60 protein-coding genes, 1 tRNA gene, 1 pseudogene and 1 riboswitch (2 of these 63 only partly in view) are annotated in these 53,513 nt (G+C 65.8%); of the genes and pseudogenes, 38 read left to right on the forward strand and 24 right to left on the reverse strand.

The annotated features are described in order from the left end of the window. Both U4960_RS04425 and U4960_RS04430 read left to right on the forward strand, forming a co-directional pair. Positions 1-919: the 3' portion of a mannose-1-phosphate guanylyltransferase gene (locus U4960_RS04425; RefSeq protein ID WP_324262370.1), read on the forward strand. It extends 110 nt beyond the left edge of the window; only the last 919 of its 1,029 coding nucleotides appear in the window; its start codon lies off the left edge, out of view; the stop codon is at positions 917-919. Then, on the forward strand, positions 916-1,716 hold the full coding sequence (locus tag U4960_RS04430) for a class I mannose-6-phosphate isomerase (protein ID WP_324262371.1): 801 nt from the start codon (positions 916-918) through the stop codon (positions 1,714-1,716). Before U4960_RS04425 ends, U4960_RS04430 begins: the two co-directional genes overlap by 4 nt. On the opposite strand, the gene U4960_RS04435 is transcribed toward U4960_RS04430, so the two are convergent. Genes U4960_RS04435 through U4960_RS04445 form a run of 3 tightly spaced genes read right to left on the reverse strand, consistent with a single transcriptional unit; the run spans position 1,713 to position 3,974 of the window. After that, complete coding sequence (locus U4960_RS04435) at positions 1,713-2,015, reverse strand: polyhydroxyalkanoic acid system family protein (protein ID WP_324262372.1); 303 nt, start codon at positions 2,013-2,015, stop codon at positions 1,713-1,715. The two genes, U4960_RS04430 and U4960_RS04435, sit on opposite strands and share 4 nt — an antisense overlap. Positions 2,016-2,017: 2 nt before the next feature. Next, on the reverse strand, positions 2,018-2,764 hold the full coding sequence (locus U4960_RS04440) for a hypothetical protein (RefSeq protein ID WP_324262373.1): 747 nt from the start codon (positions 2,762-2,764) through the stop codon (positions 2,018-2,020). A 1-nt stretch (position 2,765) separates the two neighbouring features. Next, positions 2,766-3,974 carry a toxic anion resistance protein gene (locus U4960_RS04445; protein WP_324262374.1) on the reverse strand — a complete coding sequence of 403 codons (1,209 nt, stop codon included), beginning with the start codon at positions 3,972-3,974 and terminating at the stop codon, positions 2,766-2,768. A 164-nt stretch (positions 3,975-4,138) separates the two neighbouring features. On the opposite strand from U4960_RS04445, the gene U4960_RS04450 reads away from it, so the two are divergent. Next, positions 4,139-5,641 (forward strand): TIGR00341 family protein, encoded by a 1,503-nt coding sequence (locus U4960_RS04450; protein ID WP_324262375.1) that lies wholly within the window; start codon positions 4,139-4,141, stop codon positions 5,639-5,641. A gap of 3 nt (positions 5,642-5,644) precedes the next feature. Here U4960_RS04450 and U4960_RS04455 read toward each other — a convergent pair whose 3' ends face one another. Further along, positions 5,645-7,402, reverse strand: coding sequence for a fatty acyl-AMP ligase (locus tag U4960_RS04455; protein ID WP_324262376.1), 1,758 nt, complete (start codon positions 7,400-7,402; stop codon positions 5,645-5,647). A gap of 145 nt (positions 7,403-7,547) precedes the next feature. Between U4960_RS04455 and U4960_RS04460 the strand changes: the two genes are divergently transcribed. The 4 genes and pseudogenes from U4960_RS04460 to U4960_RS04475 all read left to right on the forward strand — a co-directional run. Continuing rightward, positions 7,548-8,147 (forward strand): regulatory protein RecX, encoded by a 600-nt coding sequence (locus tag U4960_RS04460; RefSeq protein ID WP_324262377.1) that lies wholly within the window; start codon positions 7,548-7,550, stop codon positions 8,145-8,147. Next, positions 8,147-8,629: a DUF192 domain-containing protein gene (locus U4960_RS04465; protein ID WP_324262378.1), complete on the forward strand. Its 483-nt coding sequence runs from the start codon at positions 8,147-8,149 to the stop codon at positions 8,627-8,629. The genes U4960_RS04460 and U4960_RS04465 overlap by 1 nt, the downstream gene beginning before the upstream one ends. Positions 8,630-8,689: 60 nt before the next feature. After that, complete coding sequence (locus U4960_RS04470) at positions 8,690-9,088, forward strand: NADH:ubiquinone oxidoreductase subunit NDUFA12 (RefSeq protein ID WP_324262379.1); 399 nt, start codon at positions 8,690-8,692, stop codon at positions 9,086-9,088. A 161-nt stretch (positions 9,089-9,249) separates the two neighbouring features. After that, a pseudogene (locus U4960_RS04475) lies at positions 9,250-9,489 on the forward strand (DUF2155 domain-containing protein); the annotation flags it as partial. A 35-nt stretch (positions 9,490-9,524) separates the two neighbouring features. Here U4960_RS04475 and aat read toward each other — a convergent pair. Next, positions 9,525-10,316 carry a leucyl/phenylalanyl-tRNA--protein transferase gene (aat, locus tag U4960_RS04480; RefSeq protein WP_324262380.1) on the reverse strand — a complete coding sequence of 264 codons (792 nt, stop codon included), beginning with the start codon at positions 10,314-10,316 and terminating at the stop codon, positions 9,525-9,527. A 112-nt stretch (positions 10,317-10,428) separates the two neighbouring features. On the opposite strand from aat, the gene U4960_RS04485 reads away from it, so the two are divergent. Further along, positions 10,429-10,504, forward strand: a tRNA-Trp gene (locus U4960_RS04485). A gap of 35 nt (positions 10,505-10,539) precedes the next feature. Here U4960_RS04485 and U4960_RS04490 read toward each other — a convergent pair. Then, entirely contained in the window at positions 10,540-12,057 is a 1,518-nt protein-coding gene (locus tag U4960_RS04490) for an alanine/glycine:cation symporter family protein (RefSeq protein WP_324262381.1), read from the reverse strand. A gap of 204 nt (positions 12,058-12,261) precedes the next feature. Then, positions 12,262-12,370, forward strand: a riboswitch (TPP riboswitch). 49 nt (positions 12,371-12,419) lie between these two features. Between U4960_RS04490 and thiC the strand changes: the two genes are divergently transcribed. From thiC to U4960_RS04505, 3 genes are all read left to right on the forward strand, one after another. Then, complete coding sequence (gene thiC, locus U4960_RS04495) at positions 12,420-14,288, forward strand: phosphomethylpyrimidine synthase ThiC (RefSeq protein ID WP_324262382.1); 1,869 nt, start codon at positions 12,420-12,422, stop codon at positions 14,286-14,288. Beyond that, complete coding sequence (locus U4960_RS04500; protein ID WP_324262383.1) at positions 14,288-14,443, forward strand: hypothetical protein; 156 nt, start codon at positions 14,288-14,290, stop codon at positions 14,441-14,443. The genes thiC and U4960_RS04500 overlap by 1 nt, the downstream gene beginning before the upstream one ends. Positions 14,444-14,588: 145 nt before the next feature. Then, complete coding sequence (locus tag U4960_RS04505) at positions 14,589-15,173, forward strand: fasciclin domain-containing protein (protein ID WP_324262384.1); 585 nt, start codon at positions 14,589-14,591, stop codon at positions 15,171-15,173. Positions 15,174-15,241: 68 nt separating this feature from the next. Here the strand turns inward: U4960_RS04505 and U4960_RS04510 are convergent, their stop codons facing one another. After that, positions 15,242-15,751, reverse strand: a complete 510-nt coding sequence (locus tag U4960_RS04510; protein ID WP_324262385.1) for a DUF892 family protein — start codon at positions 15,749-15,751, stop codon at positions 15,242-15,244. Positions 15,752-16,180: 429 nt separating this feature from the next. Here U4960_RS04510 and U4960_RS04515 point away from each other — a divergent pair, with 429 nt between their 5' ends. Together U4960_RS04515 and U4960_RS04520 are read left to right on the forward strand one after the other, a co-directional pair. Beyond that, entirely contained in the window at positions 16,181-16,567 is a 387-nt protein-coding gene (locus U4960_RS04515) for a type II toxin-antitoxin system death-on-curing family toxin (protein WP_324262386.1), read from the forward strand. Positions 16,568-16,613: 46 nt separating this feature from the next. Beyond that, positions 16,614-17,345, forward strand: a complete 732-nt coding sequence (locus U4960_RS04520) for a hypothetical protein (protein WP_324262387.1) — start codon at positions 16,614-16,616, stop codon at positions 17,343-17,345. 67 nt (positions 17,346-17,412) lie between these two features. Here the strand turns inward: U4960_RS04520 and U4960_RS04525 are convergent, their stop codons facing one another. Then, complete coding sequence (locus tag U4960_RS04525; RefSeq protein ID WP_324262388.1) at positions 17,413-17,547, reverse strand: hypothetical protein; 135 nt, start codon at positions 17,545-17,547, stop codon at positions 17,413-17,415. A 376-nt stretch (positions 17,548-17,923) separates the two neighbouring features. Here U4960_RS04525 and U4960_RS04530 point away from each other — a divergent pair, with 376 nt between their 5' ends. The 6 genes from U4960_RS04530 (at position 17,924) to U4960_RS04555 (ending at position 20,821) form a co-directional block, all read left to right on the forward strand. After that, a complete protein-coding gene (locus tag U4960_RS04530; protein ID WP_324262389.1) occupies positions 17,924-18,133 on the forward strand; it encodes a cold-shock protein in 210 nt (69 codons plus the stop codon). Positions 18,134-18,233: 100 nt separating this feature from the next. Continuing rightward, a complete protein-coding gene (locus tag U4960_RS04535) occupies positions 18,234-18,455 on the forward strand; it encodes a hypothetical protein (protein WP_324262390.1) in 222 nt (73 codons plus the stop codon). Between the two features lie 82 nt (positions 18,456-18,537). Next, positions 18,538-19,443 carry an alpha/beta hydrolase gene (locus U4960_RS04540; protein WP_324262391.1) on the forward strand — a complete coding sequence of 302 codons (906 nt, stop codon included), beginning with the start codon at positions 18,538-18,540 and terminating at the stop codon, positions 19,441-19,443. Beyond that, positions 19,443-19,901 (forward strand): DUF3429 domain-containing protein, encoded by a 459-nt coding sequence (locus U4960_RS04545; RefSeq protein ID WP_324262392.1) that lies wholly within the window; start codon positions 19,443-19,445, stop codon positions 19,899-19,901. Before U4960_RS04540 ends, U4960_RS04545 begins: the two co-directional genes overlap by 1 nt. A 7-nt stretch (positions 19,902-19,908) precedes the next feature. Then, positions 19,909-20,337 (forward strand): COG3650 family protein, encoded by a 429-nt coding sequence (locus tag U4960_RS04550; RefSeq protein ID WP_324262393.1) that lies wholly within the window; start codon positions 19,909-19,911, stop codon positions 20,335-20,337. Between the two features lie 79 nt (positions 20,338-20,416). Further along, complete coding sequence (locus U4960_RS04555; protein WP_324262394.1) at positions 20,417-20,821, forward strand: GFA family protein; 405 nt, start codon at positions 20,417-20,419, stop codon at positions 20,819-20,821. On the opposite strand, the gene U4960_RS04560 is transcribed toward U4960_RS04555, so the two are convergent. After that, a complete protein-coding gene (locus tag U4960_RS04560) occupies positions 20,818-21,144 on the reverse strand; it encodes a DUF962 domain-containing protein (protein WP_324262395.1) in 327 nt (108 codons plus the stop codon). The genes U4960_RS04555 and U4960_RS04560 overlap by 4 nt on opposite strands. An 81-nt stretch (positions 21,145-21,225) precedes the next feature. Here U4960_RS04560 and U4960_RS04565 point away from each other — a divergent pair, with 81 nt between their 5' ends. Further along, the gene (locus U4960_RS04565) at positions 21,226-21,612 is read left to right on the forward strand and encodes a hypothetical protein (protein ID WP_324262396.1); all 387 of its coding nucleotides are present in this window, start codon (positions 21,226-21,228) and stop codon (positions 21,610-21,612) included. A gap of 6 nt (positions 21,613-21,618) precedes the next feature. Here U4960_RS04565 and U4960_RS04570 read toward each other — a convergent pair whose 3' ends face one another. Next, complete coding sequence (locus U4960_RS04570) at positions 21,619-23,079, reverse strand: S41 family peptidase (protein ID WP_324262397.1); 1,461 nt, start codon at positions 23,077-23,079, stop codon at positions 21,619-21,621. Between the two features lie 260 nt (positions 23,080-23,339). Between U4960_RS04570 and U4960_RS04575 the strand changes: the two genes are divergently transcribed. Next, positions 23,340-23,936 (forward strand): YbhB/YbcL family Raf kinase inhibitor-like protein, encoded by a 597-nt coding sequence (locus tag U4960_RS04575; RefSeq protein ID WP_324262398.1) that lies wholly within the window; start codon positions 23,340-23,342, stop codon positions 23,934-23,936. 24 nt (positions 23,937-23,960) lie between these two features. After that, positions 23,961-24,209 (forward strand): SWIB/MDM2 domain-containing protein, encoded by a 249-nt coding sequence (locus tag U4960_RS04580; RefSeq protein ID WP_324262399.1) that lies wholly within the window; start codon positions 23,961-23,963, stop codon positions 24,207-24,209. Positions 24,210-24,214: 5 nt separating this feature from the next. Here U4960_RS04580 and U4960_RS04585 read toward each other — a convergent pair whose 3' ends face one another. Further along, positions 24,215-24,637 (reverse strand): DoxX family protein, encoded by a 423-nt coding sequence (locus U4960_RS04585; RefSeq protein ID WP_324262400.1) that lies wholly within the window; start codon positions 24,635-24,637, stop codon positions 24,215-24,217. A 70-nt stretch (positions 24,638-24,707) separates the two neighbouring features. On the opposite strand from U4960_RS04585, the gene U4960_RS04590 reads away from it, so the two are divergent. After that, the gene (locus U4960_RS04590; protein WP_324262401.1) at positions 24,708-25,973 is read left to right on the forward strand and encodes a dipeptidase; all 1,266 of its coding nucleotides are present in this window, start codon (positions 24,708-24,710) and stop codon (positions 25,971-25,973) included. A 24-nt stretch (positions 25,974-25,997) separates the two neighbouring features. Here the strand turns inward: U4960_RS04590 and U4960_RS04595 are convergent, their stop codons facing one another. The 7 genes from U4960_RS04595 to U4960_RS04625 all read right to left on the reverse strand — a co-directional run bounded on the left by U4960_RS04595 (position 25,998) and on the right by U4960_RS04625 (position 33,139). Further along, on the reverse strand, positions 25,998-26,291 hold the full coding sequence (locus U4960_RS04595; protein ID WP_324262402.1) for a hypothetical protein: 294 nt from the start codon (positions 26,289-26,291) through the stop codon (positions 25,998-26,000). Between the two features lie 65 nt (positions 26,292-26,356). After that, the gene (gene dapD, locus U4960_RS04600; RefSeq protein ID WP_324262403.1) at positions 26,357-27,181 is read right to left on the reverse strand and encodes a 2,3,4,5-tetrahydropyridine-2,6-dicarboxylate N-succinyltransferase; all 825 of its coding nucleotides are present in this window, start codon (positions 27,179-27,181) and stop codon (positions 26,357-26,359) included. A gap of 49 nt (positions 27,182-27,230) precedes the next feature. After that, positions 27,231-28,310 (reverse strand): phosphotransferase family protein, encoded by a 1,080-nt coding sequence (locus U4960_RS04605; RefSeq protein WP_324262404.1) that lies wholly within the window; start codon positions 28,308-28,310, stop codon positions 27,231-27,233. Further along, positions 28,310-29,398, reverse strand: coding sequence for a Zn-dependent alcohol dehydrogenase (locus U4960_RS04610; RefSeq protein ID WP_324262405.1), 1,089 nt, complete (start codon positions 29,396-29,398; stop codon positions 28,310-28,312). Before U4960_RS04610 ends, U4960_RS04605 begins: the two co-directional genes overlap by 1 nt. A 26-nt stretch (positions 29,399-29,424) precedes the next feature. Further along, positions 29,425-30,759 (reverse strand): acyl-CoA dehydrogenase family protein, encoded by a 1,335-nt coding sequence (locus U4960_RS04615; protein WP_324262406.1) that lies wholly within the window; start codon positions 30,757-30,759, stop codon positions 29,425-29,427. A 107-nt stretch (positions 30,760-30,866) separates the two neighbouring features. Next, positions 30,867-32,285, reverse strand: coding sequence for an MFS transporter (locus tag U4960_RS04620; RefSeq protein ID WP_324262407.1), 1,419 nt, complete (start codon positions 32,283-32,285; stop codon positions 30,867-30,869). Further along, entirely contained in the window at positions 32,282-33,139 is an 858-nt protein-coding gene (locus tag U4960_RS04625; protein WP_324262408.1) for an SDR family NAD(P)-dependent oxidoreductase, read from the reverse strand. Before U4960_RS04625 ends, U4960_RS04620 begins: the two co-directional genes overlap by 4 nt. Before the next feature lie 189 nt (positions 33,140-33,328). Between U4960_RS04625 and U4960_RS04630 the strand changes: the two genes are divergently transcribed. The 7 genes from U4960_RS04630 (at position 33,329) to arsB (ending at position 39,003) form a co-directional block, all read left to right on the forward strand. Beyond that, the gene (locus tag U4960_RS04630; RefSeq protein WP_324262409.1) at positions 33,329-34,510 is read left to right on the forward strand and encodes an acyl-CoA dehydrogenase family protein; all 1,182 of its coding nucleotides are present in this window, start codon (positions 33,329-33,331) and stop codon (positions 34,508-34,510) included. Between the two features lie 3 nt (positions 34,511-34,513). After that, complete coding sequence (locus U4960_RS04635) at positions 34,514-35,653, forward strand: acyl-CoA dehydrogenase family protein (protein WP_324262410.1); 1,140 nt, start codon at positions 34,514-34,516, stop codon at positions 35,651-35,653. Between the two features lie 2 nt (positions 35,654-35,655). Further along, on the forward strand, positions 35,656-36,465 hold the full coding sequence (locus tag U4960_RS04640; protein ID WP_324262411.1) for an SDR family oxidoreductase: 810 nt from the start codon (positions 35,656-35,658) through the stop codon (positions 36,463-36,465). A 153-nt stretch (positions 36,466-36,618) separates the two neighbouring features. Further along, positions 36,619-36,957, forward strand: a complete 339-nt coding sequence (locus U4960_RS04645; RefSeq protein ID WP_324262412.1) for an ArsR/SmtB family transcription factor — start codon at positions 36,619-36,621, stop codon at positions 36,955-36,957. Then, positions 36,957-37,427: an ArsI/CadI family heavy metal resistance metalloenzyme gene (locus tag U4960_RS04650; RefSeq protein WP_324262413.1), complete on the forward strand. Its 471-nt coding sequence runs from the start codon at positions 36,957-36,959 to the stop codon at positions 37,425-37,427. Before U4960_RS04645 ends, U4960_RS04650 begins: the two co-directional genes overlap by 1 nt. Before the next feature lie 8 nt (positions 37,428-37,435). After that, positions 37,436-37,936: an arsenate reductase ArsC gene (locus U4960_RS04655; RefSeq protein ID WP_324262414.1), complete on the forward strand. Its 501-nt coding sequence runs from the start codon at positions 37,436-37,438 to the stop codon at positions 37,934-37,936. After that, on the forward strand, positions 37,933-39,003 hold the full coding sequence (gene arsB, locus U4960_RS04660) for an ACR3 family arsenite efflux transporter (RefSeq protein ID WP_324262415.1): 1,071 nt from the start codon (positions 37,933-37,935) through the stop codon (positions 39,001-39,003). The genes U4960_RS04655 and arsB overlap by 4 nt, the downstream gene beginning before the upstream one ends. Before the next feature lie 5 nt (positions 39,004-39,008). Here the strand turns inward: arsB and gmk are convergent, their stop codons facing one another. From gmk to U4960_RS04675, 3 genes are all read right to left on the reverse strand, one after another. Beyond that, entirely contained in the window at positions 39,009-39,647 is a 639-nt protein-coding gene (gene gmk, locus U4960_RS04665) for a guanylate kinase (protein ID WP_324262416.1), read from the reverse strand. 78 nt (positions 39,648-39,725) lie between these two features. Then, positions 39,726-41,147 carry an aldehyde dehydrogenase family protein gene (locus U4960_RS04670; RefSeq protein ID WP_416379099.1) on the reverse strand — a complete coding sequence of 474 codons (1,422 nt, stop codon included), beginning with the start codon at positions 41,145-41,147 and terminating at the stop codon, positions 39,726-39,728. 97 nt (positions 41,148-41,244) lie between these two features. Beyond that, positions 41,245-42,768, reverse strand: a complete 1,524-nt coding sequence (locus tag U4960_RS04675; RefSeq protein ID WP_324262417.1) for an acetyl-CoA acetyltransferase — start codon at positions 42,766-42,768, stop codon at positions 41,245-41,247. A 190-nt stretch (positions 42,769-42,958) separates the two neighbouring features. Between U4960_RS04675 and cysD the strand changes: the two genes are divergently transcribed. The 3 genes from cysD to U4960_RS04690 are packed head-to-tail and all read left to right on the forward strand — an operon-like array spanning position 42,959 to position 46,535. Next, positions 42,959-43,867 carry a sulfate adenylyltransferase subunit CysD gene (gene cysD / locus U4960_RS04680; RefSeq protein WP_324262418.1) on the forward strand — a complete coding sequence of 303 codons (909 nt, stop codon included), beginning with the start codon at positions 42,959-42,961 and terminating at the stop codon, positions 43,865-43,867. Beyond that, positions 43,867-45,792, forward strand: a complete 1,926-nt coding sequence (gene cysN / locus U4960_RS04685) for a sulfate adenylyltransferase subunit CysN (protein ID WP_324262419.1) — start codon at positions 43,867-43,869, stop codon at positions 45,790-45,792. Before cysD ends, cysN begins: the two co-directional genes overlap by 1 nt. 2 nt (positions 45,793-45,794) lie before the next feature. Further along, entirely contained in the window at positions 45,795-46,535 is a 741-nt protein-coding gene (locus tag U4960_RS04690) for a 3'(2'),5'-bisphosphate nucleotidase CysQ (RefSeq protein WP_324263058.1), read from the forward strand. 9 nt (positions 46,536-46,544) lie between these two features. On the opposite strand, the gene U4960_RS04695 is transcribed toward U4960_RS04690, so the two are convergent. Beyond that, a complete protein-coding gene (locus tag U4960_RS04695; protein WP_324262420.1) occupies positions 46,545-47,813 on the reverse strand; it encodes an acetyl-CoA C-acetyltransferase in 1,269 nt (422 codons plus the stop codon). A 102-nt stretch (positions 47,814-47,915) separates the two neighbouring features. On the opposite strand from U4960_RS04695, the gene U4960_RS04700 reads away from it, so the two are divergent. Genes U4960_RS04700 through U4960_RS04710 form a run of 3 tightly spaced genes read left to right on the forward strand, consistent with a single transcriptional unit; the run spans position 47,916 to position 50,999 of the window. After that, the gene (locus U4960_RS04700) at positions 47,916-48,689 is read left to right on the forward strand and encodes a crotonase/enoyl-CoA hydratase family protein (protein ID WP_324262421.1); all 774 of its coding nucleotides are present in this window, start codon (positions 47,916-47,918) and stop codon (positions 48,687-48,689) included. 3 nt (positions 48,690-48,692) lie between these two features. Beyond that, a complete protein-coding gene (locus U4960_RS04705) occupies positions 48,693-49,841 on the forward strand; it encodes a CaiB/BaiF CoA transferase family protein (RefSeq protein ID WP_324262422.1) in 1,149 nt (382 codons plus the stop codon). Positions 49,842-49,856: 15 nt separating this feature from the next. Further along, positions 49,857-50,999, forward strand: a complete 1,143-nt coding sequence (locus tag U4960_RS04710; RefSeq protein WP_324262423.1) for an acyl-CoA dehydrogenase family protein — start codon at positions 49,857-49,859, stop codon at positions 50,997-50,999. Between the two features lie 257 nt (positions 51,000-51,256). On the opposite strand, the gene U4960_RS04715 is transcribed toward U4960_RS04710, so the two are convergent. Continuing rightward, positions 51,257-51,838, reverse strand: a complete 582-nt coding sequence (locus U4960_RS04715; RefSeq protein WP_324262424.1) for a hypothetical protein — start codon at positions 51,836-51,838, stop codon at positions 51,257-51,259. Between the two features lie 200 nt (positions 51,839-52,038). On the opposite strand from U4960_RS04715, the gene U4960_RS04720 reads away from it, so the two are divergent. Further along, positions 52,039-52,341, forward strand: coding sequence for a GIY-YIG nuclease family protein (locus U4960_RS04720; RefSeq protein ID WP_324262425.1), 303 nt, complete (start codon positions 52,039-52,041; stop codon positions 52,339-52,341). Between the two features lie 142 nt (positions 52,342-52,483). Here U4960_RS04720 and U4960_RS04725 read toward each other — a convergent pair whose 3' ends face one another. Continuing rightward, positions 52,484-53,359 (reverse strand): alpha/beta hydrolase, encoded by an 876-nt coding sequence (locus U4960_RS04725; protein ID WP_324262426.1) that lies wholly within the window; start codon positions 53,357-53,359, stop codon positions 52,484-52,486. Positions 53,360-53,457: 98 nt separating this feature from the next. Here U4960_RS04725 and U4960_RS04730 point away from each other — a divergent pair, with 98 nt between their 5' ends. After that, on the forward strand, positions 53,458-53,513 hold the 5' end (the start) of the coding sequence (locus U4960_RS04730) for an acyl-CoA dehydrogenase family protein (RefSeq protein WP_324262427.1). 1,108 nt of this gene lie beyond the right edge of the window; only the first 56 of its 1,164 coding nucleotides appear in the window; the start codon lies at positions 53,458-53,460; its stop codon lies beyond the right edge, outside the window.

Consider the following 53,513-nt stretch of genomic DNA (forward strand, 5'->3'; position numbering starts at 1 on the left):
GCTGTTCCAGCAGGCGCTCGACCGGTGCGGCGATCCGGCACTGTTCGGCCCGCCACTCGTGGTGGCGGGCGAGGCCCACGTGCCTTTGATCCGCGAGCAGGGCGGGGCGGGCTTGCGGATTGCAGTCGAGCCGGCCGCCCGCAACACCGCGCCGGCGATTGCCCTGGCGGCTGCGCTGCTCGATCCCGACGACGTTCTGCTGGTCTGCCCGAGCGATCACCATATTGCCGATATCGCCGCCTTCCGTGCCGCGGCGCTGGCCGCAGCCGAGCTGGCCCGGCAGGATTGCATGGTCGCCTTCGGCATTGCGCCGGACCGGCCCGAGACCGGCTATGGCTATATCCTGCGCGGAGCACGGCTCGATGGCGGGTTCCGGGTGGAGCGGTTCGTGGAGAAGCCTGACCGCGCCACTGCCGAGGGCTTTCTCGCCCAGGGCGGCTATAGCTGGAACGGGGGAATCTTCGCCTTTCGCGCAAGCGCCTTCCTGGCCGAACTGGCTGCGCATCGCCCGGGCATGGCCCGGCTGGTGGGCGAGTCGGCGGAGCAAGGGGGCTGGGCTGACGCCAGGTTCGATCCCGCCGCTGCGCCCTGGCAAGCCATCAAGGGGGAGTCAGTCGATTACGCGGTCATGGAGAACACGGCCCGCGCCGCAATGGTCCCGGCCGATCTGGGCTGGTCCGACATCGGCAGCTGGCAGGCGCTCCACGCGGCCCGTGGCGGCGATGCGGCGGGCAATCACGTGACCGGGCGCGCAGACCTGCTCGACTGCCGCAATGTGATGGTGGACAGCGACGGGCCGCGCGTCTCGGTCGTGGGGCTGGAGGGTGTGATCGTGGTCGTCGACGGCGACGAAATCCTGGTCACCAGAGCCAGCGGTGCGCAGCTGGTGGGCAAGCTGCCGGGCCCGAACGCGCCATGACCGCGAAGCTGCTGCCAACCCGTACCGTAGCCAAGCCCTGGGGCTGCGACACCCTGCCCGCGCCGTTTGCCGCCCCTGCAGGCGAGCGGATCGGCGAGATCTGGTTCGAGCCGGATGCGGCTTTGCCCGACCTGTTGGTGAAATACCTTTTCACCTGCGAGAAGCTGTCAGTCCAGGTCCACCCCGGCGATGCGCAGGCTCCGTTTGGCTCGCGCGGCAAGGAAGAGTGCTGGCTGGTGCTCAATGCCGAGCCGGATGCCCGCCTTGCAATCGGCTTCCGTGAGCCGGTCAGCGCCGAAGCGATGCACGCCGCCGCTCTGGACGGGTCGATCGAACACCTGCTGGAATGGCATGGCGTGCAGGCTGGCGATTTCTTCTACCTGCCCGCCGGCACCGTCCACGCGATCGGGCCGGGCCTCGCACTGATCGAAATCCAGCAGAACAGCGATATTACCTACCGCCTCTACGACTACGGCCGGCCGCGTGAGCTGCATCTCGACGAGGCAGTGGCAGTGGCCGCGGGCGAACCCCATCCGCCCGCCATGAGGCGGCGGCTTGGCGAGCAGGAGAGCGCGGTGCTGGTCGACGGCCCGCACTTCCGGCTGGAGCGGCTCTGCGGCCTGCCTGACGCGGGGCTGGCGGCGCGCTTTCCCGCAGCGGCACTGGTGGTGCCGGTTCGCGGCAACGTGACGGCAGGCGGGTTGGCGGTGGCGGCAGGACAATGCGCGCAAGTTTCATCCCTGCGGGACATCGGGTTCGACCCCAAGGGAGAAGCGCTGGTCGCCGCGCCGATCTAGCCCTTGGCGATCAGCTTCTGGCCCTGCTGGCGAATGGCGCCGGAAATCATCGGCTCCATGAAGGCAAGCATGCCCGGTAGTTCGAGATCGATCACCAGTTCGGTGTCACCGATGTCAATGCCGCCGGTCAGTTTCTGACCCATGGCGCTGATCGTCATCGCCATGCGGTCCTCGCTCGGCCAGCTGGTCTCGACCTCGGCCATGCCGCCGGGCACATGGTCGGCGATTTCATGGCTGCGGCTCTTCAGCCGTTCGCGCACCACCGCGCGGTCGAGTTCGTGGGGGATCGCAACGCGCATGGTCAGGATTCCTTGGAGGTCTGTTCGTTCTCGCCGTAGCGATATTCGAGGTAACGGGTCTTGATCGCCAGATCGTCGAGCGAACCTTCGGCCAGTTGCCGGGTGACATGGTCGATCTCGCGGCTGATCCGGGTCAGGCTTTCGGTCAGCTGCTCGTCCGGCGTAGCCCCGGCGCGCTTTTCCTGGCGCAGGTTCTGCGGGATGCGGCGATAGGCGTCGATTGTCTCCGGCAGAACATCGCCGACCAGCTTGCGGACCTCCTGCGCGGCCGGATGCTGCTGGTCGATCGCTTCGAGCTGGAGGCCGAGCGCGTCGAGCTGCACCCCCATGTCCTCCACCACTTTGACCGCCGGGGCGGGCAGGGCGGGGCGCTGATGCTCCAGCCAGATCTCCGTTCGGCCGACCATGGTGCGTACATCGCCTTTGGTCAGATCAGCGCGTTTGGGCACTTTGACTTTGGGAAAGCTGGAGAACAGCGCGGTCGCGACAATCGCCGCCACCAGAACCGACATAACCCCAAAGAACCCGATCCCGTCAAACATTGCCCCGGCAATCCCTGCCGCAACCAGGATCGTGAACAGCGCGATGACGATGTTGCGAATGCGCAAGGTCCAGTTGGCGCGCTTGATCGCCTGCGAGCCTTGCCCGATCGAACTGCTGCGCCGGTGCCGACCGCCCGCGCGGTTGTCGTCGCGAAGGCGGCGCGCGTCTTCCAGTACCCGGTCGCTCTGGCGGGTGAGGTCGTTCACCTCAGCCCTCCACCGTCAGCAGGCTGGATTCGCTGACCTGCTTCTGGGCCTGGGCCTGCCCTTCGGCGCGGGCGATATAGCCCTTCGACTTTTCGACTTCGGCGGTCAGCGTGACAACGGTCTGCTTCATGCTGTCGAGAGCGCGCAATTTGAACGAGTCCACCTCGTCCATCGTGTCGTAGATATTCTGGAAGGCGCGCTGCAACGTCTCCAGCGGGATCGTGCTGCTGGCGGCTTGTTCGTGGATCTTGCCGGTCTGCTCGCGCAGCATGGTGCTGGTGCTGTCGATGATGTTGGCAGTGGTGGTGTTCAATGCGGTGATCTGGTTCAGCACCAGCCGCTGGTTGGTCATCGCCTCGGCCACGGTCACTGCGGTGCGCAGCGCACCCACGGTGGTGGTGCTGGCCCGGTCCACGCCCTTGACCAGTTCGACGTTGTTCTTCTTGACCAGGTCGAGTGCGAGGTAGCCCTGCACGCTGACCGCCATCTGGGTGAGCAGGTCCTGGGTGCGCTGGCGGACATAGAACAGGGCGGTTTCGCGCAGCGCCTTGGCCTTGGCCGGATCGGTGGCGTCAAGCTCGAAGGCCTTCTCCTCCAGCTTCTCGTCCAGCTTGCGGGAAATGTGGATCATCTGCTCCAGATTACCCATCGCTTCCCACAGCTTCTGGCGTTCGACATCGATCGCGGCGTTGTCCATCAGCAGCTCGTCCTTGCCGCTGGCAAGGCTGCCGAGCACGGACTGGATATGGGTCTGCGCGCTCTGGTAGCTGCGGAAGTAGTTGTTGATCTTGTTGCCGAAGGGAATGATGCCCAGGATCTTGCGCGGGCCTGACAAAGCGCCGCGCTTGCCGGGATCGAGGTCTTCCACCACCCGGCGCAGCTCGGCCAGGTTGGCACCAACGCCTTCGTCCTTGTCCATCGCACGGACCGGCCGGTCGAGGAAGCGGTTGGACATGCCGGCCGCTGCCATGATTTCCTTGCGGCCCATGTTGGTCAGCTGGTCCACCTTCTTGCCGAATTCGGGCGAGTTGGCATCCTGCGCAACCAGATCGGCGACGAAGCCATCGACCTTCTCGTCCAGCTTCGACCTGACCTCCGGCGCAACCGGCACCAGCCCGGCGGCTTTCTCGGCCGAGACGTGCGGCACGGGATCGGGCGGCGTCAGGTCGAATGCGACTTCGGTGGCGGTTTTCGTTTCGTTGGTGGCCATGGCTGCCCTGATGCTCCTTTGCCTGCTGTATTAGGGGTGTAAGACACAGATTTCAAGCAATGGTCGAAGGTGTGCCGCAAGCGCCCCTGTGCGTCCATCCTTTCGTTCGGCCTGACAAGCGGTTAGGAGGCAGGCGGACGAACTTTTGCGGGGACCAGCAGTTCATGGCCGAAACGAAGCGCACGACGAACGAGCTGGACTTTGCCCGGGTCATCCTGAGCCTGCGCAAATGGTGGCGCGACGACGTGGTCGCGACGGTTAACCAGGAAGGCATTGTCGAGCTGCGGCGCGAGGAAGCGGACCTGTCGTCCCGGTTCCTGTTCATGACCATCATGTCTGCCGGGATCGCCATCCTCGGCCTGATCCTGTCCTCTCCGGCGGTGGTGATCGGGGCGATGTTGATCGCCCCGCTGATGGGGCCGATCATCGGTCTGGGCTTCGCCATGGCCTCGGGCGATTACGTCTGGCTGCGCAAGTGTGCCAAGTCGGTGGCGATCGGGGCGACGCTGGCGGTGTTGTTCTGCGCCGTGATCGTGTTCATGTCGCCGCTCAAGACGGTCACGGCGGAGCTGGCGGCGCGCACCCGGCCCAACCTGTTCGACCTGCTGGTGGCAATATTCTCCGGGCTGGCGGGTGCCTATGCCCTGATCCGCGGCCGTGAAGGTGCGGTGGTGGGTGTGGCCATCGCCACGGCGCTGATGCCGCCGCTGGCGACGGTCGGCTTCGGCCTCGCCACGCTGAACTGGACGGTGTTTTCCGGCTCGCTGATGCTGTTCATCACCAACCTGGTGGCGATTTCGCTGACAGCCGCCGTGATGGCCCGCCTGTACGGGTTCACGACCGAGCTTTCGGCCAAGCATACCCGGTGGCAGAACTTCCTGATCCTGGGCACATTGATTGCGCTGGCGATCCCGCTCGGTCTGGCGCTGCGCACCATTGCCTGGGAAGCGCAGGCCTCGCGCCAGATCAACCGCATCGTGATCGATGCTTTCGATGACGAATCGCGCCTGTCGCAGATCGATATCGCCTACGACGCAACGCCGGTGCGCATTTCCGCCACCGTCCTCACGCCGCACCTGAAGCCGGATGCCGAGGCCGAAATCGAGCGGCAGCTCGAAGGCCGGCTCGATCACGAATTCGAACTGGTGCTGACTCAGTACCGGGTCGGAACCTCCGACAGCGCGGCTGAGCGGGCCCAGCTTGCGGCTGCGCGGGAGCAGGACCAGGCCGCCGAGCAGGCTCGCCAGGTTGCCGCCGCCCTGGCTTTGGTCGCCGGGGTGGAGGAAAGCGACGTGTTGGTGGATCGCCAGCGCCGCCGCGCGCTGGTGCGGGCGAGGCCGCTGGAGGGGGCAACCTTGCGCGCCTATCGCACCCTGGAGCAGCGCGCCGCTGCGCAGGTCAAGGGCTGGGCCATTGAACTGGTGCCTCCGGCGCGGCCGCTGCCTTCGGTTGCATTCGAGGAGGAAGCGCCTTCGGAGGACGGCGAGGACGCCATTGCGCTGGCGGCATGGGCATCGGCCCGGGTCGGTGCACCGCTGGTGCTGACCGGCCCGGATGAGCAGACCGCGCTGGTCAGCGAGCAACTGAAGGCTGCGGGCGGCCGCGTCACCCGTGCCACCTCCGGCCCGGCCCCGGTGCGGATCGAATGGGGCAGTGTCGAGGAGTAGCGGTCAGGCCGCTTCGGGCAGCTTGATCGGCTCGATCTCGCCGGCGAGGTAAAGCCGCTTGGCCTTGGCCCGGCTCAGTTTGCCCGAAGATGTGCGGGGCAGGGTGCGCGGGGGGACCAGTTCCACCACGCAGTTCATCCCTGTGACCGAGCGGACCTTGTCACGGATCTGCTCGTGCAGCCTGATCCGTTCTTCCGGGTCGGAGACGCGGCAATGCACCAGTACGGCGGGCGATTCCTCGCCATTGTCCATCTCGAACGAGAACGCCGCCACATCGCCGTGGTTGAAGCCGGGCAGCTGTTCCACCGCCCATTCGATATCCTGCGGCCAGTGGTTCTTGCCGTTGATGATGATCATGTCCTTGGCCCGGCCGACAATGAACAGATAGCCATTGGCCATATATCCCATGTCGCCGGTGTCGAGCCATGCGCCCTTGCCGTCGTTACCTGGCACCAGGCAATCGCGGGTCGCTTCCTCGTTGCGGAAATAGGAATGCATCACGCTCGGGCCGCGGCACCAGACCTTGCCGATCTGCCGTTCGCCCCGCACCGCGTCATTTGCATCCCGGATTTCCACCTCCATGTCGGGCAGGGCCTTGCCGCAGTTGACGATGGCCCGGTAGCGCGCTGGCCGGGAAAGGTCGCGCGGGGTGCCCGACAGGCTTTCCTCCTCGACCAGTTCCACCCGGATGCCTTCGCCCGGGGGCATGACTGTCACCGCCAGCGTCGCTTCGGCCAGGCCATAGCTGGGGGTGAAGGCGCTGGCGCGGAAACCCGCCGGGGCAAAGGCATTGACGAAATTCTGCATCACGTCGGGCCGGATCATGTCCGCCCCGTTGCCGGCCGTGCGCCAGCGGGAGAGGTCGAACCGCTCGGTCACGCTGCTCTGGCTGGAAATGCGGCGGGCGCAGATGTCGTAGCCGAAGGTGGGCGAATAACTGAGCGTGTTGCCCTGGTTGCGGCTGATCACGTCAAGCCATGCGAGCGGACGGCGGGCGAAATGCTCGGTCTTGAGATAGTCGCAACTCACCTGGTTGGCGATCGGCGACAGCAGGCAGCCGACCAGCCCCATGTCGTGATACCACGGCAGCCAGCTCACCACCCGGTCGTTGGTGCCCAGGTTCATCGAGGCGGCATGGCCGTAGAGGTTGTGCAGCAGCGCGCGGTGGGTCACGGCAACACCGGTGGGGAAGCGGGTCGAGCCCGACGAATACTGCAGATAGCAGATATCATTCGGGCTTGCTTCGGGCAGATCGCATTCGGGCGCTTCGCGGGCGTTGAAGCTGGCCCAGTCAATCCCTTCGCAGCCTTGCCGGTCTGCCGCAGCCTTCGCCATTTCGGCGATTTCGGGGGGATAGATCAACATGGCCGGATCGCTGCTGGCGAGCTGCACCGCCAGCTGGTCGATATAGCTTTCCTTGCCGCCGAAGCTGGTCGGCAGCGGCAGCGGCACCGGCCATGCCCCGGCGTAGCTGCAGGCACTGAACAACGCAGCGAATTCGGGGCCGGTTTCCGCGATCAGGGCAACCCGGTCGCCCTTGCCGATCCCCGCTGCAACAAGCCGCCGGGCCATCGCCAGCGCGTCTTCGCGCATTTCGCGGAAGGGATAGACCCGCTCCAGCTCGCCCCGCATGTCATGAAAGTTTAGCCCCTTTTCGCTACGCGCGGCATAGTCGACCGCATCGTTGAAAGTGGCAAAGTCCGCCCGGATGCGCGGCAGCGCGCAATCGTTCGGCGTGGGAACCGGCATGGTGATGGTCATGAGTGAAGGCGAAACCCGTTGTTGGTGCGCACAGGCATGGGCGTTCTCCCCGCGCTCTAGTTAAGTCCCCTCCTGACGCGCCCGTTCTCGCCGCGTCATGCGTAAGCGTTGCCCAATTCGCAAAGACTGTGGCACCATTATGACGATGACGCGCAAGGAGCAAGCAGGACAGCACTCAGCACGGGGCGGGCCGAAGGCCAAACCGCCGCTGGATGAGGCACGCCTGCGGGACCTGGCGTTGGCCTATGTTGCCCGATTCGCCACCACCGGCAAACGGGTGGAACGCTATCTGGTGCGCAAGCTGCGCGAGCGCGGCTGGGCTGGGGAGGGGGAACCTGACGTCGACGGGCTGATCGCGCGGATGGGCGAGCTGGGCTATATCGACGATGCCGCGTTTGCCCGTGCGCGCGGCGGCGACCTGCTGCGACGTGGCTATGGCGCGCGGCGGGTGGGGCAGGTCCTGGCGGAGGCCGGGGTGGACGAGCCCGTCCGCCGCGCGGCGGCGCCGGACGAGGCGGCCGCCCGGCGCGCGGCCTTCGCCCTGGCGCGGCGCAAACGGCTGGGGCCATTCGATTCGCATCCGCCGGATCCTGCCCGCCGTGCGAAGCAGCTTGCCGCAATCGTGCGCGCGGGCCATGGATTCGACGCGGCGCGGGCGATAATGGATGCAAGCGACGAATCCGCGCTGGCCGAATGGGTGGCTGAAGCCGGCGATGATGCGGGAAACCTGGAAGGAATGGATTGATGCGCGCAATGGCACTCCTGCTGGCGGGCCTGTGCCTCGCCTGCTCGCCGCAAGGCCAGGCGGAAACTGCCGCCGCTCCCACTGCAACGGCACAAGCGACGCATCCCGTTTCCGGCCTGCGGGTCGTGCCGTTGACGGTCACCAGCGGCAGCAAGCGGCACGTGTTCCGGGTCGAAGTCGCCGAGACCGTGCCGCAGCAGCAGCGCGGGCTGATGTTCCGCACCGAACTGGGCCCGGACGAGGGGATGATCTTCCCCTATCGGGCTCCCCAGCTGCTCGGCTTCTGGATGAAGAACACGCCGCTGCCGCTCGACATCATCTTCCTCGACGAGGACCGGCGGATCATCAACATCGCCGCGCGGACCACGCCCTATTCGCTCGATTCGGTCTATTCCGAACGGCCGGCCATTGCCGTGCTGGAACTGATCGGTGGCCGCGCGGAGGAGCTGGGCATCCGCGCCGGGGACAAGGTCGAATGGTAGGCCCGCGGCAGGCCGGTTTCCCGCTTGGCCGCAAGGCTGCAATCCGCTAGGCGCACGGCCATGTCTATCCTCGGCAAGATCTTCACCTGGTGGGACGGCGCCACCATCGGAACGCACCTGTGGAGCTGGCGCAAGGGCCAGCAGGTCGGCACCGATGTGCAGGGCAACCGCTATTTCCGCACCCGCAAGCCGGATGCGCAGGGGCGGGAGCGGCGCTGGGTAATCTACAATGGCCCCAACGATGCCAGCCGCGTGCCGGCCGAATGGCATGGCTGGCTGCACGGCTCGTTTGACGATGTGCCGGAAAGCAACTTGCCGCCGCCGCACATCTGGGAAGTGGACTACACCCCCAATGCGACCGGAACCCCGCTGGCCTATCGCCCGGCGGGTGCGCTGGAGCGTGGCGGCAAGCGGGCCGCGGCGACGGGGGATTACGAAGCGTGGTCACCGGACGCCTGAGGGTGCGCGCGCTCGCCCCTCTGGTCGCGCTCGTGCTGCTGGCCGCCTGCGATGACAAGCCCCCTGCACCGCGCCCGGTCGAGACCGAGGTGCCCGAGGAACTGGCCCGGGCGGCGCCGCCACCCGCGCAGCCTGCGGGGGAAGCGGGGCTGGGCACGCCGATGGCTGACCGCGTTGCCACGCTCGGCCTGCTCAACAAGCGCAACAACCTCTCGCAGGACATTACCCTCAAGCCAGGCGAGACGCGCCGGATCGGCGATGTCATCGTGCGCCTGTCCGCCTGCGAGCGGACCGCGCCATGGGAAATGCCGAGCGAGACCGGCGCTTTTGTCCAGGTGCTGGTGCGCGACAACCGGAACCAGGACAGTTGGGACCGGGTCTTTTCCGGTTGGCTGTTCAAGCGATCACCCTCGCTCAACGTGGTCGAGCACCCGGTTTACGATGTCTGGGTGAAGAACTGCGCGATGAGTTTCCCGGGCGAGGAAGGCTCCGTGGCATCCCCCTCGCCCCGCGCAACCGGGGCCCCTGCTGCGGCACCGGCGCCGGCTCCGTCCCCCACTGCCGCGCCACCTTCCGCGCCTGCGCCTGCTGCGGCCGACGACACCGAGGCATAGGCCTGCGGCAGGCTGGCGTCGGGCGGACCCGATGCCTGGGCCAGCATCTCCAGATAGCGCGCCTGCGGGATTTCCACCGCGCCGAGCGAGGCAAGGTGCCCGGTCATGAACTGGCAATCGAGCAGCCGGTACCCGGCCCGGCGCATCAGCGCGACCAGCCACGCCAGCGCCACCTTGGAGGCGTTGTCAGCCCGGCTGAACATGCTTTCGCCGCAGAACACCCGGTCGAACGCCACGCCATAGAGCCCGCCGACCAGTTCGCTGCCGTGCCAGCATTCGACCGAATGGGCGTGCCCGGCCCGGTGCAGCGCCAGATAGCTGGCCTCGATCCGGTCGCTGATCCAGCTTCCGCCATCTTCGTCGCGCGGCTCGGCGCAGGCAGCGATCACCCGGCCGAACGCCGCATCGACAGTGACCCGGAACCGGTCTTGCCGGATCACCTTCCGCAGCGAGGCCGAACAGCGGAAGCCATCCAGCGGCAGGATGGCCCGCTCGCGCGGCTCGACCCAGAACAGCTCCGGATCATCGCGCGCGTCGGCCATCGGGAAAATGCCGCTGCGATAGGCCAGCAGCAGCATTTCGACCGGGATTGGCGGGGCTGGGAACTGGTGCATCGCCCCTTTGCCTAGCATCCCCGCGCCGCCCGGTCAGCGCCAAACCCGGCCCGCCGCTGCATTTCGCCTTGCGCGGGCGCCACGCTTTGGCTTAAGGGCCGCATCCGCCTGCAGGGGTGTAGCTCAGTTGGTAGAGCATCGGTCTCCAAAACCGAGGGCCTGCGGTTCGAGTCCGCACACCCCTGCCATTACCCTTGGCATCCTGCAGGCGGTCCTTTCCCGATTAGTACTCGTTCGGCTCTTCCGGGGTTTTCGCCATATGGGTCGGGCCGGCGGTGCGGTCCCCCCGCGCCAGCGCGAACACCACGCCTGACAGCAGCAGCAGGGCGATCAGGTTAGGCAGAGCCATGGCAGCGTTGGAAATGTCGCCCAGACGCCAGATCAGGGTCAGGTCCTGGAAGCTGCCGATGAAGATCACCACGCACCACAGCACTCGCCATGCCATGTGCAGTATCTTCTCGCCGCGCAGGGTCGATCCGGGAACACGGTCGTAGAGGAAGGTGATCGCTCGCTCCCCGTAATAGCTCCAGGTGACGAGGGTGGTGAAAACGAACAGGATCAGCGCGACGCTGGCAATCAGGGTGCCGATCGGGATGCCCGCCAGCAGCGCCGGGAAGGCTGCGGCAAAGGCGCCTGAGGTCATCGCAAAGCCCTGCAGGTCGGATTGCCAGGCGTGTTCGACCGCCTGCCCGGCGTGGGTGAAGTTGCCTTCCACCGTCAGGATCACCAGCGCGGTGATGGTGCAGATCACCACCGTATCGATGAACGTGCCGAGCATGGCCATGCGGCCCTGCTGTTCCGGATCGTCGGTCTGCGCCACGGCATGGGCGATCGGGGTCGAGCCTTGCCCGGCCTCGTTCGAGAACAGGCCGCGCGCCACACCGGCGCGGATGGCAATGATGATTGCCGCGCCCAGAAACCCGCCGCTGGCCGCCTGCGGGTTGAACGCGCCGTGGAAGATGCGGCCGAAGGTTTCGGGAATGTCCTGATAGTCGAGCACGATCGCGATGATCGCCATGATCAGGTATCCGGCCGCCATGAACGGCACGATCTTTTCCGCCACGCTGCCGATCGACTTGATCCCGCCGATGATGACCAGGAACACGGCAATCGCCACGATCACCCCCGCGACCCATTCCTGCATTCCGAACAGTTCGCCGAAGCTGTCTGCCACGGCATTGGCCTGGATCGAGTTGCCGGTGACCAGTGCGGAGAACAGCGTGCCGAGGCAGAACAGCACGGCCAGCCAAGTGTATTTGGGGCCAAGGCCCATCATGATGTAGGTCATCGGCCCGCCGCGATAGGCACCCTCGCTGGTGCGCTCACGATAGCGGATGGCGAGCGCGCCTTCGGCAAAGGCCAGCGCCATGCCGATCAGCGCCGTGACCCACATCCAGAAAATCGCCCCGGGACCGCCCAGTGCGATCGCCGTCGCCACCCCGGCGAGGTTGCCTGTGCCGACCTGGCCCGACAGTGCCGTGGACAGCGCCGCGAACGGGCTGATCTCACCCGCGCCCGCACTCTTGCGGCCCTTGAACAGGCCGGTAAAGGCGCTCCCCAGATTGCGGATCGGGTAGAACCGCAGCCCGAACATCATCCACAGGCCGATGCCCAACAGCACGATCACCATCGGCGGGAAGGGGATCACGGTCTCGCCGTTCCAGCTGCCCCCCCAGATGAAGTCGGATACATTGACGACGTGATCGACGAGGCCGGGCGATCCGGCAGTGCTGGCAGCCATGTGGCGTTATTCCCCCTTGCGCGGCCACCTTAAATCGGGGCCGGACGGATAAAGCGCGCACGCTAACCGCGCCCCGCCGGGTTTGCCAGAGGGCTTTGCACTTTCCCCCGAGTGTCTGCCATGGCCGGTTCTGCAGCCAGCACCGCATCCCGCTGCGCCGGGGTTGAGAGCCCCCTTTCCCAACCGCCGTCACCGGTCTATGAAGGGCCATCCCCGGGGAGCTCGTGCGAGCTGAGAGGCAGGTGTCACGCCCTGCGACCCGCTGAACCTGAACCCGTTAGCACGGGCGGAGGGAGTGGACTGGCCGCCGCAAGGACTTCAGGCCAGCAAACCGCTCTCCCGCCACCTGAGGAGAGACACGCATGGCCGACATCAACAGCAAGCTCGAAATCGGCGTGACCACCGGGCCGATCCGCGGCTCCGCCAAGGTCCACGTCGAATCGCCTTCCGGCCTGCGCGTGGCCATGCGCGAGATCCGGCTGGAGCCGTCGAGCGGGGAGCCGCCGGTGCGGGTCTATGACACTTCCGGCCCCTATACCGATGCCGATGCCGTGATCGACATTGCCGCCGGCCTGCCCGAACTGCGGGCCGACTGGATCCGCGGACGCGGCGACGTGGAGGAAGTGACACAGCGCGAGGTCAGGCCGGAAGACAACGGCCAGTTGGGGCCGGACCGCAGCGGCGGCGTCCCGCCATTCCCGCGCGTGCGCCACAAGGTGCTGCGGGCCAAGCCGGGCATGAACGTCAGCCAGATGTACTATGCGCGGCGCGGGATCATCACGCCGGAGATGGAATATGTCGCCGTCCGCGAGAACATCGGGCGCGAGATGATCGCGAACCATATCCGGGACGGGCAGGACTTCGGTGCCAGCATTCCCGACTATGTCACCCCCGAATTCGTCCGCGACGAGGTCGCCCGCGGTCGCGCGATCATTCCCAGCAACATCAACCACCCCGAAAGCGAACCGATGGCGATCGGGCGCAATTTCCTCGTCAAGATCAACGCCAATATCGGCAACTCGGCGGTTGCCAGCGACGTCGCCACCGAAGTCGACAAGATGGTCTGGTCGACCCGCTGGGGCGCGGACACCGTGATGGACCTTTCCACCGGGCGCAACATCCACGACACCCGCGAATGGATCATCCGCAACAGCCCGGTGCCGATCGGCACGGTGCCGATCTACCAGGCGCTGGAGAAGGTCGGCGGGGTGGCCGAGGACCTGACCTGGGAGGTGTTCCGCGACACCCTGATCGAGCAGGCCGAGCAGGGGGTGGATTACTTCACCATCCACGCCGGGGTGCGGCTGCCCTACGTCCCGCTCGCCGCCAAGCGGGTAACCGGGATCGTCAGCCGGGGCGGCAGCATCATGGCCAAATGGTGCCTCGCCCATCACAAGGAGAGCTTCCTCTACGAACGGTTCGACGAAATCACCGAGATCATGAAGGCCTATGACGTGGCTTATTCGCTGGGCGATGGCCTGCGCCCCGGATCGATTGCCGACGCCAACGACGAGGCCCAGTTTGCCGAGCTCTACACCCTGGGCGAACTGACCAAGCGGGCCTGGGCGCAGGACGTGCAGGTGATGATCGAAGGGCCCGGCCATGTGCCGATGCACAAGATCAAGGAGAACATGGACAAGCAGCTCGAGGCCTGCGGTGAAGCGCCGTTCTACACCCTCGGCCCGCTCGTCACCGACATTGCGCCCGGTTACGACCACATCACCAGCGGCATCGGCGCGGCGATGATCGGGTGGTACGGCACGGCCATGCTCTGCTACGTCACGCCCAAGGAACACCTCGGCCTGCCTGACCGCGATGATGTGAAGGTCGGCGTGGTCACCTACAAGCTTGCCGCCCACGCGGCGGACCTGGCCAAGGGGCACCCGGCGGCCAAGGTGCGCGATGATGCGCTGTCCAAGGCGCGGTTCGAGTTCCGCTGGCGCGACCAGTTCAACCTCAGCCTCGATCCCGACACAGCCGAGCAGTACCATGACCAGACCCTGCCGGCCGAAGGCGCGAAAACAGCCCATTTCTGCTCCATGTGCGGGCCCAAGTTCTGCAGCATGAAGATCAGCCAGGAAGTGCGTGAATTCGCGCGGCTGCAGAACCAGGGCGCCGACGGGTTCGTGGCGGCGGAAGAAGCGGAAAAGGGCATGGCCGAGATGAGCCGGGTCTATGATGAAACCGGGCGCGAGCTCTACATGGGCGCGGGCGACCGCGAGCACGACTGATGGCCGACCTTTACCTCAAGAACCTCGAATCCGAACGCAAGGCGCTGTGGGCGAGCTGCCGTCTGAAGGGGCTCGCCCGCAACTCCCCCGAACGCCAGCGCATCGCCGCGCTGGACGAGGCCATTGCCGCGCACAAGGCGAAGAAGGTGAGCTGAACTGGCGGGCCCCGGGCGGTATCGCGCGGCGGCGGGAACGTTTGCGGGTCTCGCTCATTGGGGATGGAGTGCGCCGCACCAGCGTCCGGCAGTCCCGGGCGCGCGCCACTGTCGTTTCCCCCTGCAAGATCCAAAGGACCTGCCCATGACCAAGTTTTCCCTTGCGCTCGCGTCTGCCGCTTCGCTCGCCCTCGTCGCCTGCGCCGAGCCGGCCGAGGACACCACCACGACCGAAGACACCACGGCGGCTGACAGCATGACAAATTCCACCGTTACCGACGGGGGCACGATCGTCGAGGTGGCGCAGGACAATCCCGATTTCTCCACCCTGGTTTCGGCCGTGACTGCGGCTGATCTTGGCGCAACGCTGTCAGGCACTGGCCCGTTCACCGTGTTCGCGCCCACCAACGCTGCCTTCGAGAAGATCCCGCAGGCCAGCCGTGACGAGCTGATGAGCGAAGCCGGCAAGGCCGATCTTTCGGGCATCCTGACCTACCACGTGGTCCAGGGTGAAACCGACGCTGCCACCCTAACCCGGGCGATCGAGGCAGCCGGCACCGAAGGCCATACCCTGACGACCGTCAACGGCGCCACGCTGACGGCAACGCTGGAAGGCGGCAAGGTCATGCTGACCGATGCGGCCGGCAACAGGTCCACCGTGACCGCCACCGATGTCGACGCATCGAACGGCGTGATCCATGTGATCGACACCGTGCTGATGCCGAGCTGAGCCCAGGGCGCAGCGCAGCAATCGAGCCAACGAGGGGCGGCCCGGCAACGGGTCGCCCCTTTTTGCGGTTATCGTTCCACCCCGCCGCTCAGCCGCGTGAGCGCGCGGGCGAGCGCGGTGTCGGTCTCCTGCGCCGCGTCGATCATCGCGCCCAGCGCCTCCGCCGCCTCGGCCAGGTCGAGCCTGCAGGCAAGGGCGAGCGCGGTCTCATAGCTGACCCGCTGCGATTGCTTGCCCTTGCGCAGCGCGCCGGCCAGCGCGATGTCGCGCAAGGGGCCCTGCACGATCGAGGTGCAGTCGTTGTCCGCATCATCGAGGATGGCGCGCAGCCACACGTTCTCCGCCTTGTCGGGCGCGGCATCGAGGGCGCGGGCGATATCCGCCAGGGCCTCTCGCTGCGTGCCGCTGCGGGCGGTATCCTGCTCCACCAGCTCGCGCATGGCCTCGTCGGCGAGGCAGGAGCGGACGTTGTCCAGCCGCTCCACCATGGCGCATTCACCATCGTAGAGGTCCTGCACTGCCATGACGAGGAGCGCGCGGGGGGTATCGACATTGGCCATGAGGCTGGTTCCTTTCACGCCACCCAACGAACGCGCAAGCCGCCGGTTTCATCCACCCCGCGCGCCTGCCCCGTATCCGGAGCGGATGACCGCAGTGCCCCAGCCAGAACCGCAGGTCACGGCATCCAACGCGCGGCTGATCATGCCCGCCACCGGCACCGAGGCGGCGCCCTTCCTCGAACTGACCAACCGGGCCGATGCGGCGCTGTTCCTGGCCGAGGCCTCGCTCGATAACAGCGGCAAGGCCACGATCGCCTACCGGCGCACGCCCGCCGCCAACCGGGTCAGCTCGATCACCATTCCCGAAGGCGAGACGCTGCGGCTGACCCCGGAGACCGGCTATGCCATCGAGGCGCAGATGGCCGCAGCGCGAGAGGTCATGGCGCGGCGCAAGCGCGCGCTTAGCGAACTCGCCAGGTACGGCCGGGGGCCCTTATGTCCGGCTCCATGTCTGGCCGTTATGTGTGGATTGCCACCGAAGTGGCGCTGGCGGCCCATGCCGAGCAGCTTGCCGAGCACGGCGGCGCAGAAGGCGTGCGGGATGAGGGTATGCTGCACAGCGCGATGGCGCGCCCCCGCAATCCGGCTGACTGTGGCGAACCCGACATGGCCTCGCTGGCGGCGGCCTATGCCTACGGCATCGCGCGCAACCATCCCTTCGTCGATGGCAACAAGCGCACAGCGGCGGTGGTCAGCGAAACCTTCCTCATGCTCAACGGCCATGTGCTGGAGGCAAGCGATGCCGAACTGGTGGTGGCCGTGGTCGCGCTCGCAGCGGGCGAGCTGAGCGAGGAGGAACTGGCCGACTGGTTCCGCCAGCGGATCAGGGCCTGACCCAATCCACTTTCCTACACGCGCCAAATCTGCCTTATCCTCTCCGATGAGCCAGACACCCGATCCCGCCCGCCCCGAACGCTTCCACACCGCCGCTTCCGCGCGCGCCGCTCACCCTCAACCCCCTGAACCACCCGGCCCCGCCCGACACGACGGCTGGACCCGCACCCGGCAGGCCGCGTTCCTGCGTGCGCTGTCGGCCACCCATTCGGTGGCGGAGGCGGCGCGCAGTGTGGGGATGAGCCGCCAGTCGGCCTATCGCCTGCGCAGCAAGCTGAAGGGCCAGGCGTTCGATCTGGCGTGGGAGGTGGCCTTCCACCACAGTTTCGACGTGCTCGCCCACGCCGCGCTCGACCGGGCGCTCAACGGGGTGGAGGTGCCGGTCTATTACAAGGGCGAGCTGGTCGGCAGCTATCGCCGTTTCGACGAGCGGCTGACGGTGGCGCTGATGAACCGGGTGACGCTGGGCGGGGTGCCGCTGCTGGGCCGGCTGGGCCCCCATGCCGAGCGCCAGGCGCGCGATTTCGAGACGCTGCTGGGCCGGGTCGAAAGCGGGGAGCCCGTGGCGCTGGGCCTGCCGGGGCCGGGCGATCCGGGCGAACTGGAATCGATCCTGGCCGGAACCAGCGCCGTACCCGCGTTCAGCGCCGCCGGGCGCAGCTCTCAGGCAGGTGCATCGCCAAGCGCATTTTCGCCCCGGCCGCCGTGTCCGTCCGCGCTCTCCGATGCGGAGATTATCGAGGCTTTACAGGACTTTTATGACGAGCGGGAAGGGTGACACGGTGTCACCTTTGTCACCCGCCCTGTCATTTACCTTCTCGCACGGGCCGCCGCTCACCCGCAGCTCAGTTGCGGGTCATGTGCTCCAGCCCCTTGATCCCGCCGGGCTTGAGGCTGGGCTGCGAGGCGTTGGTCTTGGGGCCTTTTTCCGCCTTGGGCTTGCGCACTTCGCGGTTCGACTTCTTCTGGCTCTTGGCCATGGCGCGGCTCCTCGCGAGCAGGATGCCCGGAGCGCAGGCTTGCGCCTTCGCCGGGGGAATGTCGAACGAATACGGCCCCGGTACTCGTGGCGGCACTGGTGGTTTGGCATCAGGTTACGGGGCAGGCTGGCCCGGTGGCGGGGCAGAGCGAGCGCGGCCGCAAGAGCAATGATTAGGTGATCGGGTAATGCTGTGCTATAGCGATGCCGCTGACGTCGAAATGTGCGACGGACTTCGAGATTTGACTTGTCGCCGCTTGCTGCTTGCAGCCCCGGCGTTAACCAGACGACGACTTCCTTTCATCTGACGATTTGACGCACGACCCCTGCCGCACTTTCGCGGTGGGGCAAACAAACGTTTCTTGAAAGGAAACATCATGGCCAAGACTGGCACCGTAAAGTTCTTCAACGCCGACAAGGGCTATGGTTTCATCCAGCCCGACGATGGTTCGGCTGACAGCTTCGTGCATATCTCTGCCGTCCAGGCAGCCGGCATGCACTCGCTCGATAAGGACCAGCGCCTTAACTACGAAGTCGAGCAGGGCCGCAACGGCAAGGAAAGCGCCGTAAACCTCTCGGCCGCCTGATCGGCGCATTTCGCCCCGCGCGCCAGCCTCGCCTCAGGGCCGGGCGGGCGCGCGGGGCACTTTGCCTCCATCCCGGAGGCCTGCCAGGGAGCGCGACCGCATGAGCCAGACTTACGAATTCTATGCCGAGCGGGTCCGCGAAGCGACCGCTGCTGCTGACGCCGCCACCCTCGACAATGTGCGTGACCGCGCGCTGCGCTCTGCCGCCACCTGGAGCACGCTGGCCGACCAGGCCCGCGCCGTCACCGAACAGCGCGTCAAGACCGAACGTGAAAAGGCCGCCCTGCGCGCCGAAGAAGCCCGGCTCGCCGCCGAGGCCTGAGGCAGCCTTCACGCTGCGCAGCGCGCTGGCGACACGGGAAAATGCGGCTATAGGCAGGCATTATCGCCCGTGAGGACCATCGATGCCCAGCCTGTCAGCCCGCCTCGTCAACCTCGCCCTGCCGCTGCTCGGCATCAGGCGTTTCTTCGCCGAGCCAGAGCGGCTTGACCAACGGATCGCGCAGCTGCGGAAGCAGAAGCCCTTGCGCCCCAGGGCCAAATGGCACCGCGATTTCACTATCGTCGAGGACACTGCGCGCGGCTATCCGGTGGTAACGATCACGCCGAAAAGCAGCGCAGCCAGCGCGCCGCACCTGCTCTATCTCCACGGCGGCGGCTATGTGATGGATATCGCCGCCGTTCACTGGGACACCGTGCTGCGCCTGTGCGCCATGACCGGCGCCAGCGCGACCGTGCCGGTCTATCCGCTCGCCCCGGAGCACAAGGCGGATGAGGTGCTGGGCGCGATGCAATCGCTCTACCTCGAACTGGCGACTACCCATGGGGCAGACCGGATCACGGTCATGGGTGACAGCGCTGGTGGCGGGATGAGCCTGGCGCTGGCGCAGATGCTCAAGGCAGAAGGCGGCCCGCTGCCGGGCAAGCTGGTGCTGTGGTCGCCATGGGTCGATGCAACGGCGAGTGATCCGGCCCAGCGCATGGTCGAGCCGAAAGACCGGATGCTGGCTATCAGCGGCTTGCTCGCCTGCGGGGAGCGCTATGCGGGCGATCTGCCGCTGGACGACCCGAAGGTCAGCCCGCTGTTCGGCCCGCTCGAAGGCTTGCCGCCGATGGCGATCTTCTCCGGCACCAGCGATATCCTGGTCGTTGACGGGCGGCGGTTGGCGGAAAAGCTGCGCGCAACCGGCGCTCCGCACGAATTTCACGAATATCCCGGCATGTTCCACGTCTGGATGCTGCTGCCGGTTCCCGAAGGAAAGCGGGCGCTGAGCCAGACCGCAGACTTTATCCGGGCCGGAGCCAGGTGATGCGGCAGGTTCCGGTAACACCGCGCTGGCTGGGCCTTGCGGGCGTGCTCCCGGCGCTGGCGTGCCTCGCCCTGGCATGGATCGGCGAGGAGGCCTGGGTCGATAGCGCGCGGATCGCCGGCGGGCTCTATGCCGGCCTGATCCTGTCGTTTCTTGGCGGGACATGGTGGGGCATTGCCGCCGCTGCGCCCGCCGCCCAGGGCCGCGGCGTGCTCGGCTGGGTCTGGGTGGCGGCCGTGACCCCCAGCCTGATCGCCCTTGCCGCAGGTTTGTGGTGGCTGACAGATCCCGCCCGTCCGCAGCCCGCGCTGGCGATGCTGGCCTTCGCCATTCTGTCCAGTCCGCTGGTCGACCTGCGGCTCAAGGGCATGGCACTGGCGCCGCGCTGGTGGATGGCGCTGCGCTGGCCGCTCAGCTTCCTGCTGGGGCTTGCCACGCTGGGCCTTGCTGTCCGATAGAGGCCGCATGACCATTCGCCATTTCCCCCTCCTTGCCGCGCTCCTGTTGCCTCTCGCCGCCTGCCAGTCGCCCGACGAGAACGGGCGGTCGACGCAGGCGTTCGCCGAAATTGCTGACAGCGAGACAATCCGCTTCACCGGCACCGAGCCGTTCTGGGGCGGCAGTGCAGCAGGCGATACGCTCATCTATTCCACTCCGGAGAACCCTGACGGAACGACCATTGCCGTCACCCGGTTTGCGGGCAACAGCGGGCTGGGTCTGTCTGGCGCGCTGGACGGGAAGCCGTTCGACATGGTGGTGACGGCGGGCACCTGTTCCGATGGCATGTCCGACCGGGAGTACCCCTTCACCGTTACGCTGGAGATTGGCGAGGACAGCCGGTTCGGTTGCGCCTGGACCGACAGCCGCCCCTTCAGCGGGCCGGAAAACCCCTGAGCTCACTGCTGTTTGCGCTAGGTGGCGATTGTCTTGCCAGCGCCTATCCTTGTGCCGGAATATCGGGAGGAAAAACACCATGAGCCAGACCGGAGGCTGCCTGTGCGGCGCAGTGCGTTACGAACTCAAGGCTGAGCCGGTGATGCAGGCGATCTGCCACTGCAAGAACTGCCAGCGCCAGGCGGGCAGCGTGCTCTCGGTCCTGATTGGCGTGCCGCGCGACGGTATCACGATCAAGGGTGAGACCACGACATACGAGGACAGCGGCGAAAGCGGACTGAAGGTATGGCGCAAGTTCTGCCCGACCTGCGGTTCGCCCCTGTTCACCGATGCCGAAAGCGCGCCGCAGCTGTGGTTCGTCAAGGCCGGCACGCTGGACGATACCAGCTGGCTCAAGCCGCAGATCCAGTTCTGGACCAAGAGCCGCCAAGCCTGGATGCCTGAATGCGAGGATATCCCGGCGATGGCGGAAAACCCGGCCTAAGAGGTCACCCCGGCACGCTCCAGCTCGGGGCGGATCCGGCCAGTCAGCCACAGCCACCACATGCGGAAGTCGGCCGCCAGCGACCAGAGCGGATAAGTGAAAGTCGCCGGACGGTTCTTCTCGACCCCGAAATGCGCCGCCCAGGCAAAGAAGTAACCCGCCAGCGGCATGGCGGCGAGCCATACCCCGCTGGCTGTCACAAGCGCATAGGCCGCCAGTGTCACGACAAGCGTCGTGCCGAGATAATGCAGCGCGCGGGTGGCAGGCCGCGAATGCTCGCGCAGGTAAAACGGCCAGAACTCGGCAAAGGTAGTGTAGGTCATCGACCCGATGATGACCTATCGGCTGACTTCCCGTCAAGCTGCCGGTTGATGGGTTCGGGCAGGGCATGGTAGCCTGCGTCCATGAATGACCAGGATGATCCGCATCTGGCAGAGCCGCCGACCTTGGCCGACGCCATCGAGGAACACCGCGCTCGCGAGGCGTTCGGCATTACCACCAACAGCGCCGGAACCTGGCTGCCCGAGGCGAGCTATCGCCCGGTTCCGATTGTCTGGTTCGCGGCGGCCTGGTTCATGCAGATGTTCATGCTTGCCGTGCTCTATCTGCTGCTGGCCTCGGAGGCGGCAATCCTCACCGCCGGTGCCACCGCCCTGTCGAGCTGGCTGATCGGCCGCTGGACCTGGGCGCGCGGCATGGCGCAGGCCGGGCGCGGCTGGCGCGCGGTCACGATAGGCGCACTCGCCTTTGCTTGGGCATGGACCGCCCTGCTGGCCTTCGCCAGCCGCTGAACGCGCTCAGAAGAAGCCGGGAACCTCGCGCTGGGCCGGGGAGGGACGCTGCGGTGTCAGCGGCTCGCGACCACCGCTCACCCCGCGTTGCCGCTCGGCAGAGGCGACGGCGTTTTCTCCATTGGCCGAAATCGGGCTGCAGACCGAGGCGCCGCTGCGCAGGAATGCCAGCGCCTGCGCAATAGAGGCTTCGCGCGGGTCTCCGAGGGGCGTGAAAATGTCATCCGCTGCACGGCAGGTGTTGGGGAACACGCTGGCAAGGCCCGTGTAGTAATCCCCCTGGCCGCTCGCATTCTCGGTCCGGAAAGCGACGACCCGGAAACGGTCATCGCATTCGGCGCGGTCAAACGCGAACTGGCCGACCGGCTTGCCGAAGGTGTTGGTGCCGACCAGCGCGGTGTTGCTCCCGAGATAGGGAATGAAAGCATTGGCCACCAGTTCGCTCGCCGAAGCGCTGCTGCGGGTCCCGATAAACGCGATCTTGGTGGCCGCAATCGCCTGTGCCTGAGTGCCGACGCGGTCGGTCTCGTTCTCGCTGGCCTTGCTGGCGCGAAGGGTGGTGCGGCTGAAAACCTCGCCGACCCGGTTAGCCGCCATCAGGTCACCCATCAGCTCGGCAATTCGCACGAGGCCGCCGCCGTTGTAGCGATAGTCGATGATCAGCTCGGTTATGCCTTGCTGGCGGAACTGCTCGAAGGCGGCACGCAGGTCCTGCTCGGCGGAATCGACGATGAAGGTGCGCAGGTTGATGTAGCCGACCTTCTTGCCGTTATCGTCGAGCACTTTCGCGCCATAACGGTCAGACATCGGATCGAGCGCGAAATCGGCTTTCGCCACGGTGACTTGCCGCTCGGTGCCATTGACGTCGCGGATGCGGAACACCCGCTGGAGGCCGGCAGTGGAGGGGCCGAGTGCCTCGATGACAGCACCGGGCCCGCCAGCAGTCATCAGGCTGGTAACGGTCTGCAGGTTGCTGGCTGTGGTCCCGATGGCGAGCAATTCGGTGCCGCGGTCGAACCCTTGCGGGAAGGCGGGGCCGGTTTCGAAGGATTCCAGCACGAACACCCGGTTGTTGGTCGTGTCATAGGCCAGGCGGATGCCGAACCCGGCGCTGGACCCCGAATTGATCAGGGCGTTCTCTTCGGCAATCGAGGTCATGTAGGTGAAGAACCGGTCACGCGACTGGGCCCGGGCCGGGGCAACCAGCGCGTCGATATAGCCGTCAATATTGTTGAAGTTGGCCTTGTTGACCGTGTTGTCGACCAGGTCGGGGAACAGGTACCATTCGTCAACCACCGCCTTCACGAAGTCCTGCCGCGCAGAGAGCGAGCAGGTTGACGTGGGCGGTGGGGGCGTCGGGTTGGTTCCGCCGGTCGGCGGCGGCGAACTTCCGCCGCCCCCCCCGCCGCCACAGGCGACCAGAACAAGCGACATGGCAAGGGCGATGGAATTGCGTGCGACACCCATGGGCGTGGTGCTCCGTATAGCTGTTACGACCCGGCCGATCACCTGCAGATCACGGCTCTGTGGACGCACGATGCCGCCTTTATCGAGGGGCGGCAAGCCGTCGTCTGTGACCGGAAGGTCCGGATTCGCGGAAAAAGCATCACCTCGTCGCGTAATTTTCTTTCGCAGCGGTGGAAAACCTGCTTGCGTTGGCCTTGCACCCCTCGCAGGCGAGGGAGTGACGCCCTAGTCTCCTGCCCTGTTTTGGTGAGAGGATGCCGTTGTCTGATTCTGCCCCCCAGTGGCTGCTTGAGGCCCTGCCTGCCGTTTCCGGCGGACATGCTGCGTTGGCGGTTGCGCAGCTCGCCGAGGCTGGAATGCTCGGCAAGGGCGGCTTCGCGCTGACCAGCCCGGCCTTTGCCAATGGCGAGCCGCTCGATCCCAGCTTCACGGCTGACGAAGAGGACTCCGTCGCGCCGCCGCTCGAATGGTCGGCACCGCCTTCCGGCACTCAGGAGCTGGCCCTGATCGTGGAAGACCCGGCCGGCCGTGGGGGCGAAGCGACCTGCCACTGGCTGGTGTGGGGTCTTGCCGGCCAGCGCGGCAAGCTGCTCGAAGGCGAGGTTCCACCCCGGGTGGGCAAGAACGCCAAACGCAATTCCGAGTGGCTCCTGCCGGAGCCCCCGCATGACGATCCGCCCCATTCATACGTATTCCAGCTCTTCGCACTGGACTTGCCGCTCACCTTGATGCCGGGTGCAAGTCGCGGGGATCTTGTCTCGGCCCTCAAGGGCCACGTACTCGCTGCCGCCCTGCTCACCGCGACTTATGCGCGTGAGGAGGAAGGCGAGGACTGGGACGGGGAAGATTTGGAATAACCAGACTACGAAAGGAACAATACTATGGCTGGCAATAACGCACTCCAGAAACCGGTCACTCTGACCGCCGATCTCGAAGCAGTGGTGGGCAAGGGTCCGATGACCCGCGCTCAGGTGACGTCCAAGGTGTGGGAATACATCAAGGCCAATGACCTGCAGGACACCAAGGACAAGCGCCAGATCAATCCCGATGCCAAGCTCGGCGCGGTGATTGGCAAGGACCAGATCTCGATGTTCAAGATGACCGCTGCGGTTTCCAAGCACCTCAGCTGATTGTCTTACGGTGTGCGGCGGAGCGGCCAGTCGGTTGCTCCGCCCGCCCACAGTGCCAGCCAGATTACCAGCGGCTGCGCCATCATTCTCGGCACGTGATAGGCGAGGCCCAGCCCGCCGTCAGCCTTCGCCATGTCCAACGCGAAATGGTTGATGTTGGCTGGCCAGACACACAGCGCGTAGAGCGCAAGCCCGATCCCGGCCCACCGCCGCACGACCGCTGACCACGGCTGCACCAGCCCGGCAGCGCCGGCCAGTTCCGCAACCCCGGTCCAGAAGACGACGTGTTCGGGCCATGGAACCGCTTCCGGCATGATCCCCAGGAACGGCTCTGGCCGGGTCAGGTGCATGACGCCGGCAAAGGCATAGAACAGCGCCAGGACCCAGCACAGCGCGGTGCGCACCCTTTCCCGCCTCTGGCCAGCCATCGGGCTTTCCTCCCCCCGGAGATGCGTTAGAACGAACGGCAACCTAGCCTGCTTTCCGGAGATATCCGCCATGAAATCGTTTGCCCTAGCCAGCGTGGCCCTGATCGCACTTGCCACCGCTCCTGCGTCTGCGAGCACGCCTGAGCAGATCGCCGAGGCTGCTCTCAAGGCTGCGCCGGTGTTCGATGGCCACAATGACCTGCCCAACCAGCTGCGGGTGCGTTACCGCAATGTGATCGGCGGTTTCGATCTGGTCGATACCACCGTGTTGCCGCCGGAGCAGGCCGAGATGCGGCCGCTCCACACGGACCTTACCCGGCTGCGGAAAGGCAGGGTGGGGGCGCAGTTCTGGTCAGTCTATGTGCCCGCCAACACCAGTGAGCCCGAGGCGATCCAGGCCACGCTGGAACAGATCGACGTGACCAAACGCCTGATCGCCAGCAATCCCCGCGACCTGCAGTTCGCGCTGACCGCGCGGGACGTCGAGGCGTCGATCAAGGCCGGCCGGATCGCCTCCCTGCTGGGGATCGAGGGTGGCCATTCGATAGGCGACAGTCTGGCGGTGCTGCGCCAGATGCACGAGCTGGGCGTGCGCTACATGACACTCACCCATTCGCGCACCTTGTCGTGGGTGGACAGCGCCACAGACACGCCGAAGCATGGCGGGCTGAACGATTTCGGCCGCGCGGTCATCCGCGAGATGAACCGGCTGGGAATGCTGGTCGACCTCAGCCATGTGAGCGAGGAAGCCATGCACGACGTGCTCGACGTGGCAAAGGCGCCGGTGATCTTCAGCCATTCGGGTGCGCGGGCGGTCAATGGCCATGCGCGCAATGTGCCGGACTCCGTGCTGTCCCGGCTCCCCCGGAATGGCGGCGTGGTGATGGTGGTGGGCCTGCCCGGTTTCCTGAGCGAACCGGCGCGGCAATGGTTCGGCAATCGCCAGGCTGAAAAAGCCCGGCTCGAAGCGCTCTGGCTGGGCCAGCCGAAGGAAGTCGAAGCGCGCCTGAAAGCGTGGGACGATGCCAACCCCCTGCCGCTGGCGACGATTTCGGACATGGCGGACCATGTCGATCATGTGCGCAAGGTGGCCGGGATCGACCACATCGGCATTGGCGGGGACTATGACGGGATGCCGACCGGCCCTGTCGGGATGGAAGACGTGGCGGGTTACCCGGCGCTGTTTGCCGAGCTCGCGCGGCGCGGTTATTCGCAGGCCGACCTGGAGAAGATTTCCCTGCGCAATGCCCTGCGGGCGATGCGCCAGGCTGAAACCTATGCCGCCAGTGTCAAGGATATGGCTCCGGTAGAAACGCCCGTGGCCCTGCAGGAGTAAGCGGCGGCCCGAGCAGCACCCGGCTTACGGTTGGACTGTAGCCGGTTCGGAAGGCTGATCGCCGCGCTCTGCAGCAACCGAATCGACCGAACTCTGGTTGACCGTTTCCCCTTGCTCGCGCTGCTGTTCGATCCGGCCGGTGGCCGTGCCTTCGCTCTCCACCGGGTCCTGGGTCAATGCCCCGGTGACCCAGATGACCGTCAGCGCGACAATCGCCAGCGCGGTGCTGATCAGCAGCACCCAGCGCATTGCACCGGTGGTTTCACCGGCGCGGGCCTCGTCGGTATCGATGTGGGTTTCCTGTCCTTCGCGGTGCATGGTCGTGGCCTCCTGTCCTGTTGGATCCAGCCAACAGAACGGAGACGCAGGTCAAACGTTCCGGTTCAGTCCCGCAGCAGCTCGTTGATGGCAGTCTTGGAGCGGGTTTGCGCGTCCACCGTCTTGACGATCACCGCGCAGTAAAGGCTCGGCCCGCCCTTGGGATCGGGCAGGGCGCCGGGCACGACCACGGCATAGGGCGGCACCTTGCCGCGGTGAACTTCGCCGGTGGCGCGGTCGATGATCTTGGTCGAAGCGCCAAGATAGACGCCCATGGAAAGCACCGCGCCTTCGCCGACTTCCACCCCTTCGGCCACCTCGGCGCGTGCGCCGATGAAGGCACCGTCACCGATGATGACCGGGCCGGCCTGAAGCGGCTCGAGCACGCCGCCAATGCCTGCGCCGCCCGAGATATGTACGTTCTTGCCGATCTGGGCGCAGCTGCCGACGGTGGCCCAGGTGTCGACCATGGTCCCCTCATCGACATAGGCGCCGATGTTGACGAAGCTCGGCATCAGGACCACGCCCTTGCCGATGAAGGCGCCGCGCCGCGCGACTGCGCCGGGAACGACGCGGAAACCGGCGTCGCGGAAGCGGTTCTCGCCCCATCCGGCAAACTTGCTCGGCACCTTGTCGAACGCCGGGGCGCCGGCCGCGCCGCCATCGATCAGCACGTTGTCGTTGAGGCGGAAGCTCAGGAGAACGGCCTGCTTGAGCCACTGGTTGACCCGCCAGCCGCCATTACCGTCAGGTTCGGCCACCCGCGCCTTGCCGCCATCGAGCAGTTCGAGCGCGGCTTCGACCGGTTCGCGCACGTCAGCGCTGGCCGGGGTCACCTCGGTGCGGCGTTCCCATGCGGCTTCGATGGCGGACTGGAGATCGGCGGTCATGTGGCACTCCCGGGCTGGCGTTTCGCCCGCGCTGTTAGGGCGGCGGGCGCTATCCGTCCATCCCCGCCGCGAGCGCGAAGTCGTATGCACGATCGACCAGCGGGGCGACCCTGTCGGACATGGACCGGGCATGGGCAGAAGAAGCCGTGCCGTCGATCACCCGCTTCTTGATGCCCTGGATGATGCCGGCGAGGCGGAACAGGTTGTAGGCAAAGTACCAGTCCATCGGAGGCACGGGATAGCCGGTGCGCGCAACGTAGCGTTCCACGGCCTGCTCGACAGTGGGGATGCCAAGCGCCTCGAGGTCGAGGCCCTGCAGCCCGGCACGGCCATCGGCGGGACTATGCCAGTTCAGCATCAGGTAGCTGAAGTCCGCAATCGGATCGCCGAGGGTCGACAGCTCCCAGTCGAGCACGGCCAGCACCCGGTTGGCGTCCGCCTCGAAGATCATGTTGTCGAGCCGGTAGTCGCCGTGGACCACGCTCGATCCATGCTGCGGCGGCACGGTCTGCGGCAGCCATTCGATCAGCCGCTCCATCTTCGGCATGTGCTCGGTTTCGCTGAGCTTGTACTGCTTGGTCCAGCGGCTGATCTGGCGGGCGCAGTAGTCGGACGGCTTGCCGAATTCACCGAGACCGATGGCGACCGGGTCTTTCAGGTGCAGGTCGGCCATGGTGTCGATCATGGCATGGTAGATTTCGCGCCGTTCCTGCGGGCTGCATTGCGGCAGCGCGCCGTTCCACAGCGACCGGCCATCGGCCAGCCCCATGATGAAGAACTTGGACCCGAGGACCTCCGGGTCTTCGCACAGGCCGTATGTCTTCGGCACCGGAAACCCGGTCGGGCCGAGAGCGTGCATCGCGGTATATTCGCGGTCGACGGCGTGCGCGCTCGGCAGCAGCTTGCCGAACGGCTGACGCCGCAGCACGTAGGATCGGCCCGGGGTGTCAATCCGGTAGGTGGGATTGGACTGGCCGCCCTTGAATTTAGAATAGGAAATCGGGCCTTCGAAGCCCTCGACATGGGCCTCGCACCAGGCGGTCAGTGCGGCCAGGTCGAGCCGGTCGTTGTCCGACACCTCGACCGTGCCGACCATTTCCTTGTCGAAATCGATTGCCGTCTCGCTCATCAGTCGAACACCACCACGCTGCGCGCCGAGTGGCCGCTCTTCATTTTCTCGAACCCGTCGTTGATCCTTTCCAGCGGGATCCGCTCGGCAATGATGGTGTCGAGGTCGAGCAGGCCGCGCAGGTAGAAATCGACCAGCCGCGGCAGGTCGACAGGGAAGTGGTTCATGCCCATGATCGCGCCCTGCAGCTTCTTGCCCGAGAGCAGGTCAAGCGCGCCGAGGCCAACCTTGCAATCGAGCGGCATCATCCCGAGGATCGTCGCCGTGCCGCCGCGCCGCAGGCAGGCGACCGAGAGATCGGCCGAAGCCTGCCGCCCGACCGCTTCGATCGCATGGTGCACGCCGCCCTTTGAGATCGCCATGATCTGCTGCGCGGCGTCAGGGGCCATGGCGTCAACCGCATGGGTTGCGCCCAGCACCATCGCCAGCTCACGCTTTTCCGGCACCGGATCGACGGCGATGACCTGACCGGCTCCGGCAATCTTGGCTGCATTGATTGCAGCCAGGCCGACCCCGCCGCAGCCGATCACCGCCACGCTTTCGCCCGGCACCACCGAGCAGGCGTTGAAGATCGTGCCTGCACCGGTCGTCACCGCGCAGCCGAGAATGGCAGCGCGGTCGAGCGGCATGTCCTTGTCGATGCTCACACAGGCGTGTTCGTGGATCAGCATCTGCTCGCAGAACGCCGAAAGATTGAGCATCTGGTTGACCGGCGATCCATCGGCCCGGCGGATGCGCGGCCCGGCATCGCCGCTGCGGCGGGTATCACCGCCCAGGCACAGCGCCATGCGGCCGGTCACGCAGAACTCGCAGTGGCCGCAGAAGGCGCTGAGGCAGGAGACGACATGATCGCCCGGTTTGACCGTCTTCACCTCGCTGCCGACCGCGCGGACCACCCCGGCCGCTTCGTGGCCGGGAATGGCCGGAAGCGGGTGAGGGTAGCTGCCTTCGATGAAGTGCAGGTCAGAATGGCACAGGCCGCAGGCCTTGGTGTCGATCAGGACTTCATGCGGGCCGGGATCGGCCAGCTCGACGTCGCCCATGACCAGGCCCTGTCCGGGCTGTTCGAGAATTGCTGCCTTTGCCATCTGCTCTGTCCTTGTCTTGCCGCGTCTTACCGCGCCACGCCCATATCACCCGAACTGAACGAGGGGCTTGCCGTCATCGGGCCCTTGCCGTCGCGCAGGGCATTGGCGCTCGGGCCCGGGTTGGGGGCGTGACGGGCGAACTCGATGTGCGCGATGGAACGGGCGTGGACTTCGTCCGGCCCGTCAGCGAGGCGCAGAGTGCGCTGGTGGGCATAGGCCGAAGCAAGGCCGTAGTCCTCGCTAACCCCGCCGCCGCCATGGGCCTGGATCGCATCGTCGATGATCCGCAGCGCCATGTTGGGGGCCTGCACCTTGATCATGGCGATTTCCTGCTTGGCCGCCTTGTTGCCGACCTTGTCCATCATGTCGGCCGCCTTGAGGCACAGCAGGCGGGTCATTTCGATGTCGATCCGGGCGCGGGCCACGCGTTCTTCCCACACCGAGTGCTTGTAGACCGGCTTGCCGAACGCCTCACGCTCCTGCAGGCGGCGGCACATCTTTTCCAGCGCTTCTTCGGCGACGCCGATGGTGCGCATGCAGTGATGGATGCGGCCCGGCCCGAGGCGGCCCTGGGCGATCTCGAACCCGCGCCCTTCGCCCAGCAGCATGTTGGTAACGGGCACGCGCACGTCCTTCAGTTCCACTTCCATGTGGCCATGCGGCGCATCGTCATAGCCGAACACCGGCAAGTGGCGCAGGATGTTCACGCCCGGTGCGTCGATCGGCATCAGCACCATCGACTGCTGCGCGTGACGCTGGGCGCCGAAGTCGGTCTTGCCCATCACGATCGCGACCTTGCAGCGCGGATCGCCGAGGCCGGAGGACCACCACTTGCGGCCATTGATGACGTATTCGTCACCGTCACGCTCGATCCGGGTTTCGATATTGGTCGCATCGGACGAGGCGGTGAAGGGCTCGGTCATCAGGAAGGCGGAGCGGATCTCGCCGTTCATGATCGGGCGGAGCCACTGCTCCTTCTGCTCGCGGGTGCCGTAGCGGTGGAACACTTCCATGTTGCCGGTGTCGGGCGCAGAGCAGTTGAACACTTCGCTGGCAAAGCCGATCCGGCCCATTTCCTCGGCGCAGAGCGCATATTCGAGGTTGGTCAGGCCCGGCCCTTCGAATTCGAAGGTGTCGTCAACGTGGTGGTGGCTGCTGTTCTGCGGCGGCATGAACAGGTTCCAGATACCCTGCGCCTTGGCCTTGGCCTTCAGGTCCTCGACCACCTGGATCACCTTCCAGCGGTCGCCCTCGGCGTCCTGCTGCTTGTAGGTGGCCACCGCCGGGCGGACATTCGCCTCGATGAAATCGCGCACGCGGTTGCGCCAGTAGACCTGCCGTTCGGTGGGTTCGAAATCCATCAGTCGTTCCTCTCGATCATCGTAATCAGATTGCGTGGTTCGTTCGAATCTTGCCGGGCGACGGTGGCAGAGGTGCCCCCATGCGCCAAGCTCTCATTTGTGCGGCGCTATGGCGTCGCGGCCGGCTCCGTTGATGCTGCTGCCATTGCAGCCAGCCGGTTTTCGTGATCAGCGCGGCTGATCGGAAAACGGTTGAGCCAGAAGGCAGAAAACAGGCCCAGCACCATGACCAGGCTGCAGTACATTGCAACCAGGGCCAGCAGCACGTCGCGGTCGATGGACCCGGGGGCGGTACCGATCGGGAACGCCGCCAGCGACAGCATCCCGCCCGCCAGCAGGATGCCGATGCCGGTTGCGCTTTTCTGCACCAGCCAGTTGCCGGCGTAGAAGCTGCCTTCGGCGCGCCGCCCGGTCTTGGCCTCGAATGCCTCGACAATCTCTGCCACCATCGAGGTGGCGGAAATCACCGCCGCCACGCCCGCTGCATTGCTGACGAAGATGAACCCGAACAAGGCCGCCGCACTGGCCGCGCTGCCCAGTTCCGGCCAGGTGCCGGTGTAGTAGAAGCCGAACGGGATCAGCCAGAAGGTCATCGACACCAAGGTTGCAATTGCGCCGGTACGAGCTTTGCCGAAGCGGCGGTGCAGCGGGCTGAGCAACAGGAAAACCGCCACAACGCTGAAGAACAGGATCAGGGGATAAAGCGCGATCTGCCCCTCCGACAATTCCCACACGAAATAGTAGAGGTAGTTCGACAGGGCGAAGGTCATCCCCTGGCTGATATAGGCTGCCAGGGCCCCGGCGGCAAAGATCAGGAACGGGCGTTCCGAAAACGCTTCGACGATTTCGGAAAATGCATTGCGCAGGGAAAACGGCGGCGGCCGGTCCTTGGGGTATCGGGCGATGAAGCTGTGCTGGCCGAGCGCGGAAATCAGCACGAAGGCGGCAATGGTAATCGCGCCGAACAGGCCATAAGCCTCGTACCCCTCGCGCCCCAGCAGGTCGTCGCGCAGGAACACCTGATAGGCCAGGAACAGCACGATCAGACCGCCGGTCCAGCCGAACAGGAAGCGATAACGGAACAGCGTGGTGCGTTCCTCGTAATCGCGGGTCAGTTCCGGGACCAGCGCGATAGAGGGCACTTCACACGCCGACAGGAGCAGGCGCACCGTCACTGCAATCAGCAGCAATGACCAGAAGCCCGGTGGCCCGTCAAATGGCGGTGCCCACATGAAGTACCAGGCGAAGGCCAGCGGGATCGGCGCGGCGTAGAGCCACGGCAGGCGCCGGCCCCAGCGGGTGTAGGTCCGGTCGGACAGGTTGCCGAGGAACGGATCGACAAAGGCATCGATCACCAGCGCGGTCACCAGCGCAAGGCTGACTAGCCATGCCTCCATGCCCAGCACCTGGTTGTAGTAGGTCAGCAGGAAGACCGAAAACCCGTTGTCCTTGATCCCGAAGGCGACCGAACCCGAGCCGTTGAACAGCTTGATCCGCATCGGCAATGGGCGCGGGGGAGGGGTCATTTGCCGGCGTTGGCCTTTGCCTGCTCTTCCAGCGCCTCGAGCGCGCCGAAGATCGCCGGCTCCTCCGGATCCCAGCTGTAGCGCGGGCCCAGGGTAATCCCGCCGTCGACCAGCAGGCTGGCCCCGGTGATGAAGCTGCCTGCATCGCTGGCGAGAAAAGCGCAGGCTTCGGCAATGTCGCGGGGCTGGCCGCCACGCTTCACCGGCTGGGCGTTGCTGCTCATCTGCGCGATCACGCCCTTCGCCATGCCCTTCTGCTCATCCGGGATTTCCAGTGACGAGGTGAAAATGTCGGTGTTGATGAAACCGGGCTGGATCGCGTTCACCCGGATGCCGAACTGGGCGAGGTCCGCCGCAGCCATCTTGGTGAGGTGGAGCACGCCAGCCTTGGCCACGGCATAGGTGGTGGGCGAATAGCCGGGGCCGACTGCCGCCACGCTCGAAACGTTGACGATCGATGCACCTGGGCGGCCCTGCATGTGCGGCACGGCGTAACGGATGCCGAACGCGACCGAGCGCAGCAGTAGGTCCATCGTCCGGTCCCAGTCAGCCGGTTCGACTTCGTGGATCTTGGCCCGCGCCCCGCCTGCGCCCGCGTTGTTGAAGACCACGTCGATCCCGCCGGTCTCGCTCCCGGCGCGGTCCATCAGCGCGCGGATGGCCTCGGTGCTGGTCACGTCGCAGTGCTGGAATCGGATTGCGCCGTCCGAGGCCGCTGCCAGCGCCTCGCCTGCAGCGACATCGATGTCAGCCGCGTAAACGGTCGCACCATCGCGGGTGAACAGCTCAGCCGCTGCCTTGCCGATGCCGGACGCGGCGCCGGTAATTACCACCGTCTTGCCTGAGAATCGCATTCCCGGCCTCTCCCTTGTTGTTTTGCCCCAGCTTAAGCGTGTTCCAGCTTACGTCAACGTAACATAGCCTGACGCTACGGCATCCGCGCTCCCTCCGAACGTGCTTGCAGGACTCGGTCAAATCGCCTTACGTTAGCGTCAAGCGGCCGGGAAAACCTGCGCCGCATGTCTGCGAGAGGAGCTGCGACCATGTCCGATCTGGAAACCTTCCGCGCTGAAACGCGCGCCTGGCTGGAGGCCAACTGCCCGCCTGAGATGCGCGAACCCGCGCGCGGCGAAGAGGACATATTCTGGGGCGGGCGCAACGCCACGTTCCAGAGCGAAGCGCAGAAGGCCTGGTTCGAAGCCTGCGTCGCCAAGGGCTACACCGTTCCGGCCTGGCCCAAGGAATATGGCGGAGCAGGTCTCAATGCTGCCGAAGCCAAGGTGCTGCGCGAGGAAATGAACCGCATCAGCGCGCGCCCGCCACTGTCGAGCTTCGGCATCTGGATGCTCGGCCCCGCGCTGCTCCACTTCGGGACCGAAGGTCAGAAGAAGCGTTTCCTGAGCGAGATCGCGCGCGGCGAAATCCGCTGGTGTCAGGGCTATTCCGAGCCCGGCAGCGGCTCCGACCTGGTCTCGATGCAGACCTTCGGGGAAGATCGCGGCGATCACTGGGTGGTCAATGGCCAGAAGATCTGGACCAGTTATGCCGACAAGTGTGACTGGATTTTCTGCCTCGTCCGCACCGACAAGGGGAACAAGTACCAGGGCATCACCTTCATGCTGTTCGACATGAGGACGCCCGGTGTCACCACCAAGCCGATCAAGCTGATCAGCGGCAACAGCCCGTTCTGCGAAACCTTCTTCGACAATGTCGCCGTGCCGAAATCCTATGGCGAGGACGTGCCCGGCTTCGTGGGCGAGATCAACCGCGGCTGGGATGTCGCCAAGTACCTGCTCGGCCACGAGCGCGAGATGATCTCCGGCGCAGGCGGCGGGGATCGGACAGCGGGCATCGGCGCGGCGATGCTGCGCCATGCCGGCGAGATCGACCCTCTGCTGCGCGCCGAGCTGGCGCTGTTCGATGTCGATGCGCTGGCCTACACCGCGATGGGCGAGAAGTTCCTTGACGAGATCAAGGTCGGCAAGGCCCATCCGGCCCAGCCGAACATGATGAAGTACGTCGGGACCGAGCTCAACAAGCGGCGCCACGAACTGATGATGAGTGCGGGCGGATCGCGCAGCCTGGAGTGGGACAGCGAGGAAACACGCGGCGGCAAGCCGGCGCGTGACTGGCTGCGGACCAAGGCAAACTCGATCGAGGGCGGCACCAGCGAGGTCATGCTCAACGTCATTTCCAAACGCATTCTCGACCTGCCGGGAGCCTGAATCATGGCACTGTATCACAATGACGACCAGGCGATGCTGGCCGAAACCGCCAGCCAGTTCATGGCCGAGGAAGGCAGCATCGGGAAACAGCTGCGCCACTGGCGCGACCGTGAATGCAAGGACGGGTTCGGCCATGCGCTGTGGAAGCAGATGGCGGAAATGGGCTTCACCGGCATCCTCGTCGGCGAGGAAGACGGCGGCATGGGCATGGGCCATGTCGAGGCCGGAATCGTGCTCGAGGAAATCGGCCGCAACCTCACCCCCTCGCCCTTCCTGACCAGCGCTGTGCTGGCGGCGACCGCGCTCAAGCACGGCTCTGCCGACCTCAAGGGTCGTTATCTCCCCGGCCTGCTGTCGGGCGACAGCGTGTTCGCCGTGGCGATTGACGAAGGTGCGAAGCATCGGCCCGAACGGATCAGGACCCGCGCCGAGAAATCGGGCAACGGTTTCCGTCTTTCCGGGCAGAAGGACTTCGTGATCCACGGGGCCAGTGCCGATATGCTGGTGGTTGCGGCGCGCACTTCGGGCAGCGATGACGATGCAGATGGCATTACCCTGTTCGCCGTACCCAGGGACGCGGCGGGCATGAGCCACGACGCCGTGCGGCTGGTCGACAGTTCGATGGCGACCCACACCAGGTTCGACAGCGTCGAGCTGGATGGTGATGCCGTGATCGGCGAAGTCGATGGCGGGCGTGAAGTGCTGGGTGCCGTGCTGATGGCCGGGCGCATCGGCGCGGCGGCCGAGGGCGTGGGCGTGGCCAGCGGGGCGATGGACATGACGGTCGATTACCTCAAGCAGCGCAAGCAGTTCGGCAAGCTGATCGGCGAGTTCCAGGCGCTGCAGCACCGCGCCGCGCACCTTTATTCCGAAGTCGAGATCGCCCGCGCGATCACCATCAAGGCGGCCCAGCTGCTGGATGGTGGCAGTGAGCGGGCTGACCTGATGACTTCGGTCGCCAAGGCCAAGGTCTCCAAGGCTGCCAGCCTCGCGGTCAAGGAAGGGGTGCAGATGCACGGCGGTATCGGCATGACCGACGAATACGACGTGGGCCTCTACATGAAGCGCGATCGTGCGCTGCAGGAGTTCCTCGGTGACCTCTATTACCACGCCGATCGCGTGGCCAAGCTGAGCGGATATTGATTATGGACCTGCATTCCCTGTTCAACCTCGACGGGCGCGTTGCGCTGGTGACCGGCGGCAGCCGGGGTATTGGCCGGATGTTCGTCGAAGGTCTGCTCGCCGCCGGATGCGCCCGGGTCTATATCTCCGCCCGCAAGGTGGAGCAGATGGAAGAGACCATCGCGCATTTTGGTGCCGATAGGGTCATCGGTATCCCCGCCGATCTCAGCCAGATGGACGGGATGCAGCATCTGGCGGACGAGATCGCCAGGCGCGAAAGCAAGCTCGACATCCTGATCAACAACGCGGGTGCCGCCTGGGGCCAGCCGTTCCTCGAGTTCAGCGAGGCAGGCTGGCACCGGACAATGGACCTCAACGTCAAGACGCCGTTCTTCCTGACCCAGAAGCTCCATCCGCTCTTGGTTGCGGCGGCCAGCCCCGGGCGGCCTGCCAAGGTGATCCACGTCTCCTCGATTGACGGACAGCGGATCAACCCGTGGGAAACCTACGCTTATCAGGCGAGCAAGGCGGGCCTGATCCAGCTGACCCGGCGGATGGCGGCACGGCTGATTGAAGACAACATCGTTGTCACCTCGATCGCCCCGGGGGCATTCCCCAGCGAGATGAACAAGGCGGCCAAGAACGCCCCCGATGCCAGTGCGGCAGGCATTCCCGCCAAGCGGATCGGGGTGGCGGAAGACATGGCCGCGGCTGCAATCTACCTTGCCAGCCGCGCCGGTGACTACGTCGTCGGTGATACGCTGACGGTCGACGGCGGCGTGGTCAACGCCTACCTGCCGAGCCACTTCGCCGATCCCGGCGGCAAGGGCTGACGCGCAGCTGCGCAGCCGACTGACTATCCGGACTACGAAAAGCCCCGCGATGCGGGGCTTTTCTATGGGGCGCGGCTGAAGCCGCCAAAGCCTACTTGACGGCACGCGGGCATTCCCATAATTCGACAATTATCGAATCATGGGAATGCACGAATGGAACCAGCCATTGTCATCAAAGCACTCGGTGCGCTGGCGCAGGAGCACCGGCTGGCGGTGTTCCGCCTGCTGGTCCAGGCGGGCGACAGTGGGCTGGCGGCCGGGGTCCTGGCCGAAAAGCTTGACGTGCCCGCTTCTTCGATGAGCTTCCACCTCGCCCAGCTCGCCAACGCCGGCTTGGTCACTCAGCGGCGCGAAAGCCGCTCGATCATCTACTCGGCGGACTACGCCGCCATGAACCGCCTGATGGGTTACCTCATGGAAAACTGCTGCGGCGGGGTGGCCTGCGATGGCGAACTGGAACTGCAAGACCATCCGAAACGGGAGACTGCCTGATGAAACGCTTCCATGTCCATGTCGGCGTGACCGACCTTGATCGTTCAATCGCCTTCTATGCGAATCTGTTCGGCGCCGAACCCGCCGTGGTGAAGTCCGATTATGCCAAGTGGATGCTGGAGGACCCGCGCATCAACTTTGCAATCTCCATGCACGAAGATGCGGCCAAGGGCATCGAGCATGTCGGCCTGCAGGTCGAAGATCAGGCCGAACTGGCCGAAGTCTACGCCCGCCTCAAGGCCGCCGACGGCCCGGTGCTGGAGGAAGGCGCGACCACCTGCTGCTATGCGAAATCGGAAAAGAGCTGGATCGCCGATCCTGACGGCGTGGTCTGGGAAGCCTTCCTGACCGAAGGCGGCAGCACGACCTACGGCGGCAGCCCGGATCTGGCCCAGCTGGCTTCGGCCAATGCTGCCAACGGTGCGTGCTGCGTGCCGCAAGCGGCCTCCGCACCTGCTACCTGCTGCTGAGATTTGCCATGACCGAAAGACCGCTCAATGCGCTGTTCCTGTGCACCGGCAACTCTGCCCGCTCGATTCTGGGTGAAGCAATCCTGAACCATGATGGCGCAGGCCGCTTCCGGGCTTTCAGCGCCGGCAGCAATCCCACCGGCGCGGTCAATCCCTGGGCAATCCACACCCTGAAGACCCTCGGCTATCCGGTCGACGGGTATCGTTCGAAGAACTGGCACGAATTCGCTGACGGCCCGGAATTCGACCTGATCTTCACCGTCTGTGACAGCGCGGCGGCGGAAACCTGTCCGGTCTGGCCGGGGCGGCCAACCTCGGCGCACTGGGGCATTCCCGACCCCGCGGCGGTGGAAGGGAGCGACGCGGAAAAAGCAGCCGCCTTCCTCGATGCCTTCCGCATGATGAAGCGGCGGATCGACCTGCTCCTTGCGCTTCCGCTTGCCAGCCTCGAAGAACTCGCATTACGCGACAGGCTGCAAGCGATCGGGCGGGAGGCAGACGCACAATGACCAGTTCCACGGCTGCCGCCGAGGCCCGCGCTGCCGGGCTTGGCCTGTTCGAGAAATGGCTGTCCGTCTGGGTCGGGGCGGCGATCCTCGCGGGTCTGGCGCTGGGCAATCTGGTGCCCGGCCTGTTTGGCGCGCTGGCCGCGCTCGAATATGCCTCGGTCAACCTGGTGGTTGCGGTGCTGATCTGGGCAATGATCTTCCCGATGATGGTCGCGGTCGATTTCGGCGCGGTCCGGCGGGTGGGTGATAAGCCGAGGGGGCTGGTCATTACGTTGGTGGTCAACTGGCTGATCAAGCCGTTCACCATGGCGGCGCTGGGCGTGCTGTTTTTCGAAGTGGTGTTCGCCGACCTGATCGAGCCGGCCGATGCCCAGCAGTACATCGCCGGGCTGATCCTGCTCGGCGCGGCACCCTGCACTGCGATGGTGTTCGTCTGGTCGCAGATGACCAAGGGCGACCCGGCCTATACCCTGGTGCAGGTGGCGGCGAACGACCTGATCATGATCGTCGCCTTCGCGCCGATTGTTGCGCTGCTGCTCGGGGTGACGGACATTGCGGTGCCGTGGGAAACGCTGCTGCTGTCGGTCGCGCTCTATGTGGTCGTGCCGCTGCTCGTCGGAGCCCTTGTGCGCAGCCGCCTGCTCGCCGGTCATGGCGGCAATGTCGAGGCAGTGACTGCCTTCACCGCGCGCATGAAGCCGCTCTCGGTCATCGGCCTGCTGCTGACGGTGCTGCTGCTGTTCGGGTTCCAGGCGGAAACCATTGTCGAACGCCCGCTGCTGATTGCGCTGATCGCGGTGCCGATCATCGTCCAGAGCTATGGCATCTTCTTCATCGCCTATGGCTGGGCCAAGGTGTGGCAGGTGCCGCACGCGGTTGCCGCGCCATGTGCGCTGATTGGCACGTCCAACTTCTTTGAACTGGCAGTAGCGGTTGCCATCAGCCTGTTCGGACTGGGCAGCGGCGCGGCACTGGCGACGGTGGTGGGCGTGCTGGTGGAGGTGCCGGTGATGCTGACGCTGGTGGCCATCGCCAACCGGACCCGGGGCAGCTTCGCGAGCGACTGACCCGTCTAACCCATCAGTTCGCGCACGAACGGGATGAGGCCGGTCTGGCGCTGGCGCTTCATCCGCTCGGCGGCGAGGATCTGCTGCACCTTGCCGAAGCAGGCCTGCACATTGTCGTTGATCACCACGTAGTCATAGGCGTCCCAGTGGCTGATCTCGGCGCGGGCGCGCTCCATCCGGGCGTTGATCACGTCCTGGCTGTCCTGCGCGCGGCCTTCGAGGCGGCGGCGCAGTTCGTCGATGCTGGGGGGGAGGAGAAACACCCGGACCACGTCCTGCTGGTCCTTCTGGTAGAGCTGCTGGGTGCCCTGCCAGTCAATGTCGAACAGGAAGTCCTGCCCTTCCTTCAGCGCGGCACGGACGCGGGCCTTGGGGGTGCCGTAGCGGTGACCGAACACGTGCGCCCACTCGTAGAAGTCGTCTTCCTCGACCATCCGGTCGAAGTCGGCATCGCTGACGAAGTGGTAGTGGACCCCGTTTTCCTCGCCGGGGCGCATCGGGCGGGTGGTGCAGGATACGGAGAGTTTGATCTCGCTGTCCGCCTCCAGCAGCATCCGGCTGATTGTGGTCTTGCCTGCGCCCGAGGGCGAGGAGAGGATGAACATCAGGCCCCTGCGGGCAAGCGTGGTGTGCAGGCCGGTCATGCCCGCTCATGCGCCGGGACGAGTGCGGAAATCAAGGGGGCGCTGCCTGTTTCTGATCAGGCAGCCCCCTTGGCATTATCAGACCGCGGCGTTCTTCTTCACCGTGATGACCTGCGGGTAGGTGAATTCCTTCAGCCCCTCGATCCCGTATTCGGCGCCGAAGCCGGACTGCTTGTGCCCGCCGAACGGTGCAAAGGGCGAGAGGTGGAGGAATTCGTTGATCCACACCGTGCCGGTTTCGAGCTGCTCGGCGATCTTCACGCCGCGCTCGACATCCTTGGTCCAGACCGCACCGGCCAGACCGTATTCGGAGTTGTTGGCGCGTGCGATCACTTCCTCGTCGGTGCTGAACTTCATCAGCGGCATGACCGGGCCGAACTGCTCCTCGGCCACGATCCGGGCATCTTCCGGCGGGTTGTCGAGAATGGTGATCGGCACGTAGTAGCCCGAGCCCGAGGGATCGACCTCGCCGCCGACCAGGAAGTTGTAGCCGTTGTCCTTGGCGTCCTGGATCAGCTCGCACACGCGGTCGAACTGCTTCTTGTTCTGGATCGGGCCCACGGCCGTACCCTGCTGCGCGCCGTCGCCGACTTTCACGCCCTTGGCATATTCGGCAATCGCCTTGCTCAGGTCGTCATAGATGTCCTCGTGGATGTAGATCCGCTTGGCGGCGACGCAGATCTGCCCGGCATTGGTGAAGCTGGACCAGAACAGCTGCTCTGCCACCTTCTCCACGTCGGCATCGGGCAGCACGATCGAGGCGTCGTTACCGCCCAGTTCGAGCGTGATCCGCTTCAGGTCCTTGCTCGCGCCTTCCATGATCTTCTTCCCCGTCGCAGTGGAGCCGGTGAAGGTGATCTTGTCGATATCCGGGTGGCTGGTGATCAGCGGGCCGAGGCTGTCTTCGCCGGTGATCACGTTGACGACGCCGGCGGGTGCGGCGTCCTTGATCAGCTCGGCCAGGCGCAGGGTGGTCAGCGGGGTGAAGGGCGAGGGCTTGAGCACGATGGTGCAGCCGCTCAGCATGGCAGGCGCAATCTTCTGCATCGCCATCATCACCGGGAAGTTCCACGGCACGATGCCGCCAACCACGCCCACCGGCACGCGGCGGGTGCGGCTGAGGCGCTGGTCGCTGTCTTCGTTCACCACTTCGTCAAGGTTCAGGGTCGACTGGGCCCCGGCCATCATCGAGGCGCCGATGATTTCGCCCATGGCTTGGCTGTGCGGCTTGCCCTGTTCGGCGGTGAGCAGGCGGTGCAGCTCGTCAGCGTTTTCCTTGATGATCGCGGAGATCTTCTGGATCGCGGCGCGGCGTTCCTCGACCGGGGTCTTCGACCAGGTCTTGAAGGCGCGGCGGGCTGCGGCGACGGCGCGGTCCAGCTCGTCCTTGCCGCAGGCGGGCACGCGGCCGATTACTTCCTCGTTGGCAGGATTGACGACATCGAGCCACTGGCCGTTGTCGACCATCTCACCGTCGATCAGGGTGCGGTAGTCAGTCATCAGGTTCTCTCCCGGGAATAGTGCGCGATTCTCGCGCTGGTTTGTGGGGCAATCGATAGCACGATGAAACTGGTTATTATAGAGGATGGTTGCGGGGTCATGACCGGCGCCATTCGCGCAAGTCTCCTGCGCCTGCGACGATCTCGCCCGCGCTGCCGACCGGCTCCGCCTGGCCATCGGTGAGGAAGGCGATCATGGCCTCGTCCGCTGGCAGGACGGCTGCGAGCGTGCGCCTGCCCGCCGGGGTGCGTGCGACCACCGTGCCCAGCTTCGGCTCGCCCTGGCGGCCATAGTGGACGGTGTAGGTCTCGATCGTGGCGGGGCCGAGGTAGGCCTTGTCCAGCTCCGGCACGGCCCCGCGCGCAGCGTCGGCTTCGGCCTGATAGTCGAAGGCTTGCGGGAAGCTGATGCCGGGATTGGGCTGGCTGGTCAGCACGATGGTGTGGTTGTGGGTGGCATAGCCGCCATTGGCGAACAGCAGGCCGGTGCGCTGTCTGTTTCGGGGCTCGGCACGCAGCTTGTCGACCATGCAGGCGACCGCGTGGCTCATGTAGTTGCCGATCGGCCCGCCGCCGAAGGTCAAGCCGCCGAACACCGTGGCCGGGCGGTCAAGCGGCCAGCCGATCACCCGCCGCGCCATCTTGGGCACGCAGGGAAAGCAGCTGTAGAGCTCCGCGTGGTCGATTTGCTCCACGCCAATGCCGTTCAGTTCCAGCGCGCGGGTGAGCGACACCGCCATGCTGGGCGAGGCATCGAACCGGTCCCGCTCAAGGAAGTCGTCGCTCTCGTGCGCCGCTGCGCCCGCGCCGACATAGACCAGCTGGCTATCCGGCACGCCCCGGCGGCGCGCCTCGGCCAGGCTGGTGACCAGGAACGCCGCGCCCTGGTTGACGCTGGAATTGGCGACCTGCAGCTTGGTGTAGGGGAAGGCGATCGGGCGGTTGTCGGCGCTGGGGGTGACCACGTCTTCGGCGCTCGTTTCGCTGCGGATCCAGGCCGAGGGATTGGCGGCAGCAACCTGCGAGAAGCGTGACCAGATCGCCCCGCTTTCGGCCTGTCCCTCGCTCAATGACTGGCCATATGCGGCGCGCCCGGCGTTCTCGTAGAGCGGATAGACATCGACCGGCACGGTCAGGCCATAGGACTGGCGATAGCCGACCGTGCGCCGGTGGGCTGCATCGCGCAGGGCATTGGGCTTGTGGTCCGATCCGGCGGCGGCGGCTTTCGCGCGGGCCAGGTGGGCGGCGGTGCGCAGCGCCTCGCCCCCCGATATGGCGCAAATCTTTGCCTTGCCCGCGCCGATGCGGTTGGCCGCTTCGTTGAGCAGCAGGATCGGGCTGTCGCCATTGGGCATGGCGGTCTGGAACAGGTGGTCAGGCGCCGCCCCGATGCCCTTGGCCACAGCTTCCGTCAGCGGGTTGAGGTGCGGCCACGACAGCTGGCTGACCAGCGCCAATGAATCGACCTGCTCCAGCCAGCCGCCGCCCGCATCCGCATCGGCGGCGTTGAGCGCGGCGATCATCAGCCCGCCTGAATCGAGCCCCTGCTCCGGGCTGTCGGGCCGGTCGTTGACCTGGCCCACACCAATGATCACGGGCACATGTTCGGGATTGGCTGTCATGGTGTTCTCCGGTTGCGGAAGAGCCCATAAAGCCCCGGCCGCTGAGCGCAAACCAGCGAAGATGGTAGCGGCAGAGGCAGCCCCGGTTCAAGTTCCCGCACCCGGCGGGAAAGGAATTCTGCGCCGGGCAGCAATTGCCGCCAGCGGGCCGCCCGCCTATTCCCCCAGCGGACAGGAAAGCGAGCCAGCGATGAAACTGACCCACCTCGACCGCCTTGAGGCCGAGAGCATCCATATCATGCGCGAAGTCGTGGCCGAGGCGCACAGCCCGGTCATGCTCTATTCGATCGGCAAGGACAGCGCGGTGATGCTGCACCTGGCGAAGAAGGCATTCTATCCCTCGCCGCCGCCGTTCCCGCTGCTCCATGTCGATACGACCTGGAAGTTCCGCGAGATGTACGCCCTGCGCCAGAAGTCGGCCGACGATGCCGGCATGGACCTGCTGGTGTGGCAGAACGAAGAAGCGAAGGAGCGGGGCATCAACCCGTTCGACCACGGCCCACTCCACACCGATATGTGGAAGACGCAAGGGCTCAAGCAGGCGCTCGACCATTATGGGTTCGATGCGGCCTTCGGCGGGGCTCGCCGCGACGAGGAAAAGAGCCGCGCGAAGGAGCGGATTTTCTCGTTCCGCACCGCCAGCCACGGGTGGGACCCGAAGAACCAGCGGCCCGAATTGTGGAATGTCTACAACGCGAAGAAGGCCAAAGGTGAAAGCATCCGCGTGTTCCCGCTGTCAAACTGGACCGAGCTCGACATCTGGCAATACATCATGGCCGAAAACATCGAGATCGTACCGCTCTATTTCTCCGCCCCGCGCCCGACATTCGAACACGAAGGCGGCCTGTTCATGGTCGACGATGCCGAGCGGCTGGAGCAGGTCATGGGCACGCTGCCCCCGATCGTCGAGCGGTCCGTCCGCTTTCGCACGCTGGGCTGCTGGCCACTGACCGGCGCGGTCGTGAGCGAGGCGACCACGCTGGCGGAAGTGGTCCAGGAAATGCTGCTCACCACCACCAGCGAGCGGCAGGGCCGGGTGATCGACAAGGACGAAGGCGGTGCCGGGATGGAGAAAAAGAAGCAGGAGGGGTATTTCTGATGACCGAGCGCCCCGCCTACGAAACCGATGCTCTGATCGCCGAGGACATCGAGGCATATCTCGATCAGCACCAGAACAAGGACCTGCTGCGCTTCATCACCTGCGGCAGCGTGGATGACGGCAAGAGCACGCTGATCGGGCGGTTGCTTTACGATTCGAAGATGATCTTCGAGGACCAGCTCGCCGCGCTGGAAAGCGACAGCAAGCGCGTTGGTACGCAAGGGCAGGAGATCGACTTTGCGCTGCTGGTCGACGGTCTGGCGGCCGAGCGGGAGCAGGGCATCACGATCGATGTCGCCTACCGCTTCTTCGCGACCGGGAAACGCAAGTTCATCGTTGCCGATTGCCCGGGGCACGAGCAATACACCCGCAACATGGTCACCGGCGCCTCTACCGCCGACGTGGCGGTGATCCTGGTCGATGCGCGCAAGGGCGTGCTGGTGCAGACGCGGCGGCACAGCTTCCTGTGTCACCAGCTCGGCATCCGCAACCTGGTGCTGGCGGTCAACAAGATGGACCTGGTCGATTACGATCAGGCGGTGTTTGACGCGATCTGCGCGGACTACGCCGCCTTCGCCCACAGCATCGGGATCGAAAGCTTCACCGCGCTGCCGATCTCCGGCTTCAAGGGCGACAACATTACCCCCAAGGCCGATGGTGCACCCTCCGCCAATACGCCGTGGTATTCCGGCCCCAGCCTGATCGAGCATCTCGAAAAGGTGCCGCTGGTCAACGAAGCGGCGCAGGAGCGCAGCTTCCGGATGCCGGTGCAGTGGGTCAACCGGCCCAACCTCGATTTCCGCGGCTTTTCCGGCCTGATTGCCAGCGGCACGGTGAAGCCGGGCGATGCCGTGCGGATCGTGCCCTCCGGCAAGACCAGCACGGTCAAGTCGGTGGTGACGTTCGGCGGCGATCTGGCGCAGGGCGTGGCCGGCCAGTCGGTCACCGTGACCCTGGCCGACGAAGTCGATTGCTCGCGCGGCGACGTGATCGCAGCGGCCGAGGATCCGCCGCAGGCCTCCGACCAGTTCGAGGCGACGCTGGTCTGGCTCAGTGACGAGGCGATGAAGCCGGGTCGGGGCTACTGGCTCAAGCTGGCCACCCAGACGGTGACCGCCACGGTGCAGGAGCCGAAGTACGAGATCAACGTCAATACGCTTGAGCATCTGGCCGCCAGGACACTTGAACTCAACGCCATCGGGGTGGCCGAGCTGCGCACCGAGAAACCGATCGTGTTCGAGCCTTACGACAAGAGCCGGACGCTGGGCGGGTTCATCCTGATCGACAAGCTGACCAATGCCACGGTCGCAGCCGGGATGCTCCATTTCAGCCTGCGCCGGGCGGACAATGTCCACTGGCAGGCCGTCAGCACCACGCGCGAGCAGCACGCCGCGCTCAAGAACCAGAAGCCGCTCGTGCTGTGGTTCACCGGCCTTTCGGGTTCGGGCAAATCGACCATCGCCAACGCGGTCGAGCAGCGGCTGGTGCACATGAACCGCCACACCTTCCTGCTGGACGGGGACAATGTGCGGCACGGGCTGAACAAGGATTTGGGCTTTACCGAAGCTGACCGGATCGAGAATATCCGCCGGGTCGGCGAAGTGGCGCGGCTGATGACCGACGCCGGTCTGATCGTGCTGACCGCCTTCATCAGCCCGTTCCGCGCCGAGCGCGAACTGGTGCGGGGGATGATGGCCGAGGGCGAGTTTGTCGAGATTTTCGTCGATACCCCGCTGGAAGTGGCCGAAGCGCGCGACGTGAAGGGCCTCTACAAGAAGGCAAGGGCCGGGCAGCTCAAGAATTTCACCGGGATCGACAGCCCCTACGAAGCGCCTGATAACCCGGAAATCCGCGTCAACACCGTGGACATGACGGTGGACGAGGCTGCCGATTACATCGTTTCGCGGATAGTACCGCTGCGATGAACATGACCGATGCCGAACTTGCCGCGCATCTGGCCGAAGTGGCCGGGCGCCTGCTGCTGGAAGTGCGCGCCAGCGGTGTGTTCCAGGGCAAGGCGCTGGGCAAGGCGGGGGATGAAACCGCCAACCAGTTCCTGTGCCACGCCTTGCGGGCGCAGCGGCCGGACGACGGCCTGCTGAGCGAGGAAGAGAAGGACAACCCCGACCGGCTGGCCAAGAGCCGCGTCTGGATCGTCGATCCGGTGGACGGCACCCGCGAGTATGGCGACGAACGCAGCGACTGGGCGGTCCATGTCGGGCTGGCGGTGGACGGGGCGGCGACCATTGGTGCCGTAGCCCTGCCGGGGTTCGAAGGCGGGGTCGTGCTGCGCAGTGACCAACCGCAGGCCCTGCCGCCTGCCCCCTCGCGCCCGCGCATGGTGGTCAGCCGCACGCGCCCTGCGGCAGAGGCGGTGGCAGTGGCCGAAACGCTCGGGGCTGAACTGGTGCCGATGGGCAGTGCCGGGGCCAAGGCCATGGCGGTGGTCCTGGGGCAGGCGGAGATATATCTCCATTCCGGCGGCCAGTACGAATGGGACAGCTGCGCCCCGGTCGCGGTGGCACAGGCGCATGGCCTTCACGCCAGCCGGATGGACGGCACCCCGCTCGTCTACAACCAGGGCGACACCTACATGCCGGACCTGCTGATCTGCCGCGCGGAGTGGGTGGGGCCCGTCCGCAACGCGCTGGCATCGCGGACCGGCTGACCTTTTTCCTCAGTCGACGAAGTCGTCGATCCGCTCGACCACGATCGCCGGGGCCATGCCGCCTGCGGCGCACATGGTGACGAGGCCGTAACGCCCGCCGCGGCGCTCCAGTTCGTCGATCACGGTGCCGATCAGGATCGATCCCGTGGCGCCGATCGGATGGCCCAGTGCAATCGAGCCGCCGTTGACGTTGACCTTGTCCCAGTCGAGCCCGAGATCGCGCACGAACTTGGCGGCGACCACGGCGAAGGCTTCGTTGATTTCGTAGAGGTCGATATCGTCGGAGGTCAGCCCCGCCTTCTCCAGCACCTTCTTCGCCGCCGGGACCGGCGCGTTGAGCATCAGCGTGGGGTCATCGCCCATGTTGGCGGTGGCGACGATCCGGGCGCGCGGCTTGAGGCCATGCTTGCGGGCATAGTCGGCGCTGGCGACCAGCACGGCAGCGGCACCATCGACCACGCCCGAGCTGTTGCCCGCATGGTGGAAGTGCTGGATCTCCAGGTCCGGGTACTTCTGGTTGATCAGCTTGCGGAAGGTGGTGCCGTTGGCATCGATCGGCACGTCGGCGATCTTGGTGAAGGCCGGCTCGAGCTGGCCGAGGCCTTCGAGGGTCGTCTCGGGGCGGGGGTATTCCTCGCGGTCGAGCACCACATTGCCTGCGTCATCCACCACCGGCACGACCGACTTGGCAAAGCGGCCTTCCCTGATTGCTTCGGCGGCGCGCTGCTGGCTGCGGTAGCCGACTTCGTCGAGGTCGGCCCGGGTGAAACCTTCCATGCTGGCAATGGCATCGCCGCAGATGCCCTGGTGGCTCTGCGGGTGAACCTTCTGCAGCCGCTCGTTGTAGCTGCCCATCATCGGCGGCTTGAGGCCGGCCTGCATCTTCTCCTTGGCCATCTGCGCGGTCAGGCTCATCATCTCGGTGCCGCCTGCAACCACGCAATCGGCCATGCCGCTCATCACCTGCGCTGCGGCCAGGTTGACCGAAGTGATCCCGCCGCCGCAGAACCGGTCCAGCGTCATGCCGCTGCTGGTCACATCGTATCCTGCGTCGAGCGAGGCCATCCGGCCCATGTCGCCCGCCTGCAAGCCGTCCTGGGTGGAGACTGACCAGATCACGTCATCGACGGTCTTGGTATCGAGGTTGTTGCGGTCCTTGATGGCCTTGAGCACGGTGGCGGCGAGGTGCTGGGGATGCTGCGCTGCCAGCGCACCCTTGCCCTGCTTGCCGATCCCGCGCGGGGTCCGCACTGCGTCGATGATGTAAGCTTCGGCCATATCCAATTCCTCTCGCCTGTCGAAAATGCAGTTGACGTGTCCGTAAACCTTGGCCAGCAACACGGCAAGAACTCAGTTGCAATCAAAAATGGGAGTGAGGCAATGTCGGAAGAGCTGCTGACCGAAGTGCGGGCCACGGATTTTGGGGGCGTCCTGATCATCACGATCAACCGGCCCGAGGCCAAGAACGCGATGAACAAGGCAGCCGCCGAAGGCATTGCTGCTGCGCTGGACCGGCTCGACTCCGAAGACGATCTCCGGGTCGCCATCATCACCGGTGCGGGCGGCACGTTCTGTTCCGGCATGGACCTCAAGGGCTTCCTGCGCGGCGAATCGCCCAGCATCCCCGGCCGCGGGTTCGGCGGCCTGGTCGAGGCACCTCCGAAGAAGCCGCTGATCGCAGCGGTGGAAGGCTATGCCCTGGCCGGCGGGCTCGAACTGATGATCGCCTGCGACATGGTGGTGGCGCACAGCGGGGCCAAGTTCGGCATTCCCGAAGCCAAGCGCGGCCTTGCCGCAGGGGCCGGCGGGCTGATGCTGCTGCCTGACCTGATCCCGCACAAGGTGGCGATGGAACTGGCGCTGACCGGAGACTTCATCGATGCCGCCCGCGCGCACCAGCTCGGCCTGGTCAACCGCGTGACCGATGGCGCGGCGCTCGATGCCGCGCTGGAGCTGGCGGCGTCCATCAGTGCCAACGGCCCGCTGGCGGTCCGCGTCTCGAAGCAGATCATCGAGGAATCGCGCGGCTGGGCCCGCAGTGAACGGTGGCAGGAGCAGGCCAAGCTGCTGCCGCAGGTGTTCATGAGCGCCGATGCGCGCGAAGGCGCAGCGGCCTTTGCCGAGAAGCGCAAGCCCAACTGGACGGGCAAGTAAGGCATGTCGGGGCCTCTCAGCGGCATCCGCATCGTCGAGTTTGCCGGGATCGGTCCGGGCCCGTTCTGCGGGATGATGCTGGCCGACCACGGTGCGGAAGTGATCCGGATCGACCGGGCCAGCGGCTCGCGCGGCGGCTCGCAGCCGGTCACCTCGAAGGACGTGCTGGCGCGCGGGCGCAAGTCGGTCGCGATCAACCTCAAGACCGCCGAAGGCGTGGCACTGGCGCGCAAGCTGGCCGCCAGTGCCGACGGGGTGATCGAAGGCTTCCGCCCCGGCGTGATGGAGCGGCTCGGGCTTGGTCCGGAGGAATTGCTCAAGGACAACCCCAAGCTGGTCTATGGCCGGATGACGGGCTGGGGCCAGACCGGGCCTTATGCCCCCTATGCCGGGCATGACATCAACTACATCGCGCTGGCCGGCGCGCTGGCGCATTTCGGCCGTGCGGGCGGCAAGCCGACCCCGCCGATCAACATGGTGGGCGATTTCGGCGGCGGCGGGATGATGCTCGCCTTCGGGATGGTCAACGCCTTGCTCAACGTCGCGCGCGGCGGGGAGGGGCAGGTGATCGACTGCGCCATGACCGATGGCACCGCCGTGCTGATGAGCATGATGCACGGGATGAAGAATGTCGGCGTGTGGTCGGAGGAGCTGGGCGTCAACCTGCTCGATACCGGGGCGCATTTCTACGACACTTACGAAACGGCGGACGGCAAGTTCGTCTCCATCGGCAGCATCGAGCCGCAGTTCTACGCCGAGCTGCGCCGCCTTGCGGGGCTGGAGGAAGACAACGCGTTCGATGCCCAGCATGATCGAAGCCAGTGGGGCGCATTGAAGGACAAGCTGACCGCGCTGTTCAAATCGAAGACCCGCGCCGAGTGGGACGCGCTGATGGAGCATACCGACGTGTGCTACGCCCCGGTGCTGACCATGAGCGAGGCTGCGGCGCACCCGCACAATGTCGCCCGCGGCACCTTCATCGAGGTGGCAGGCGATCTCCAGCCCGCGCCTGCGCCCCGCTATTCCGCCACGCAGACCGCCGTGCCCGCAGCGGCGCCGATGCCCGGCAACGATACCGACGCGATTCTCGCCGCGCTCGGCCTTTCTGACGATGACCGCACCGCCCTGCGCGATGCCGGAACGATAGCCTGACAGGAGCCTAGGCCCATGCTCGATCTCTCCCGCCGCTTTGCCTACACCGAGGAACACAACATGTTCCGCGACACCGTGCGCAAGGTGTTCGCCCAGCATCTCGAACCCTTCCTCGACGAGCACGAGAAGAACGGTATCGTCCCGCGCGAGGTGTGGAAGGCGGTCGGCGAGGCGGGCCTGCTGTGCCCGACGGTGAAGGAAGAGAACGGCGGCCTCGGGCTCGACTTCGGCTATTGCGCGGTGGTGGGCGAGGAAATGGCCTACCTTGGCAGCGCCGCCGGCTTCACCCTGCAGAGCGACATCACCGCTAACTACTTCGAGCGGCTCGGTACTGCCGAGCAGCGCGCGAAGTATCTGCCCGGCATGGTCACTGGCGACATTATCACCGCCATCGCCATGACCGAGCCGGGTGCCGGCAGCGACCTGCAGGGCATCCGCACCACCGCGCGCGAGGATGGCGGCGACTACGTGATCAACGGCTCCAAGACCTATATCACCAACGGCCAGAACGCCGACGTGGTGATCGTGGTCGCCAAGACCGACCCGGCGGCAGGCGCCAAGGGTACCACCCTGCTGCTGGTCGAGGACGGCACCCCCGGCTTCGTCAAGGGCCGCAACCTCGACAAGATCGGCCAGCACGCCGCCGACACCAGCGAGCTGTTCTTCGAGGACGTGCGCGTGCCCAAGGAAAATGTGCTCGGCGGGGTCGGGCGCGGGTTTGTCCACCTGATGGAGGAACTGCCGCAGGAACGGCTCGGCATCGCGGTCGGCGGGCAGGCAGCGGCCCAGCGCGCGTTCGACGAAGCGGTCAAGTTCACCAAGGACCGCAAGGCGTTCGGGCGCACCGTGTTCGAGTTCCAGAACACCAAGTTCACTCTGGCTGATCTTGCCGCCGAGCTGCAGGTCGGCTGGGCGCACCTGGACTGGGCGCTGCTGCGCCATCTGAAGGGCGAGCTGACCACCACCGAGGCGAGCGCGGCCAAGCTGTGGCACACCGAGCTGCAGTGGAAGGCAGTCGATGTCGCACTCCAGCTCCACGGCGGGGCCGGCTACATGAACGAATACGCCATCGCCCGGCTGTGGCGCGATGCCCGCGTGACCCGCATCTTCGGCGGCACCAACGAGATCATGAAGGAAGTGATCAGCCGGGGGATTTGAGGGGGCAGGGTAACGCCCCCACCGTCGTCATTGCGAGCGACCAAAGGTCGCGCGGCAATCCAGAGCCTGGCGCACTGCGCTCTGGATTGCCACGGCGACTGCGTCACCTCGCAATGACGGGGGAGGGGGAAGCGCGCTTGACACCTGCTTGACGAAGTTGACACCGTGTCAAGCTGGTCGTTCCCTATCAAACATCTGAATTAAAACGAAATAGAGGCAATCCGGCGGACTTTGGGCGACAGGCTGCCCCCCGCCCCCTAGGCCTCGTAAGTCCCGCCATAGAAGGCGTCCATCTCGTCATCGTAGCCGTCGAGCCAGTCCTGTGGGCCGCGCTCGACCCGCTCGATCAGGTTGGGCAGGTCATCGGCATCGAACGCGCCCGCCGGGTCGTAATCATCGCGCGGCGGGCGGACGAACTGGCGGCGCGTGGCCAGCAGCGCCAGGGTCAGCCGCTCGTCATAGCGGCGCGACACGCCGACCAGCTCGCCGTTGTAGTAATGCGGCACCTCGACCCCGTGCAGCGCGCGGCCCAGCGCGGCCTCGGCCAGTGCGTCGAACCGGGTGTGGAACGCCGCCTCCCACGCCTTGGCAAAGGGCTTGCCGTGCAGCCGCGCGCGCAGCTGGTAGGCCGACTGGCGGCTCATCCCCACCGCCCGCGCGGCCGCGGCGACATTGTGGCTCGCCGCCAGCTCGCGCAGGAACGCGGCTTGACGCGCGGGGGTCCAGCCGTCGTGGCGCGGCGCCGCCGGGGCAGTTGGCAGGGTTGCGGAGGCGACCGGTGCGGCAGCAGGCTCGCTGGCGGCGTGGTCAAACGAACGGGGATCGGGATATGTGCTCATCGACGAGGATAAGCCAGATTTCGCGCGTGTAGGAAAATGGTTTTCGTCCCACCCACCCCGTCATTGCGAGCGGCAAAGCCGCGCGGCAATCCAGAGCGTTCCGCGCCGGACTCTGGATTGCCGCGTCGCTTCGCTCCTCGCAATGACGGCGGTTGAGGTCAGGCTTGCCTACCGGCAGCCCGGTTGACATTCATGCGTATATGCCACGCGACATCCAGCCCGCCGTCTACATCATGGCGAACGAGCGTAACGGAACGATTTACGTCGGTGTCACCTCCAACTTGCCGCAACGCGCGTGGCAGCATCGCGAGGGCGTGGCGGATGGTTTCTCCAAACGCTACGGCTGCAAGCTGCTGGTGTGGTATGAACTCTGCGGAACGATGGAGCACGCGATCCTGCGCGAAAAGCAGATCAAGGCCGGGCCACGGGCGAAGAAACTGGCGCTGATCGAAGCCGCCAATCCGCAGTGGCGGGATTTGTACGGCGAGATCAGCGCGCCTTAGATATTGCCCCGTCATTGCGAGCGGCGAAGCCGCGCGGCAATCCAGAGCCCGGCGCACTACGCTCTGGATTGCCACGGCGACTGCGTCGCCTCGCAATGACGGGGGACGGGCTAGCGTTACCGGTAATGGAGGCTCACTATCCTCACCCGATAAACCCGCGTACCTCGCTCACGAAATCCTCGAACCGGTCGTGGTGGACCCAGTGGCCGGCGCGGTCGTAGGCGCTGACCTGCACGTTGTCGCCGAAGTGCGCGATCCGCCCGTCCTTTTCCGGATTGCTGGCCCAGCTGTCGTTGCCGTAGATCATCAGGGTGGGGCAGGTGACGCGGGCCCAGAGTTCCTCGACCTGTTCCAGCGACAGGTCGTCGCCCGGCCAGGCGTGGAGGTGGGGGTCGAACTTCCAGCTCCAGGTGCCGTCCTCGTTGCGGATCGCGCCGTGGCGGCTCAGGTGCTCGGCCTGGGCCCGGCTCAGGTAGCTGTTGGCCTCGTGCATCCGGTCAACCGCGTCGGTGAAGGTGGCATAGCGCTTGGGCAGGCGGCCGGAGGCTTCGCGCTTCCGGTCGATCCACTGGCGGCGGTGCTCGTACCACGGGGTTTTCGCCATTTCCGCCTGCACCTTGGGGCTGGGGCCAAGCCCTTCGATCGCCACCAGCTTGCGCACGTTTTCCGGATAGAGCCCGGCGTAGCGCATGGAGATATTCCCGCCCAATGAGTGGGCGACGATGGTGACGGGGGCGAGTTCCAGCTGGTGGATCAGCTGGGCCAGGTCATAGACATAGCCGGTCATCGGGTAATAGCCGGTGTTGGTCCACTCGCTGTCCCCGTGGCCGCGCAGGTCGGGGCAGATTACGTGCCAGTCATGCCGCAGCTCTTCGGCCACCCAGTCCCAGCTGCGGCAATGGTCGCGCCCGCCGTGCTGCAGGATCAGCGGCGGCGCGCCTTCGTTGCCCCAGTCGGCATAGTGCAGCCGGGTGCGCTGGCTGATGAATGTCTGCGAGGTGGGGCCGATCAATTCCATCAGGCGGGTTCCCTTGACGTAAGCGGAAATTTGCGTTGCGGATCGCTACCGATGCGATACGGTAGGACGCAACCGAAAACGAGAGAGGAAATGTATTCATGTCGGTGCTGAACGTTGCCCAACCCGCCTTCATGGAAGAGGAGGAGATTGCGAT

It is taken from the genome of Altererythrobacter sp. H2 (assembly GCF_035319885.1).
Classification (GTDB): domain Bacteria; phylum Pseudomonadota; class Alphaproteobacteria; order Sphingomonadales; family Sphingomonadaceae; genus 34-65-8.

Bases quoted from the DNA above. Each gene is read 5' to 3' on its own strand.
- U4960_RS04430 (WP_324262371.1), top strand. From the start codon at position 916: ATGACCGCGAAGCTGCTGCCAACCCGTACCGTAGCCAAGCCCTGGGGC.
- U4960_RS04435 (WP_324262372.1), bottom strand. From the start codon at position 2,015: ATGCGCGTTGCGATCCCCCACGAACTCGACCGCGCGGTGGTGCGCGAA.
- U4960_RS04445 (WP_324262374.1), bottom strand. From the start codon at position 3,974: ATGGCCACCAACGAAACGAAAACCGCCACCGAAGTCGCATTCGACCTG.
- U4960_RS04450 (WP_324262375.1), top strand. From the start codon at position 4,139: ATGGCCGAAACGAAGCGCACGACGAACGAGCTGGACTTTGCCCGGGTC.
- U4960_RS04455 (WP_324262376.1), bottom strand. From the start codon at position 7,402: ATGACCATCACCATGCCGGTTCCCACGCCGAACGATTGCGCGCTGCCG.
- U4960_RS04460 (WP_324262377.1), top strand. From the start codon at position 7,548: ATGACGCGCAAGGAGCAAGCAGGACAGCACTCAGCACGGGGCGGGCCG.
- U4960_RS04465 (WP_324262378.1), top strand. From the start codon at position 8,147: ATGCGCGCAATGGCACTCCTGCTGGCGGGCCTGTGCCTCGCCTGCTCG.
- U4960_RS04470 (WP_324262379.1), top strand. From the start codon at position 8,690: ATGTCTATCCTCGGCAAGATCTTCACCTGGTGGGACGGCGCCACCATC.
- aat (WP_324262380.1), bottom strand. From the start codon at position 10,316: ATGCACCAGTTCCCAGCCCCGCCAATCCCGGTCGAAATGCTGCTGCTG.
- U4960_RS04490 (WP_324262381.1), bottom strand. From the start codon at position 12,057: ATGGCTGCCAGCACTGCCGGATCGCCCGGCCTCGTCGATCACGTCGTC.
- thiC (WP_324262382.1), top strand. From the start codon at position 12,420: ATGGCCGACATCAACAGCAAGCTCGAAATCGGCGTGACCACCGGGCCG.
- U4960_RS04500 (WP_324262383.1), top strand. From the start codon at position 14,288: ATGGCCGACCTTTACCTCAAGAACCTCGAATCCGAACGCAAGGCGCTG.
- U4960_RS04505 (WP_324262384.1), top strand. From the start codon at position 14,589: ATGACCAAGTTTTCCCTTGCGCTCGCGTCTGCCGCTTCGCTCGCCCTC.
- U4960_RS04515 (WP_324262386.1), top strand. From the start codon at position 16,181: ATGTCTGGCCGTTATGTGTGGATTGCCACCGAAGTGGCGCTGGCGGCC.
- U4960_RS04520 (WP_324262387.1), top strand. From the start codon at position 16,614: ATGAGCCAGACACCCGATCCCGCCCGCCCCGAACGCTTCCACACCGCC.
- U4960_RS04525 (WP_324262388.1), bottom strand. From the start codon at position 17,547: ATGGCCAAGAGCCAGAAGAAGTCGAACCGCGAAGTGCGCAAGCCCAAG.
- U4960_RS04530 (WP_324262389.1), top strand. From the start codon at position 17,924: ATGGCCAAGACTGGCACCGTAAAGTTCTTCAACGCCGACAAGGGCTAT.
- U4960_RS04535 (WP_324262390.1), top strand. From the start codon at position 18,234: ATGAGCCAGACTTACGAATTCTATGCCGAGCGGGTCCGCGAAGCGACC.
- U4960_RS04540 (WP_324262391.1), top strand. From the start codon at position 18,538: ATGCCCAGCCTGTCAGCCCGCCTCGTCAACCTCGCCCTGCCGCTGCTC.
- U4960_RS04545 (WP_324262392.1), top strand. From the start codon at position 19,443: ATGCGGCAGGTTCCGGTAACACCGCGCTGGCTGGGCCTTGCGGGCGTG.
- U4960_RS04550 (WP_324262393.1), top strand. From the start codon at position 19,909: ATGACCATTCGCCATTTCCCCCTCCTTGCCGCGCTCCTGTTGCCTCTC.
- U4960_RS04555 (WP_324262394.1), top strand. From the start codon at position 20,417: ATGAGCCAGACCGGAGGCTGCCTGTGCGGCGCAGTGCGTTACGAACTC.
- U4960_RS04560 (WP_324262395.1), bottom strand. From the start codon at position 21,144: ATGACCTACACTACCTTTGCCGAGTTCTGGCCGTTTTACCTGCGCGAG.
- U4960_RS04565 (WP_324262396.1), top strand. From the start codon at position 21,226: ATGAATGACCAGGATGATCCGCATCTGGCAGAGCCGCCGACCTTGGCC.
- U4960_RS04570 (WP_324262397.1), bottom strand. From the start codon at position 23,079: ATGGGTGTCGCACGCAATTCCATCGCCCTTGCCATGTCGCTTGTTCTG.
- U4960_RS04580 (WP_324262399.1), top strand. From the start codon at position 23,961: ATGGCTGGCAATAACGCACTCCAGAAACCGGTCACTCTGACCGCCGAT.
- U4960_RS04585 (WP_324262400.1), bottom strand. From the start codon at position 24,637: ATGGCTGGCCAGAGGCGGGAAAGGGTGCGCACCGCGCTGTGCTGGGTC.
- U4960_RS04590 (WP_324262401.1), top strand. From the start codon at position 24,708: ATGAAATCGTTTGCCCTAGCCAGCGTGGCCCTGATCGCACTTGCCACC.
- U4960_RS04595 (WP_324262402.1), bottom strand. From the start codon at position 26,291: ATGCACCGCGAAGGACAGGAAACCCACATCGATACCGACGAGGCCCGC.
- dapD (WP_324262403.1), bottom strand. From the start codon at position 27,181: ATGACCGCCGATCTCCAGTCCGCCATCGAAGCCGCATGGGAACGCCGC.
- U4960_RS04605 (WP_324262404.1), bottom strand. From the start codon at position 28,310: ATGAGCGAGACGGCAATCGATTTCGACAAGGAAATGGTCGGCACGGTC.
- U4960_RS04610 (WP_324262405.1), bottom strand. From the start codon at position 29,398: ATGGCAAAGGCAGCAATTCTCGAACAGCCCGGACAGGGCCTGGTCATG.
- U4960_RS04615 (WP_324262406.1), bottom strand. From the start codon at position 30,759: ATGGATTTCGAACCCACCGAACGGCAGGTCTACTGGCGCAACCGCGTG.
- U4960_RS04620 (WP_324262407.1), bottom strand. From the start codon at position 32,285: ATGACCCCTCCCCCGCGCCCATTGCCGATGCGGATCAAGCTGTTCAAC.
- U4960_RS04625 (WP_324262408.1), bottom strand. From the start codon at position 33,139: ATGCGATTCTCAGGCAAGACGGTGGTAATTACCGGCGCCGCGTCCGGC.
- U4960_RS04630 (WP_324262409.1), top strand. From the start codon at position 33,329: ATGTCCGATCTGGAAACCTTCCGCGCTGAAACGCGCGCCTGGCTGGAG.
- U4960_RS04635 (WP_324262410.1), top strand. From the start codon at position 34,514: ATGGCACTGTATCACAATGACGACCAGGCGATGCTGGCCGAAACCGCC.
- U4960_RS04640 (WP_324262411.1), top strand. From the start codon at position 35,656: ATGGACCTGCATTCCCTGTTCAACCTCGACGGGCGCGTTGCGCTGGTG.
- U4960_RS04645 (WP_324262412.1), top strand. From the start codon at position 36,619: ATGGAACCAGCCATTGTCATCAAAGCACTCGGTGCGCTGGCGCAGGAG.
- U4960_RS04650 (WP_324262413.1), top strand. From the start codon at position 36,957: ATGAAACGCTTCCATGTCCATGTCGGCGTGACCGACCTTGATCGTTCA.
- U4960_RS04655 (WP_324262414.1), top strand. From the start codon at position 37,436: ATGACCGAAAGACCGCTCAATGCGCTGTTCCTGTGCACCGGCAACTCT.
- arsB (WP_324262415.1), top strand. From the start codon at position 37,933: ATGACCAGTTCCACGGCTGCCGCCGAGGCCCGCGCTGCCGGGCTTGGC.
- gmk (WP_324262416.1), bottom strand. From the start codon at position 39,647: ATGACCGGCCTGCACACCACGCTTGCCCGCAGGGGCCTGATGTTCATC.
- U4960_RS04670 (WP_416379099.1), bottom strand. From the start codon at position 41,147: ATGACTGACTACCGCACCCTGATCGACGGTGAGATGGTCGACAACGGC.
- U4960_RS04675 (WP_324262417.1), bottom strand. From the start codon at position 42,768: ATGACAGCCAATCCCGAACATGTGCCCGTGATCATTGGTGTGGGCCAG.
- cysD (WP_324262418.1), top strand. From the start codon at position 42,959: ATGAAACTGACCCACCTCGACCGCCTTGAGGCCGAGAGCATCCATATC.
- cysN (WP_324262419.1), top strand. From the start codon at position 43,867: ATGACCGAGCGCCCCGCCTACGAAACCGATGCTCTGATCGCCGAGGAC.
- U4960_RS04690 (WP_324263058.1), top strand. From the start codon at position 45,795: ATGACCGATGCCGAACTTGCCGCGCATCTGGCCGAAGTGGCCGGGCGC.
- U4960_RS04695 (WP_324262420.1), bottom strand. From the start codon at position 47,813: ATGGCCGAAGCTTACATCATCGACGCAGTGCGGACCCCGCGCGGGATC.
- U4960_RS04700 (WP_324262421.1), top strand. From the start codon at position 47,916: ATGTCGGAAGAGCTGCTGACCGAAGTGCGGGCCACGGATTTTGGGGGC.
- U4960_RS04705 (WP_324262422.1), top strand. From the start codon at position 48,693: ATGTCGGGGCCTCTCAGCGGCATCCGCATCGTCGAGTTTGCCGGGATC.
- U4960_RS04710 (WP_324262423.1), top strand. From the start codon at position 49,857: ATGCTCGATCTCTCCCGCCGCTTTGCCTACACCGAGGAACACAACATG.
- U4960_RS04715 (WP_324262424.1), bottom strand. From the start codon at position 51,838: ATGAGCACATATCCCGATCCCCGTTCGTTTGACCACGCCGCCAGCGAG.
- U4960_RS04720 (WP_324262425.1), top strand. From the start codon at position 52,039: ATGCCACGCGACATCCAGCCCGCCGTCTACATCATGGCGAACGAGCGT.
- U4960_RS04725 (WP_324262426.1), bottom strand. From the start codon at position 53,359: ATGGAATTGATCGGCCCCACCTCGCAGACATTCATCAGCCAGCGCACC.